Raw genomic sequence first — 41594 nt, forward strand, 5'->3', positions numbered from 1 at the left:
CCTGCGGGTCAATGTCCAGCGCCGCCACGCGCGCGCCTTCTGCCAGGGCCACTGCCAGCTGGGTGGCCAGCATGGTCTTGCCAGCACCGCCTTTCTGCTGTGCAACCGCAATCACTTTACCCATATACATAAGCCTCCTTGATGAAAGAGACTTAACCGCAGTTTTTTGCGAAAGGCCAAGGATATTTATGGACGAGCTGCTGACACCGGCGGAGATGGGGCGCGCCGACGCCCTAGCTGGCAACGCGCGGGCGCTGATGGATGCCGCCGGACGGGCGGTGGCGCGCGCGGTGCGGCTGCGATATGCCCCCTGCCCCACGCTGGTGCTGGCCGGCCCCGGCAATAACGGCGGTGATGGCCATGTGGCGGCTGCATATCTACGCCAGGCAGGCTGGGCGGTGCGGGTGCGCGCCTGGAACGAGGCGAGCGTGGCCGAGGTCGAGCGCGCGGCGCTGGTGATCGACGCGATTTTCGGCGCTGGGCTGGCGCGCGATATCGCCCCGGAGGTGGCGGCGCTGCTGCGCGCGGCCAGACGCCTGGTGGCGGTGGATGTTCCCTCCGGCCTGGACGGCGCCACCGGCGCGGTGCGCGGCTATGCGCCGCAGGCCGAACTCACGGTCACGTTTTTCCGCGCCAAGCCGGGACATTATCTCTACCCCGGCCGCGGGTTGTGCGGGGAGCTGGCGCTGCGCGACATTGGCCTGCCCGCAACGGTGCTGGAAGAGATAAAGCCGCAAACCTGGTTGAACAGCCCAGCGCTGTGGTGTTTGCCCGCCCGCGCGCCAACCGCGCACAAATACGCCGCCGGGGATGTAACCGTGCTGTGCGGCACCATGCCGGGTGCGGCGCGGCTGGCCTGCGCGGGGGCGCGGCGCGCGGGGGCGGGCATGGTTACGTTGGCGGCCGATGCGCCGTTTATTCCGCCCGAGGCCGGGTTGATTGTGCGCGCCGAACCGCTGGAGGCGTTGCTGCGCGACACACGGCGCAGGGTGTGGGTCTGTGGGCCGGGACTCGGGAAACAAGCCGGCGAGAAACTGGCGCAGCTGCTGGCCGCCGGGCGCACGGTTGTGGCTGATGCGGATGCGCTGACCGCCTGTGCCGGCGCGCCTGAAAAATTACGCGGGGCAGCGGTCATCACCCCGCATGAGGGCGAGTTCAACCGCGTGTTTGGGCCGCTGCGGCAGGACCGGCTGAGCGCCGCGCGCGCGGCCGCGCGGCATACGGGGGCGGTGACGGTGCTGAAAGGGGCGGATACGATCATCGCCGCGCCGGACGGCCGCGCCGCGATCAACGCCAACGCGCCATCGTATCTGGCCAGCGGCGGCACCGGCGATGTGCTGGCGGGACTCATCGCCGCCGTGCTGGCCCAGGAGATGCCCGCTTTCGAGGCAGCCTGCGCCGCGGTGTGGCTGCATGGCGCGGCGGCCAGCGAGGCCGGACCCGGCATGCTCGCCGAGGATCTGCCCGCAAGGCTGGGGCCGCTGATGGCTGCATTGCGGAAGGAAAGCTGGATCGAGCCGTAAATATTTTTTTACACAAAACTGCCGACGGCATGTGGCCGCCATCATCAACCGCTCTGATGCAATCGCAGCCATCACCGCGACAAGCCCGGACTGCTAAAGATCATATACAGCACAAGGATTAAAGTCTCATGAAACGGCTTTATTTCAGCAGTTTTGGCGCCGGGGCGAGCTTTTCGACAGGCGCGGCGTAGCGGTTTACGATTGGCGCTACTACCATCTGACCCCGCCGCCCCATGGTTATGAATGGGTCCAGGATAATGGCCAGTTCGTGCTGGTGGCTATCGCGACCGGCATTATCGTTGAAGTGATCCTGAACGCGCTGAGCCACTAACCGCCCGGCAAAGCATATCCGGCGCCATGGGAGATACATGATTCCCATGGCGGCGGCTTTGCTCTAGACTCAGCCCATGAATGAAATTCGGCCGGTGAAACCGGAACTCGCGGGGTTGGAAACATTGGCGGCCATTGAGCGGAAGCTGCTCTGGCTGTCCTCGTGGATGATCCATAACGCCAACCATTTGCGGCCGAATCGCGACGGCCTGAAGGTCGGCGGGCATCAGGCGTCCTGCGCCTCCGTCACCTCCATTATGGCGGCGCTGTATTTTGACAGCCTGCGCCCGCAGGACCGCGTGGCCGTGAAGCCGCATGCCGGGCCGGTGCTGCATGCCATCAACTACCTTTTTGGCCGCCAGAGCGTGGAACAGATGGCGGGGCTGCGCCAGTTTGGCGGCGCGCAGGCGTATCCATCGCGCACCAAGGACGGCCCGGAGATCGATTTTTCCACCGGCTCGGTCGGCCTTGGCGTGGCGATGACCAGCTTCACCTCGCTGATGCAGGATTATGTGCGCGCGCATGCCATGGTGGACCCCGCCACCCCGCGCGGGCGGCAAATCGCCATCGCGGGCGATGCGGAGCTGGACGAGGGCAATATCTACGAGGCCCTGCTGGAGGGCTGGAAGCACGATGTCCGCGATGTGTGGTGGGTGGTGGACTACAACCGCCAGAGCCTCGATTCGGTGATGCCCGACCGGCTGTTCGGCCGGTTCGAGGGGTTGTTCCGCGACATGGGCTGGCGCGTGGTGATGCTGAAATATGGCAAGCGGCTGGAGGCGGCGTTCGCGCGGCCGAGCGGGGGCGCGCTGCGCAACTGGGTGGATGCCTGCCAGAACTCGACCTATTCGGCGCTGACCTTCCAGGGCGGCGCGGCCTGGCGGCAGGCGATCCTCGCGGATCTGGCCAAAAACCGCGGCGTGCGCGCCATTATCGATCCGTTGAGCGACGCCGAACTCGGCGCGCTGATGACCAACCTCGCCGGGCACGACCTGGGCAGCCTGACCCAGGCGTTCCGCGCCGCTGCGCAGTCCAGCCAGCCGACGGTGTTCCTCGCCTATACCATCAAGGGCATGGGCCTGCCCTTTGCCGGGCATAAGGACAACCACGCCGGCATGATGACGGTGGAGCAGATGGACTCCTTCCGCGCCGCCATGCACATCCGCCCCGGGCATGAATGGGACCGTTTCGAGGGGCTGGCCGAGCCGCGGGCGGTGGAGAATTTCATCAACAGCGCGCCCTATGCCACGCCGCTGACCCCAAATGGCCGCCGCCTGCCCGCCGCCACCGTGCCGGTTCCCCCCGTGCTGCCGCAGCCGCGCATCATTGGCCGGCGCATGAGCACACAGGCCGGGTTTGGCGAAATCCTCTCCGAGATCGGCCGCGCGCAGGGCGAGACGGCCGAAATGTCGCGCCGCATCGTCACCATGAGTCCGGATGTCGCGGTTTCCACCAACCTCGGCCCCTGGATCAACCGGCGCGGCGTGTTTGACCGGCACACCCGCGAGGATGTGTTCCGCGACGGCAAGCTGGCCAGCGCGCAACGCTGGGGCACCAATCCACAGGGGCAGCATATCGAGCTTGGCATCGCCGAGCAGAACCTCTTCCTGCTGCTCGGCGCGGCCGGGTTGTCGCACGATCTCAACGGCACGCGGCTGCTCCCCGTCGGCACGGTGTATGATCCGTTCGTGAACCGCGGCCATGATGCGCTGTTCTATGCCTGCTATCAGGATGCGCGGTTTCTGCTCATCTCCACCCCCAGCGGCATAACCCTGGCGCCCGAGGGCGGGCAGCACCAGGCCACCAACACGCCGCTGCTGGCCATCGTGCAGGACCGGCTGGCGAGCTTCGAGCCCGCCTATTGCGACGAACTGGCGATTTTGCTGCGCCACGCCTTCGAGCATATGCAAAAGCCCGAAGGCTCGGCCGTGTGGCTGCGGCTCTCCACCCAGGTGCTCACGCAGCCCGAGCGCAAGCTGAATGCCGCGCATGTGATCGCAGGCGGGCATTGGGTGGTGCCGCCCGCGCCCGGTGCCGGCATCGCTATCGCCACCCAGGGCGCGGTGGCGGGCGAGGCGGAAAAAGCCTTCGCCATGTTGCGCGAGGATGTGCCTGAAGCCGGGTTGCTCGCCATCACCAGCCCTGACCGGCTGTATGCCGGATGGCGCGCGGCCCAGCGCCAGCGCCGCCAGGGGGTCCATGCCAGTTCGCACATCGAAGATCTGCTGGCCCCGCTCGCGCCCGGCGCCGCGCTGGTGAGCGTGCTGGATGGCCATCCGGCGGCCCATGCCTGGCTCGGCGGCGTGCGCGGCAACCGGATCATGGCGCTGGGACCGGACCGTTTTGGCCAGTCGGGCGACATCACCGATCTCTACCGCGAATATGAGATCGACGCGGCGGCGATTCTGGACGCCTGCGCGGAAGGCCTGCTCGGAATTTGAAAAAATCCGTATCGAGCGCACCGGCGCACCGGCTGGGCTCACTGGAGCTTGGCCGGTTGATTGCCGCCAGCCTGGTCATGGTCTCGCATCTGGTCAGCCTGGATGCCGCCCCCGGCCCGCTCGGCGTGCAATATTTCTTCGTGCTCAGCGGCTTCGTGATGATCACCGCGCATCATGGCGATTTCGGCCGCTGGCGCGGGCCGCTCAAATTCTGGTGGCGGCGGATCTGCCGGATCTACCCGCTCTACTGGCTGATGCTGCTGCCGGTGATGTTCTACTATTACCACGGCCTGGCCCCGGCTGGCACCAACTGGGCGCTGTTCGCGCTGACACCGCGCGTGGTGAACGACCTGATCCCCCCGGCGTGGACGCTGCGTTTCGAGGTCGCGTTCTACATCATGTTCGGCCTTTGCCTGATCCCCCATGTGGGCCGGGTTATCCTCGCCGGTTGGGTGCTCAGCGTGCTCTGGCTGCTGGTGCCGATCCACGTGTTCCGTTTTTTCCACATCCACCGCTACAACATCATGTTCCTGCGCGCGGTCGGGCTCAACAATCACTTTATATCGGTTTTTGAACTCTATTTCTTCGCCGGGCTGCTTGGCGGTTGGCTGCTGATAAAGTCACGCCCCAGCATCGTGTTGGCGCTGGCAGGGCTGCTCACCGGCGGCGCGCTGATGTTCATGAAGCTCCGGGTCACGCAATGGGGGTATGTGTATCCGGGGCCGATTAATCTCGCGGTGTTATCGCTGGGCTATGCCGGGGTGATGTTCGGCCTCGCCATGCTGGAGCGTTGCGGCGTCTTCCATCTGGGCAAATGGGCGGCCTGGGCCGGCGCCATCTCGTATCCGCTGTATATTTCGCATTCGCCGCTGCTGTTGGCGGCCGATAAACTGCTGCCAGCGCATCTGCGCACGAATATTCTGGTGGAGGGCGTGTTGCTGCTGTTGATCTACGCCGTAGCGATCTGGCTGGCGTTCAACGTGGACCGACCGCTGCAACGCATGCTGCGCCGGGGTTATAAAAACGCCTGACTCCTGCCGAAAAACTTCTGCTATAACTGCATAAAAAGGCGAAGTGTCCTGGTTGAAAAAAACCAAAATGCCGGGTGACTCACCCTTGGCCGCTGCGGCTGATGCGTTGGCTGAAAGGGATGGCCATTGTGATGATGATTGGCAGTGGCTGGCAGATTTATGATGCCTCGCCGCTGTTCGATCCGCACACGCTGGCGCCGACCTTCCGGGCCGGCCAGATCACTAGAGCCTGATTGGCTTAAGTGTGATCAGGCTCTGGTTATTTTTCTGAGGGCGATTCACGCTTTCGGCTCGCTCAGCTGAGCGAACCTCAAACGATCGCGCTCTAACCTGCCGTGCGTCAACGCCTCTGGAATTTCCGTTCCCGGCCCCGCCGCTTGCCAAGCCCGCCCCGCCGCGCCATGCAAACGGGCATGAAGAACACCATCATCGTCGTGCTGCTGGCCACCACACTGCGCCTTATCTTCGCCCGCTATACCGGGCTTGGAATTGATGAAAGTTACATGGTGGCGGCCAGCCATCAGTTTGCCATCTCGTATTTTGACCATCCCCTGGCCTCCTGGTGGCTGGAACTGGGCAGCCGGTGGCTGTTTGGCAGCGCCAGCCCGATTGTGGTGCGGCTGCCGTTCATCATGCTGTCGGCCGTGTCCTCCTGGCTGCTCTACCTGCTCACAACACGGCTTTACGGCGCGCGGGCGGGGTTCTGGGCGGTGGTGGCCTATAATATCTCACCCGTGTTCTCGCTTGCCTTCGGCAGCTGGGTGCTGCCCGATGGCCCGCTGGATGCCGCCCTGCTGGCCGCCGCCTATGCGTTGAGCCGCGCGCTGGGTGTGGCCGATGGCGAGGCCGAGCCGCAGACGCGCTGGTGGGCGGCGGCGGGGTTTTTCGCCGGGCTGGCGATGTTGAGCAAATACAGCGCCGCGCTGGTTCTGCTGGGGGCGGTGTTCGTGCTCCTGACAGACCCGAAAGCGCGCCCACAACTGCGCCACGCGGCTCCGTGGGGGGCGGGCATGCTGGCGGTGCTGATGTTCACACCCGTGCTGTACTGGAACGCGCGGCACGGCTGGCAGTCATTTGACTACCAGAGCGGGCGGGCGCTGGGACTGCGGCTGCATCCGCTCGCGCCATTGAGCATCTGGGGCGGCGAGGCGTTGTTCGTGCTGCCCTGGCTGTGGCTGCCGATGATGGGGCTGCTGCTGCGCGCGCTGCGGCGCGGGCCAGCAGAGCGGCGCGGCTGGATGCTGAGCTGCCTGGCGATTTTACCGGTGGTGCTGTTCTCGGTGGTCAGCATCTGGTCCTCCACCCGCATCCTCTACCATTGGGCGGCGCCCGGATATTTGCTGCTGTTGCCAATGCTCGGCCACTGGGCCGCCGGATGGCGCCCGCGCTGGCGCAATGGAATCGCCCTATTTTCAGCCTTGCTGCTGGCAAGCACCGCCATGCTGATCGCCGCCGAGGTAAGCTTCGCCGTGATCCCCTACTCCGCGATCCCCGCCAAGCCAGGAAAATCGCCCTTGCTGCAGGCGGTGGACTGGGATTCAATCGCCCCTGAAATTCCACCCGGCATCAATGCGGTGGCTGCCTTGCGTTGGTATGACGCGGGAAAAATCGGCTACGCCCTACGCGGCCGTTCCACTATTGTTACGGTTTTTGGCGCCGATCCACATGAATTCGGTGATAGCGCGCCACCATTCTCATTGCTGGGGAAAAATGTTCTGCTTATCGCGATGCCAGGCAACGCCACAAAAATCAGCGCGTTCTACGCACCATATTTCAAGAGTTTGGTGCCAGGACCGACGCTGACCGTGATGCACCACGGCCAGCTCCTGCTCGCAATCCCGAGTTTTATCGGCACTGATCTGGTTGCGGTTCCAAAATAGAGGGGGCGCAAGCCCCCTCCGCCGTTATCAAGCCGCCTGCGGCAATTCCACCGCGGCGCCACCCGCCTTGGTCGAATCGACAACCGCGATGCGGCGCGGCTTCGCCGATTCCGGCACCACGCGCCGGATCGCCACATGCAAAAGTCCGTTGGCGATATCTGCGCCTTCCACAACCATATGGTCAGCCAGCACAAACCGGCGGGTGAACGCGCGCGCCGCGATGCCGCGATGCAGGAACTCGCCCTTCGCCGCGGTTTCAGCCAGCCGGCCGGAAACGATCAGCGCGTTATCCTTCACCGTCAACTCGATATCCTCCGCCGAGAATCCTGCGACCGCAAGGCTGAGGCGGTAGGATTCCTCGCCGGTTTTCTCAATATTGTAAGGTGGGTAAGCCCCCGCGTCCTGCGGGATGGTGTCGGCCAGCCGCGCCAGACGGTCAAAGCCGATCGCGGTACGGAATAAGGGTGCAAAATCGTAAGTCATGAGGAAACCTCCTGAAGCAAGCAAGGTTAAAATGTTTTCCGGCTCCCATCTGGCAAACCGGTTAGGCGATTGCCCGGACCCTCGGTGAGGCGCCCAGGCAATGAGTATTATAGGAAAATTTTTTGCGCTTCAAGATTTTTTTCCGCAGCGCGCGCTCAACCCGCCGCCGCCATCAATATACCGCCGGTCAGCCGCCAGATACGATCAAGCTGTTCCGCGCCAGTGAGGCGATGAGCAATCAGCACCACGGTGCGGCCCTGCGTGGCGGTGTTGAGCACCTTCATGAACTCGGTCTCGGTATCGGCATCTAGCCCGGCGCAGGGTTCGTCCAGCAAGAGGATCGGCGCCTCGGAGAGCAGCGTGCGCGCCAGCGCCAGCCGACGTCCCTGACCGCCGGAGAGATTCTGCCCGCCCTCACCCAGCCAGGTATCCAACCCCGCGGGCAGGCTCATGATGGTTTGCGCCAGCTGCGCTGCCTCCAGCGCCGCCCATAGCTTTTCCTCACTCGCCGCGGGGTCGCCCAGCAACAGATTGTTGCGGATGGTATCAGCGAACAAATGCGTGGTCTGGCCGAGATACGCGATGCGGTGGCGCACCGCCTCGGACGGCAGCGCGGCAAGATCCGCCGTGCCCAGACGTATCTGCCCGCGCAACGGAGCCACGAGCTTGAGCAAAAGCGCCGCGATGGTGGATTTTCCCGCACCCGAAGGGCCAAGGATGGCGGTGCGCGACCCGGCCGGCAGTTGCAACGAGAGATTCTCGAACACGAAGGGCAGGTCATCGGCGTAACGGAAGCTGACATGCTCGAAGGCGATCGCGTTGCCGACGGGCATCGGCACGGGTTTGGCCGGCTCGGGCACCTGCGGCGGCGCGGTCGCGGCTTGCACCACCCGGGCGGCGGCGGCGCGCGCCTGTCCGTAAAGCAAGCCAGCGCGCGGCAGGCCGAGCACGCTCTCAAACACCGTGATGAGCACGAAAACAACAATGACGGCAAACACCGGCGCCCCGGCCAAGCCGATGAGCATGGCCAGCAGCAGCCCCGCCTGCGCGACGAAATAGGCCAGGGCGTTGAGTGCGCTGGTCTGCCCCGCCAGTTCGCGCTGCGCCGCCAGATACGCGGCCTCGCGCGCCTGCACGGCGGCGAGCATCCGCCCCTCGGCGGCATAGATCTTCACCTCACGCAGGCCCGAGAGCGCATCCAGCGCGGCGCTGCGCAGGCCAGACATCGCCAGCCCCGCGCGAACACCGTTTTGCCCCGCCGCACGCGCCGCCAGCACGGGCAGATAGAACGCGACAAAGCCAAACGGCAGAAGCACAACCAGCGCCCAGGGTTGCGCGCGCCAAAGCAGCACCGCCAGCACGGGGGTAAGCAGCACGGCGCCCAGCAGGGGTAGGAAAATCCGCAGGAACAAACCGTCCAGCGCGTCGACATCATTGACCAGCCGGGCCAGCGCATCGCCCGCGCGCCGGTAGCCCAACCCCCCGGCGGCGCTGCGCGCGAGGCCGGTGAACAACCAGATGCGCAAGCCCGCCAGGGCGCGGAACGTCGCCTCATGCGTGAAGACACGCTCCAGATAACGCAACACGACCCGCGCCGCGCCAATATATTGCAGCACCGCCGGCACCAGCACCCCGCCGCCCAGCAGGGAGAGCGCGATATAACGGCCTGATGCCCCCATGAGTGCCAGCCCCGCCGCGAGCGCCGCCACGAACAACGCCGCGCCGAGGAGCATCCACCCCTTCTGGCGCCGCCACAGCAGAAAGATCCGCGACACCGGGCTCATGCCAGCTCCTCGAGCTTGCGCGCATGGCGCAGCGAGTCCAGATCCAGCCGCTTGGCCCCGGAATTACGCGCGAACTCCACCGCAATGGCCGAATGCGTGGCCATGATCACGGTGCGCCCGGTAGCCAGCCGCTTGATGCTCTCCAGCACCTCGCGCTCCACCGCGGGGTCGAGATGCGCGGTCGGCTCATCAAGCAGCAGCAGGGGCGCATCCTTCAGAAACGCGCGGGCAATGGCAATGCGCTGCGCCTGCCCGCCCGAAAGGCCGAACCCGCCCTCGCCCAGCGGCGTTTTTATGCCCTCAGGCAGCGCATCTATCAGCTCGGAGAGCTGCGCATTGCGGATCGCCTCGGCGATGTCCTCGCCCGCCGCCTCGGGCCGGGCGAAGCGGATGTTCTCCTCGATGGTGCCCGCGAAAATCATCGGCTTCTGGCCGATCCAGGCCAGCATTTTGGTGCGCGCGGCGGGGACCAGCTCCGGCAGGTCGACGCTGTTGATGGTCACCCGGCCGGAATCCGGCGCGATGAAGCCGAGGATCAGATCCATGACGGTCGATTTCCCAGCGCCCGAGGCGCCGGTGAGCAGCAATATCTCCCCGCTGGCGGCGCGGAAGGAGAGATGTTCCAGCACCGGACCGCGCGCGCGATCCCAGGTGAAGGAGACATCCTCGAACGCCAGGGTCAACCCGTTCGCGGCGACGCTGCGGATCTCCGCAGCGGGCACCGGGGCCGGCGGGGCCGGCAGCGCGCAAAACGCGTCGGCCACAGCCTCGGCGGCCATGCGGTCTGCATACACAGCGGAGAACGCCCGCAGCGGCGCGAAGAATTCCGGCACCAGCAGCAGAACGAACAGGGCCGTGGGCGCCAAGGCAGGGTCGTGGCGCAGCGGCCCGGCGAAACGCAATACAATGATAACCAGCGCCGCCGCCGCCGCCAGGTCCAGCGCCGTGGAAGAGAGAAACGCCACGCGCAGCACGCGCATGGTGCGCTGGCGCAACTCGCGCGCCGCCGCCGCCAGGGCGTTTGCCTCATCGGCCGCGCGGCCGGCCAGAACAATGGTGGAAATGCCGCGAATCCGGTCCAGAAAGCGGGTTTGCAACCGCGTGAGGGCAATGAACTGCCGTTTGGCGGCCACACCCGCGCCAATGCCGGCCACCGCCATGGCAAAGGGCACCAGCAGCCCGGCGGTGAGCAGAACCGCGCCCGCGCGCCAATCCACCCAAAGCACCACCAGCCCTACCAGCGCCGGGCCGATCACCGCCAGCGCGGTCGCCGGTATCCAGCGCGCGTGCAGGCCCTCCATCGCCTCCACTCGGTCAACCGCCGTGGCGGCGAGATCGCCTGAATGCTTGCCGCGCAAGCCCACAGGGCCCAGCGCCAGAATTGTGGACAGCACTGTGTTGCGCAGCCGCCGCCGCGCTGCCGCCCCACGCTCGAAACCCAGCCGCTCCGCCTGCATGCCGGCGGCCGCGCGCAAGGCGGCAAAAACGATGAACCCCGTGGCATAAAGCGCAACCAGCACCCCGCGCGGCGCCAGATGCAGCACGGCTGCCAGCAAATAGGCGGCGCACCAGGCCTGGCCGATGCCAAGCGCCACTTGCCCCGCCCCCAATAGAACCGGCAGGCGCGCGGCCGTCTTTCCGCGTTTCTGCTCCGCCCGCACCCATGCTTTTGTATCTGCGCTCATGCTCCCGAGATAGCCGCTGCGGACCCCACTGCAAAGGGCGTTCCCCAAACAGTCATGCGCGGCACTGGACGCGCGGCGCAAAATCGTCAAAACCGCCGGGCATGAAAATCGCCCGGACCCTGACAGAGCTGCAAGCGGCCACCAAAACCCTGGGAGAAACCGCCTTCGTGCCAACCATGGGCGCGTTGCACCGCGGACATTTATCGTTGCTGGAGGCGGCCAAGACCGGCGGGCGGCCGGTTGTGGCCAGCATCTTCGTCAACCCGGCGCAGTTCGGCCCGAACGAGGACTATAACCGCTACCCGCGTGATGAGGCGGGCGATCTCGCCCAGTTGGAAGCCTCCGGCTGCGATCTGGTCTGGCTGCCAGATGTCCCCACCATGTACCCGGCGCACGCCGCCACCACCATCCACGTTGCAGGCCCGGCCACGCGCTGGGAGGGGGTGGCCCGCCCGGCGCATTTCGCCGGCGTCGCCACGGTGGTCGCCAAGCTGTTTGGCCAGATCCGCCCGGCCGCCGCCTATTTCGGCGAGAAGGACTGGCAGCAGGTGCAGGTGGTCTCACGCATGGTGGAAGACCTGCTGTTGCCCGTGAAGATCGTCCCGGTGCCGATCGCCCGCGATGCCGACGGCCTCGCCCTCTCCTCGCGCAACCGTTTCCTGCTGCCGCCCGAACGCGCCGCGGCTCCCGCGCTCTACGCGGCGCTGACCAAGGCGGCAACGCAAATCGTGGCCGGCAAGGACGTGGCGGCGACACTCCATAATGCTCGGCACGGCATGGCGGCGGCCGGGATGGTGCCCGATTATGTGGCGCTGGTGCATGCGCATTCGCTGGAACCGCTGGCCGCCCTGGCCCCACCGGCCCGGCTGATCGCCGCCGCCAAGCTCGGCCATGTCCGCCTGCTGGATAACGTGCCGGTCGCCTAACCCTGCCCCGGCGACAGCCAGCCAAGCGCGTGCGGCGCCACCAACAGCCACACCGCGAGCGACCACACACTGCTCACGCCCACGCCCAGGATCAGCCCCAGTACCGTGCCGGTCTGCGCCTTGCCAAAATCAGCCCGCATCAGCGGGATCGGCAGGCGCAGGCCAAGCGCCAGATTACTCACCAGCACCCCCGCCATGCTTGGCAGCAGATCCGCCAGCAAGGCGGCATCGCGCGCCAGCACGCCGATGACCGGCAGCGCCATCAGCACCAGCGTGGCACAACCCGCCGCCGCCACCGCACCGCGCCGCAGCAAGACAGGCGCCACCGGCGCACTGGCCGCCAATTCCGGTGATTCATCAGACCCCACCATCACCGAGATGAAGAACAGCGCCAGCTGGCCCGCGAGAAACACCAGCAGCGGCGCCACCACCTCTACCCCGCCGCCCACCCGCAGCCCGCCGGCCAGGATCATCACCACCGGCACCAACGTCAGCGAGCGATACACCGTCTGCGTCACCACACCGGGAAATCGCGTGAGCAGGCGCAGGTTTTTCATCAGCACGGCGGCAAACGGGCTGGCGCGGAACGCCCCGCCCTGGCGCACCGCGCTGCCGCCGGGGCGATAGGCGGCGGCGGTTATGGCGCCTGAGGCGAAACGTCCGTCCAGCGCGGCCCAGACCAGCCAGAATACCGCGCCGCTGAAACCAATGCTCAGAGCCAGCGCCCAGGGTTGCCCGCGCAGCCCATTGGCGAAAACGTAGCGGAGCCCCTGCCCATCCCCGGCCGGCAACAGCGCCTGCCAGAAACGCCCCAAGGCAGCGGGGGACATAAAGCGCGGCGCCTGCCCGAGCGCGAATATGAAAACACCGGCCACCAGGGCCAGCATATGCCCGGCCCGGCGGGCCCGTTTTGGCCCTGTCCATCCAACCAGCAGCACCACCAGCGCAAAGGCCAGCGCCGCCACCACCAGCGCCTCGGCCAGCAACATCGGGTAAATTGCCAGCGCCCAGGTCTGGCCATAAACCGCCAGCGCATTCGCCAGCACGCCGCCCAGCAGCACCCAGGGCGCGGCCACGCTGCCCGCCACGCCCAGCATGCGCACCGCCAGCACCCGCCCCGGCGGAATTGGCGAGGCCAGCAGAAAATCCACATCCCCGCGCCCGTATAGCACGTCGATCGCCGATGTCATGGCGCGCGAAAGCATCAGCCAGAAGAAGAAAAACAGATTAAGATTCGCCACCAGCACCATCTGCCCCGGCGGCAGCGGATGGCGCACGATCTGCGCCGCCAGGACCAGCGCTACGCTCTGGAACATGAGGCCAACAACGAGCACCGGCGCCAGCACATATTTATGCGTGCGCACCAGAATGGAGCCGCGCCAGAGTACACGCCCCTCACGGAGGAGCAGCCAGGCGAATCCGGCCGGGCGGAACATCAGGGCGCCGTCAGCTGCAAAAACACATCCTCCAGCGAGCCGTGCGCCACCCCGGCCTGGCGTTGCAGCGCCGCCAGATCGCCTTCCGCCAGCAACCGCCCGCCCGCGATAATCCCGATCCGCGCCGCCAGCCGCTCGGCGACATCGAGGATATGCGTGGTGAGTATAACCGCCGCGCCAGCCCGCACACGCGCCTGGAGTATCTCCTTCACCAGCCGGGCGGAGGCGGCGTCCAGCCCGGTGAACGGCTCATCCAGCAATAAAAACCGCGGCTCGTGGATCAGCGCCGCCGCCAGCACGGTTTTCTGCTTCATCCCGCGCGAGAACCCCTCGCAACGCTCAAACCGGTGCGCCCACAGCCCCAGCGTCTCCAGCAGCGCCTCGGCGCGGCTTTTGGCCACCGCGGGGTCCACCCGCCACAGCCCGGTGACGAATTCGAGATATTCCATCGGGCTCAGCCGGTCGTAGAGCAGCGGCTCATCGGGCAGCCAGGCCATGATCGCCTTGGCCCCCAGCGGGTCTGCCAGCACATCGCGCCCGAACACGCAAACACTGCCCGCATCAGGGCGCATCAGCCCGGCGATGATCCGCAACGTCGTGGTTTTGCCCGCCCCGTTGGGCCCCAGCAAAGCGTAAAATTCACCCGGTGCGATGCTGAGGTCGAGCCCGGCGATGACCGGCCGGGCGAAGGATTTTCTCAATCCACGCACGCGTAATGCCTCGCTCATGCAAACCCGCCCGCGCTGAAATGAATGAAGCTGAATTGGTCGGAGCGGCGGGATTCGAACCCACGACCCCCAGTCCCCCAGACTGATGCGCTACCAGGCTGCGCTACGCTCCGACCGTGCGGGAGGCTGTAGCAACTATGTCCGGCGCTCACAAGCAACGAGCGACGAATTTCTTGCAACCCCATCCGCCGGTAAAAAACTTTATGGCGCGGGAAACGCCATGCCCGAAGCCGGATCGACGAACAGCAGCTTGTCCTCGACCTCTTTCACCCCCGGCGCGTTCTCTGCGATCACCACCACCGCCTGGCGCTCCTCATCGCTGAAAATAGTGCCTTCCAGCGTCACCTTCTTGGCATCCACCTTGACGCGAATGCCCGATTTAGGCGCCCAGCGGGCATGCTCCAGCTCGGCGCGGATGTAATTGCTGATCGCCTCGTCACTGGTGTTCTCCGGTGTCTCGATCAGCTTGCGGGCCAGGATGCGCAGCAGGTCGGTACGGCTGATCATGCCTACCAGCTTGCCGTTATCGAGCACCGGCAGGCGCTTGATATGTTTGCGCAGCATCAGATCCGCGGCTTCGGATAACTCCGCATCCGAGGTCACGAACACCGGATTATGCGTCATCACTCCGCTGACATGGCGGGCATGCGTGGCGACATAATCAGCCGCGACGGTGGAGGGCAGCAGTAACGTCTTCAGCCAGCCGGCCTGCTTGCCATCGGTGCCGATCTCGGCGCGGCGCAAAAGATCCCCCTCGCTGACAATGCCAACCAGCTTGCCTGCGTCATCAAGCACGGGCAGGCCGGTGAGCCGATTCGCAAGCATGATCCGCGCGGCATCGGCCACGGCCGTAGAAGGCCGCACAGACACCACATTTTTATTCATCAGCTCGGCAACCTTCATGATATCCTCCAATATATGAACGGATCATCCCAGGCCGGCCGGCGAGGCGCCATGACGCAGATCAAACTGCGGCTTCGGCGATTTCCGAGAGCGTGCGCGGACGGAGCAGAATAATTTCGTGGATGTTGGGAATGTCGATCATTCCATCGCGCTTAAGCTGGCTGAGCGAGCGCGACACGGTCTCGATCGTCAGCCCCAGGTAATCCGCAAGGTCAGTCCGAGAAAGGGGTAATTTCAGCACGGAATTGGCCGCAGGCAACCCGCCGGCGGGGCACATTTCCAGCCGCACCGCCCAGGAGAGCAGAAAGCTGGCGATCCGTTCAATCGCGGTCTTGCGCCCGAGCAACAGCATCTGCTGCTGCGCCAGCACCAGCTCATGCATGACCACGCCGAGGAGCTTGCGCTCGAGCACCGGCAACTCCTCGAACACCGCCATCAGACTGGCGCGGCTGAAACGGCAGAGCTTCACGCTATCCATCGCCTCGGCGGAGAATGCGTTGTCCTCACCCGCGGCAAGCCCCAGAAAATGCCCCGGCCCGGAAAAACCGGTGATCTGGCGGCGCCCATCTGGCAAGGATTTAAACAACCGCACGTTGCCCTGGTTTATATTGTAGAAATAGGCCGCCTTCTCGCCCTCTTCGACGAACACCGTGCCAGGAGCCAGGGTGATGCGCTGCGCCGAACGAGCCAAAAACGCGAGCTCGTCTTCGGTCAACGCCTCACACAACCCATTGTGGCGCGCCCCGCAATCCTCGCAGTTCGAAGGCGTAGGCCGATTCGCGAGATTAATTGCTATCGGGCGGCGAAACTCCGAAAGCTCATTTAAGATTGCCATGACCAAACCTTAACAAGGAACGCGGCCTTGATCCATATCAAAAAATACCCCTGGTTGTCATTTGTCCCTGTCCGTTGCAGCTGATCGGCCAAACGGTCGGCAACCGGGCCACGGCCGGAACCAATACGCCCAGGCTGAGCAAGCATTCTCCTGAACCTGCGGCAGCGCCGAGAAATGCCCCGCGCCGCGCGGGGTGAAATTTAGCAGCGTCCCCAGGGCAGCTTGCACCGCTGTCATGCATGCCGAACATAAGGTTGCGGGCATCAACCCGCCCGCTGGAAACGCGCCGGCCCGCCACCGCGAACCGGCTGCGCATCAAGTCTCAGACGGCACGGCCATGGAGACATTGCGCGCCTCCGGGCCGAAGAGCATCATCAAGATGAGCACCACCGCGACGCTGCCCGCCACAAGCATCAGCGCGTAGCCGTAGTCGCCGCCGTTCCGCATCGCGATGCCAACCTGGAGCGGCGCATTCACCGAGGCGATGAAATTGCCCAGCTGATAGATAAAGCCGGGAAAAGTGCCGCGGATTTCCGCCGGGGACAGCTCGTTGAGATGCACCGGCACCACCCCCCAAGCTCCTTGCACGGCAAACTGCATGAGGAACGCGGCGATGCCGACTTCCAACGCCGATGTGCCCTCCGCCCAGAAATACAGCACCAGCAGCGAAAGCACGCAGGCGCCGATGATCGCGTAGCGCCGGCCGATCTGCTGGCTGAGCCAGCCGAATGCAATACCGCCCAGAATCGCGCCCAGGTTATAGAGCAGCACAATATCAGTGAGCGTGGCATGGTTGAAATGCATCTGCTTGGCCAGGAACAGCTTGGGATAAATATCCTGCGTGCCGTGCGAGAAGAAATTGAACGCCGTCATCATCACCACGCCGTAAACCGCGAGCTTGGTGTTCTTGCGCAGCACATCCCAGATGGAGATTTTCGGCCCGGTCTTGATCTTGTTGAAGGCGGGACTTTCCTCAATCTGGCTGTTGATGAAGAAAATCAGCAATGCCGGCACGGCGCCGGCGAAAAACATCCCGCGCCAGCCAAGGGAATGATACGCAAAACCAAACAGCAGCGTGGCGAGGAAATAGCCGGAGGGATACCCCGCCTGCAACAGACCCGAAACCCAGCCGCGCCAGCGCTGGGGGATCGTCTCCATCGCCAACGAGCTGCCAACGCCCCACTCCCCGCCCATCGCCACGCCAAACAAAGTGCGAATTGCGAGGAAGGAGGCAAAGGACCAGGCAAAGCCGCTGGCCGCCTCAAACAGGGAGTAGAGGAAGATGACCAGCATCAGCACCGGCTTGCGTCCATATTTATCGGCAAGACGGCCGAAGATGAAGGCGCCCACCGCGCGGGTCGCGAGGGTCAGCGTGATCGCCAGGGTGATGGACGTGACCGATACGCCAAAGGTCTTGGCCACATCGTCAAATGTGAAAATCAGAATGAAAAAGTCGAACGCATCGAGCGTCCATCCCAGATATGCCGCCATAACGACATTACGGGCTCGCCGGAAATCTTTTTGTACGCTCGCCGGCATGCTTTCCCCATCGGATGTTTTCCATTCAGCGGAATGGAGGCGGATGAATAGTTGCATGGGATCTGGCACCGGCACAACGCCCCGGCGCACAAACCCGCCCGGCAAAAAAAGAGCCCTGTGGGACACCGGCAGCGACCGCGATGTAATTGAATTTTACGGGACCATTCAAAATGGTCGGAGTGAGAGGATTCGAACCTCCGGCCCCTGCGTTCCGAACACAGTACTCTAACCAGGCTGAGCTACACTCCGTCGCGAGACCCTATAGCTGAACCCGCCCCCCTACCGCAAGATGCCCGGCGAAGAAGAATCCAGATGGCAGAAACTGACGAAAAACTTCATGTTTTCAATCTGTCGTGGACAAAACCGGAGATTTCACGCTAAGTGCGCGCGCAAACCTTGTGGTCAGCAACCTGTATCATGTGCGTGAACTGCCTGAGCCGACGCCGCCTTGCCCAACTCGCTTTTGGCCTCACCGCCGGGGCGCTGGCCGGCGGCATGCCCGCGCGCGCTGCAATCCGCGCGCCGCATGTCCTGCCATTGGTGATGCTCGACCCCGGCCATGGCGGGCACGACCCTGGGGCCATCGCCCCTGACGGCGTGTTCGAGAAGACCATCACCCTGGCCACCGGACTGGCCCTGCATAAAAACCTGCTCGCCACCCGGCGGTATCGCGTGAGGATGACCCGCATGCGCGACGTGTTCATCCCGCTGGAGCAGCGTGTCGCGGACGCGGTGGCGGCCAAGGCCGATCTGTTCCTGTCCCTGCATTGCGACCACTTGGCCAACCCCAGCCTGCGCGGCGCCTCGATCTTCACGCTTTCCAACACCGCCTCAGACAAGCTGGCGGCCAGCATCGCCCATGACGAAAACAGCGCCGACGCGGCGGGAACGCCCATGGCCGGGGTTTCTCCACAGGTAGCGGGAATCCTGGCCAGCCTGGAGTCGCGCGCGACCAAGCTCGGCTCGGCAACCTTCTCGCGGGATCTGGCCACCTCGTTCCGCGGCGTGATCCCGCTGTTGCCGGACCCGCAGCGCAGCGCCAATTTTGCGGTGCTGCGCGACCCCTCCACCCCGAGCACCCTGCTGGAAATGGGCTGCCTCACCAATCCGCTGGACGAGACCCGTTTGCGCAACCCCTTGCAGCGCGCGCTTCTGGTCCGGCGGATCACAGACGCCATCGACACGTATTTTGTGCATTTCGCCGGCCGGCGGGTGGCCGGTTAACGGCTTGCCCGCGCAATGGCAGGTAAATTGTTGCGGCAATTTTATTCAAAGCATCCTCGCAGGCGCGAAACTGGAGTGCTAAGGAGCCGCCTATGCCCGACTCAAGAGATTCCTTCAGCGCCGGTGAACGCTTAAGCCCAGCCCGCCGAGAGCCGCCGCGCAAGCCGCCGCGCAAGCCCGCCCCCCCGCGCGGCGCAGGCAAAGGCCCGCAAAAACCAGGTCTTTTCCGCCGGGTCATCCGCTTCTTCGTCACCAGCCTGTACCGCCTGGTATTTTTGGGCGCCGTTGCCGCCGTGATCGCCGGGGTAGGCGCCTTTCTCGTGTTCAGCGCCGGGCTGCCCAGCGTCGAGGCCCTGAAAACCTACACCCCGCCGCTGGAAAGCCGCGTCTATTCGGATGATTTCCATCTCATCTCGGAAATCGGCGGGCAGCATTGCATTTATGTGCCTTACGACCAGATCCCGCCGTTGGTGGCGCAGGCGTTCATTTCCGCCGAGGACCGGATGTTCTGGGTGGAACCGGGGGTCAACCCGCTTGCGATCATGCGCGCGGCGCTCACTGACATCGCCCGCATGGGCAGCGGGCGCCGCCCGCAGGGGGCCTCCACCATCACCGAGCAGGTGGTGAAGAACATGCTCCTCGACAACCACATCACCTTTGCCACCAAAATCAAGGAAGTGCTGCTGGCGATGCGCGTGAGCCAGGTGATGACCAAGCAGCAGGTCATCACGCTCTACCTCAACGAGGTTGACCTCGGCCACAACACCTTTGGCATCGCCGCCGCGGCGCAAACCTATTTCAACAAGCCCCTGAGCCAGCTCGACATCGCGCAGGCGGCCTCACTGGCGGCCTTGCCCAAGGCGCCGACCAATTACGACCCCTTCTTCCACCCGCAGGACGCGCTGACCCGGCGCAATTTCATCATCGGACGCATGCTGGCGGATGGCGCCATCACCCAGGCCCAAGCTGACGCCGCCACCGCCGAGCCGCTGCTGCCCCATGCCGGCGGCGCCGCTCCGGCCGCCAGCGGCGGCGACGGCTACTTCGCGGACGCCGTGAAAGCCGACCTCACGCAGCGCTTTGGCGCCGATGCGGTGAACCAGGGCGGGTTGATCGTGCATACCAGCATGGACCAGACCCTGCAGACCGCCGCCACCACGGCGGTGCGCAACGGGCTGGAGCATTACGACCGCATTTACGGCGGATGGCACGGGCTTGTGGCCCATGTGGATGACCCCGCCCTGGCGACTAACTGGCGGACGGATCTGGCCAAACAGGCAATACCGCCGGGCATGCGCCACAACTGGCGGCTTGGCATCGTGCTGGCGGCGGATGGCGGCGCGGCCCGCGTCGGCTTTGCCGATCCGCTCAGCAACACGGCCAGAACCGGCACATTGCCCCTGCAAAACATGCGCTGGACACATACCAGCAATGTCGCTAGCATTCTGCACCCTGGGGACATCATCATGGTCTCCGGCGGCAAGACTCTGGCGCTGGAACAAATCCCCAATGTCCAGGGCGCGTTGATCTCCATGGACCCGCGCACCGGGCGCGTGCTCGCCATGGTCGGCGGTTGGAGCCACGACATCAGCCCCTTCAACCGGGTAATCCAGGCGCAGCGCCAGCCCGGCTCCTCGGTGAAGCCGCTGGTCTACCTCACCGCCATGGAGCAGGGCTTGCAGCCCGATGCCCCGGTGCTGGATGCCCCCTTCGTGCAGCAAATGTCCAACGGCACCACCTACCGCCCCGGCAACTACGAAGACAGTTTCCAGGGTCCGGTGCCCATTTTCCATGCGCTGGAGCAATCGCTCAACCTCGCCACCCTGCATCTGGCCCGCCAAATCGGCCTGGATAACATCGCGCAAACCTTCCAGAGCTTCGGCATCATCGACCAGATGCCCCCCTATTACCCCTCCGCGATCGGCGCGATCGACACCACCCTGTGGAAAATGGCAGCCGCCTACGCCACGCTCGATGAATACGGCCGGCAGGTGCAGCCTTCGCTGATTGACAGTGTCACCGGCCCGGACGGCAAGGTGCTCTACCAGGCGCAAAACCAAAGCTGCGACAACTGCATGAACGGCGACCCCTCGCAGCCGCCCATCGTCGACTATTCCGGCGCGCAGCTGGCTGATCCTGATTCAGTGTTTCAGATGCTCACCATGATGAAAGGCGTGGTGCTGCGCGGCACCGGCGTCCCCGCCGTGGAGGGGATAAGCCAGCCGGTGGCCGGCAAAACCGGCACCACGAATAATTTCAACGACGCATGGTTCATCGGCTTTACCCCCGGCGTGCTCACCGGCTGCTGGGTTGGCTACGACACCCCAGCCAGCCTGGGCAACAACCAGACCGGCGGCAATGTCTGCGGGCCTATCTGGAACGAATACATGAAGGTGGCCCTCGCCAACCAACCGGATATGGACTTCCCCGCCCCCGCCGGCATGACCCTGCAACAAGTGCCCGAGCCTGACGGCACCATGGTGAGCGAAGCCTTCAAACCCGGGCAGACCCCCGGCGCCCAGGCGAACAATAGCCTGCTCGGCGGCACCGATAACCTTACCCCCGCCACACCCGGAGCGCCGGGAACACCCGCAACGCCAGCCGCGCCGGGTGCGCCCGCCGCGCCCGTGCCCTCGGCCATCGATAAATCCCTCGGCGGATTATATTAAAAGCAGCTCAATATTTTCCGCCGATGCAGCCCCTGCGCCAACTGAGAGCCTCCGCCATGTCCGTCACCATCTACCACAACCCCGCCTGCGGCACCTCGCGCAACACGCTGGCGATGATCCGCAACGCCGGTATCGAACCCGTCGTAATCGAATACCTGAAAACCCCGCCCAGCCGCGCGGAACTGGCGGTTCTGGCCGAACAGGCGGGCGGCGCGCGCGCGCTGCTGCGCGAGAAGGAACCACGCGCCGCCGAGCTTGGCCTCAACGCCCATGTGGCCGATGACACGATTCTTGACGCCATCGCCGCGCACCCGCGCCTGCTCAACCGCCCGGTGGTTGTGACCGCCAAGGGCACCAGAAGCTGCCGCCCGTCAGAGCTGGTTCTGGAACTGCTAACCGCCCCGCAGCAAGGCGCCTTCACGAAGGAGGACGGGCAAGCCGTGGTGGATGCCACCGGCCGGCGCATCGGAAAGGAATAATTTTTCGAGCGTTACCCTGCGCGCCGGTGGCGCTGATCATCATGAAATTGTAACGGCTGATGCTTCCGGCCTACGGCGGCGCGGATGCCCTTGCCCGCACCCTGCACCGCCTCGGGCCGCCCTCGCGCACGGCATAGTTGCTCATTTTGGTGCGCCTGTCCGGTTTGCAAGAGCGGCGATCTGCCACCGGCCAAGAATCATCGCGCGGCTTGCGCCCCTCCCCTTCATCCAGGTCTGTTTCGGCGGGCCTGTTGGCGCAACCGGCGGCGCGGCACCTTAACCCGGCAGATGTTCCTTCAGCCACGGCATCAGCTCCACCAAATTGCAGGGGCGATGGCGCGAATCCAGATGGTAGCGCAAAATATCGTCCCAGCCGTCCTTCACCGCGCCTGTGCTGCCGGGCCGTGCGAACAGATAAGTGCCGCTTGCCACCCCGCCCAGCGCGCGGCCAGCGTGCTGCCTGAGGTGTCGTTCGCCGCTGTGCGGGTGTCCGAAATGGTGGCCACCGCAATGTGCATGGGGAGAAAAACACGGCTCTCGTCCATCCCGGCCATGCCTCAGTTTGCCGATGCGGTATAAAAGTTCTGGTTCAACGTGGGAAAATCCCCTTCCGCCAGCTGGTCCAGGCTCTCCGGCTTCAGCCCGATCTCTTCGGCATACAGCCAGCTGTCAGCCATCACCTGGCGCACGAAGCGGCGGGTCTCATCGTTGGGAATGGTCTCGATGAAGAGCAGCGGGTCGCCTTCATCCTGCGAGGTCCACCCGGCGACGGCATTCGGCCCGGCATTGTAGCTGGCCAGAATCGCCAGCAGATTGCCCTTAATCCCCGGCTGCGCACCCAGATAGCGGATATACCCCTGCCCCAGGGCAAGATTAGCCGAAGGATCGTCCAGCGAGCCGCTCACCCCCTCCTGCCGGCGGACATAAGAAGCCGTGACCGGCATAAGCTGCATCAGCCCGCGCGCGCCGCAGCGCGAAACAGCCGTCTCGTTGAAGCCCGATTCCGTGCGCGCCACCGCATAGACCAGCGCCGGGTCAACCGTGAAGCCGCCATCCGGGTGCAGGGCCGGCAGCGGCAGGCGCGCGCCCGCGATCTCATCAACCGGGTTTGGCAGCTGGCTGGCGATGGCGATGGTCACATCCACTAGCCCGGCGCGGGCGGCCACCGCCATCACGGCCCGGCCGAGGGCCGGGTTGGCCTGAATCTGCGGCCAGAGCGCGCGCAACGCCACCGCCGCCTGGTCGTCCGCGCCAATCTGCAACAAGGCGAAGGCCAGATGCCCGTCAGGGGTGGCGTCCACAGCGGTGATATCGGCTTCCGTCAGCGTCGCGGCAATGCCGGTGGGGCCAAAGCCCTGGCCCAGCAGGCGCCCGGCCAGCATGCCGTAGAACGTATCGCCCGACCAGGCCGCCTGATGCAGCCAGTTGAGATAGGCCTCCGGCTGCTGCATCCGCAGCGCGGCGCGGGCCGCCCAGAACTGGCTGGCGGCGCGCTCGTCACTGGAAATTCCGGCCATTGCGGCCGAGCTGTCAAAAGCCGAGGCGGCGGCGCTCAGGTCACCCTTTTCCCAAGCCTGGATACCGGACATGAACTGACGGTGCCAGCTGTAGCTGTCCGGCGCGGCGACGGGGCGTGCCGCGGCGCCCGCGGTAGTTGTGGCCTCTGGCAGCAGCGCGACCACGGGGGCCGGGGGCATCTGGTCCGCGCGCAGTTTGTGCCGCATCAGCGCGTAAATATCCGGCGCCTCCGGCTGGCTGCTGTATTGCGCGTACCAGGCCAGCAGCTCAGCCGGCTTGGTGATATAATTATTGCTCAGATACCGCTGCGCCAGAACCGGCCCCACCAAAGTGGAATCATCCAACCGGCTGATCAACCGGTCCGCTTCGCTGAACGCTCCGGCCGATTGGGCCGCGAGAATACGCTGATACATCGCCACGGCGCTCGGCGGCAGCGGCTCAGGCAGTACGATTTCAACGTCAGGAGAAGGGGCGTTACGCGGCACCGCATAAGCGACAGTCTCCCCGCCTGTTGCGCTGGCGGGCGCTGAGGGGGGCGGCATCGGTCCCGTACCTTGTCCCCAATCAGAGGACTTCGCCGCCGCACTCGTGGGGACCACGAGCCCGAGGGCAAAAACTGACACCGTGACCAAAGCGAGCCGGGTGACGTTCAGGCGGGAGAGCATGTTGAGGGCTCCTCGCATGGGAAAACTCCCTACACAGTCACCCCCTGTGACGCAAGGCCTACCGGCGAGACAATTCTCATGGAACGAGACGTTTTTAGCAGTTTCCTGGCGTTACACCCCAACTCTCAGATCACGATTTCGTGATATTAGCGCAAATTAACCCTGGGTGGACAGCAATTCCAGAAATTCGCGCAGCTGCAACAAGTCCCGCCACGCCTCTGATTTGGCCGCAGGCATGCGCAGCAAATACGCCGGATGGTAGCTCGGCAGGCACGGAATCGGCGCCGCCAGACCCGGTATTTCCACCTGCAGCCATGCGCCGCGCAGCCGCCTTATCCCCAGTCCACGCTCCGGCTCCGGCAGCACCGCCCTGGCCGCCACCGCGCCCAGCAACAGCAGCGCGCGCGGCCGCACCAGGGCGATATGGCGTAGCAGGAACGGGAGGCAAACACCCACCTCGGCCTCAGTTGGCGGCCGGTCGCCCGGCGGGCGCCACGGTACGGTGTTGAGAATGCGCACCGTGGCGCGGTCCAGCCCGATGCTGCCCAGCATTTTATCCAACAGTTGCCCCGATGGTCCCACAAACGGCCTGCCCGCGCGGTCTTCCTCCGCGCCAGGCGCCTCACCCACCACCATCAGCCGCGCATCCGCCGCGCCATCGGCGAAAACCAATTGCGTCGCGGTATCGCGCAGGGCGCAGCCAGTAAATCCCGCCAGGGCGGCCTGCAAGGCTTCCAGACTCTCGCAACTCTCCGCCACTTTCGCGGCCTGCGCTGGTCCGGCGGGCAACACCGTGGCATGGCGCGCAACATGGCGCGGGGCATGATGAGCCCGCCCCGCCTGCACGGGAGCACTGGCCGCGGCGGCGGGCGCGGCCACACGCCTGTCCTGCGGCGCATCCAGCAGCGCCTCGTCAGCCCCCCACTCCACTTGCAGGCGCAGCGCCTCGATCAAATCCATATCCATACTTAACCATACCTCCCGCGATTGAAATAACCGCCAATATGATTTTAACCCTTTACCCAGCCAGCGGCCGCATGGCCGAGACTTTACGCAAGCTAACAAGTTTCCTTATACGACTCCCAGCACAACAGGAGGTAACGAGATGTCAGACCAGATGGAACCGCGCGAGGCGATGGAGTTCGATGTCCTGGTGGTCGGCGCCGGCCCTGCCGGCCTATCCGCTGCTGTCAAGCTCAAACAGCTCAACCCGGAGCTTTCCGTCTGCGTGGTGGAAAAAGGCGGCGAGATCGGTGCCCACACCCTCTCCGGCGCGGTGCTGGAGCCGCGCGCCCTGATGGAACTCTTCCCCGAATGCGACCCTTCGTTGATCCCGCTCGCCACCCCGGTGTCCGAGGATCGCTTCATGTATCTCACCGCGGCCAAGGCCTACACCTCGCCCATCATCCCACCGACAATGGAGAACCACGGCAACTACATCGTTTCGCTCGGCAATGTGGTGCGCTGGCTCGGGCAGCAGGCGGAAGAACTCGGCGTGGAGATCTACCCCGGTTTTGCCGCGGCTGAGGTGCTCTTCGAGGGTGAGCGAGTTGCGGGCGTGGCCACCGGCGACATGGGCATCGGCAAGGACGGCAAGCCCACCGGCAACTTCCAGCGCGGCATGGAACTGCGCGCCACCTATACAATCTTCGCCGAAGGCTGCCGCGGCTCGCTCTCCAAGCAATTGATGACCAAATTCAATCTCAACGCCAAAAACGACCCGCAGACCTACGGCATCGGCATCAAGGAACTCTGGGAGGTCAAACCCGAACACTTCAAAAAAGGCCTCACCATCCACAGTGTCGGCTGGCCCTTAAAGTCCGACACCTATGGCGGTTCGGCCATCTATTTCTTCGGCGAAAACCTCATGGCCTACTGCTTCGTCGTTGGGCTGGACTACAAAAACCCCTATCTCTCGCCCTTCCAGGAAATGCAGCGATCGAAAACCCACCCGGCCATCGCGCCGTTCTTCGAGGGCGCCAAGCGCATCTCCTACGGCGCGCGCGCGCTCAATGAGGGCGGCTTTCAGTCCCTGCCGAAACTCACCTTCCCCGGTGGCGTACTCATTGGCTGCGCCGCGGGCACCCTTAACGTGCCCAAGATCAAAGGCAGCCACACCGCGATGAAATCCGGCATGGTCGCCGCCGAAGCCATCGCCGAGGCCCTGGCCGGTGAGCGCCCGGACGAAGTCACCGCTTATGCCACCAAGCTGGAAGCCAGCTGGGTCTGGCCCGAGCTGCACAGCGTGCGCAATGTGCGCCCCGGTTTCGCCAAATGGGGTTTTTACGGCGGCATGATCAACGCCGCCATCGACACCTACATCTTCCGCGGCAAGGCCCCCTGGACCCTGAAAAACCACGCCGACCATCTGCAGCTCAAAAAAGCCAAGGACTGCCAGCCGATCGACTACCCCAAACCCGATGGCAAGATCACCTTTGACCGGCTGTCCTCCGTCTTCCTCTCCAACACTAACCACGAGGAAAACCAGCCGCCCCACCTCACCCTGCTCGATGCCAGCAAGGCCATCAGCGTCAACTATAAAGAGTACGCCAGCCCGGAGACCCGCTATTGCCCGGCTGGCGTGTACGAGATCGTCGGCGAGGAGGCAGGCAACCCGCAGCTGCAAATTAACGCGCAAAACTGCGTCCACTGCAAAACCTGCGACATCAAGGACCCCACCCAGAACATCAACTGGGTCGTCCCCGAAGGTGCTGGCGGCCCCAACTATCCGGGCGGGATGTGAGCACCAGTCAGTAAGGCGAAGGGGCTTTGTTCCCTCGCACAGTGATATTAACCGCCCAGGACCGCACCAAGCTGGAAGCAGTTGTCGCCGATCGGAACAGCCCGAAAAAACACGTCTGGCGGGGGCAGATCATCCTGCTGACCGCCGACGGCTGCGGCACGGACGCGATCATGCGCAGCAGTGGTACCAGCAAAACGTCTGTCTGGCGCTGGCAGGAGCGCTTCATGACCGAGGGCGTGGCCATATGGAACAAGGCTATTTTTGGGTGGCCGCACGGGATGATCGCGCCTGCGGCGGCGCCGATCCGCCGACGGTGATTTATCAATATGCCACAGGCCGGGCCAAACGCCATGCCGATGCTTTGCTCGGCGGGTACCGAGGGATCGTGCAATGCGATGGCTACAATGCCTACAAGCAACTTGCCGGTCCGGCGCAGGATGATGCGCCGATGGCGCTGGCATTTTGCTGGAGCCACGTGAGGCGCGGTTTTTATGATCTGGCCACGCGCCTCGCTAAGCGCCAGGAACTCAGCCGGCTGATGGTGACGGATCTACGTCTTTGATTTGAGGCACAGCTTAAGACTTTGCGAGCCCGCAGTCCTATGGCCGAAGTAATCCGTTATTCACTGAACCACTGGAACGGCCTGGAGCAATTCCTTGCCGATGGAACCATCGAAATCGACAACAACATTACTGAATTACTGAGCGCAGCATGCGCCCCAACGAATTGTAAAAAGAGAACTCGCTGTTCGTGGGCTCGGACGCATGGACACATAAACGCACCGAGATGGAGTTAACGAACCGCCACCGCTTCCTAATTCCGCACCAAAGCCGACATCTTTTTTGCTGGGAACGTTTGCGTTCGGTCAAGAAATGCCGGCAAGGCGGCTTTGCAGGGCTCCGGCCGGAGCCCTGCAAAGCCAATGGCCTATTCAGCCGGAACAATGCCTTCGGAATCTTTCGCATGACGGTAGGCGCGGTGCGATTCGATATTCTCCGGCTCAAGACCAAATGCAGTCTGGCGGGGGATGTTGTGACGGTTGATCTCGTCGAACTTCACGAAATAGGCCTTGTGCATCCGGTAGAACGGGATCTCCGGATAGAGGTGATGGACCAGGTGATAGTTCTGATAGACCAGCACCGGGGTCAGCAGCCACTCCCAGCCGAAACGCATGGTTGTCGCCATGTAGGGATCCTCATCCTGCGCAACCAGCGCGGGATAGTGCGGCAGGATCACGAAGACGATGGCAATAAGGAACAAAGTGATCCGCGACGGCACAAACCAGAGCATGAACAGGTCAAGGCCATAGCCCAGGTACATAGCGGCGGCGAACAGGGCGGCCAGGAACGAATAGTACACGATCAGTTCAGTGCCATGCCGCTTGCGCACAGTCTGGCCATACTTGATGAAGTAGTAGATGTAGGCAGCATCAAAAAACGACCAGCGAAATGGCACCTGCCATAAGGGCGATTCATGCTCGAAGCGGTCAGGATCCATCGGCCCGTTGGCAAAGCTGTGATGCTTGTTGTGCACCCAGCGAAGCAGCACCATGGGTGCGTAGGGAAACAGGAAGAACAGCCCGATTGCCCCGATTGATTCGTTCACCCATTTGATGCGCGAGAGCGACATATGCGCCGCATCGTGAATCACGCTGAACAGGAGATAGGTGATGAGGCCATTGGCAATGGCGCCAGTCCACAACGGAATCTTACCCGTCAGTGCCAGATACCAGACCCCGCCGATGCCGGCCATCGAGACGACGAACAGCAGGAATGTCGGCACGGCGAGAAGAGGCGGCTGGCGCAGCTGCTCGAAATAATCTTTTGTATTCTGCGGGAATGCGCTCACGTTCATTAGTCACCTCTCTTAAATTTCTTAAACCTTGTTTTTGTTTTCCGGAGCGAAGCATAGCCTCTGGCTTACCCCCCCCGCGCACAGGACTGTAGTTCAGAGTCAGCGAGAACCGCCGTAATCCCACATCCCGCACGCCAAAAATCTGAATGATATTACCAGCTCACTGGATAATATGCAATGGCGATCGGCCGCCTATCCAGGAAATGTCGACTTGTTTGGAACCAAACGCCGCCCGCCAAATTTTGTCAAACATTTCCGTTCCATGAACAACACGGCAATATTCATTGCTGGCGCCGCGGCACCGCAAATTATTTTATACCAGCCCGCCAAGAGCTTGACTCTCTGGATTTGGTGGCGGGCTGGTATAAGCTCTTGATTTTGCGCGCGGCCGCCCCACCAGCCCCGCGCGCATACCAGTCAGCCTTAAGGCTGACTGGTATTAATTGCAAATTCAACCACTTTTGTCCAAAATGAGTGTCATCAACAAGCATACGCAACAACAACACGAACTGTTGCCGGGGGCCGGGGGCGGCGCCACCATTATCAACGATTAATCAATCTGGGTCTTTAACATTGTGCGCGAGCTGGTTATTTCCGCCGCCGGACGCGACGCCACCCTGCCCTGGCCCCAGAAATCTGAACGTACCACTCTATTTGTGGATCATCGTCCCGATGCCGCCATCGGTGAAAAGCTCCAGCAGCAGCGCATGCGGCACCCTTCCATCAAGGATCGTCGCCCCTTTGACCCCGAGCGTGACGGCCTCCATGCAGGTCTCCACCTTCGGGATCATCCCACCCGAGATGGTGCCATCGGCGATCAGCGCCTGGATCTGCGCCAGCGATAAATCCGGCATCAGTTTTTTGGTCTTGTCCAGCACACCGGGAACATCGGTGAGCATCAGCAGCCGGTTGGCGTTCAACGCGCCGGCGATGGCGCCCGCCGCCGTATCGGCATTGATATTATAAGTCTCGCCATTCTCGCCGGTGCCAACGGGCGCGATCACGGGGATCAGCCCGGCGCCGGTCAGCGCATGGATCACGCGCGTGTCGATGAAGGCGGGCTCGCCGACAAAGCCAAGATCCAGCACGCTCTCAATATGCGAATCCGGGTCCTTCTTGGTGCGGTGCATTTTGCGCGCGCGGATCAACCCGCCATCCTTGCCCGAAATCCCCACCGCCAGCGCGCCGGCGCGGTTGATCAACCCCGCCACCTGCTTGTTCACGCTGCCTGCCAGGACCATTTCCACCACCTCGACCATGGCGGCATCGGTCACGCGCAGCCCATCAATGAAGTTGGATTTAATCGCCAGCCGGTCCAGCATGGCGTTAATCTGCGGCCCGCCGCCATGCACGATCACCGGATTGATGCCGACCTGCTTGAGCAACGCGATGTCGCGGCCGAATTCGCCCGCCAGAATATCCTCACCCATCGCATGCCCGCCGTATTTCACCACGATGGTGGCGCCCGCATAGCGGCGCAGAAACGGCAGCGCGCTGGCGACGATATGCGCCTGGGCGGCGGCGGATTTCAGCTCCTCGGTATTCATCATGGCTCCTGGAAAAACTCTGCTGCTAAATAAAGCCCGCGATGCTGGCGCGCAAATCATCCATGCCAAGCCCCGTGGTGCTGGAAGTGGTGAGCACGAAGGGCAGCGCCGCCGGGTGCTCCTTCGCCAGCGCGGTGATCTCGTCCTGCTTGCGGCGCAGCGCCGCCGGCTTCACGTCATCAGCCTTGGTCAACACCAGCTGGTAGGCCACCGCCGACTGGTCGAGCAACTCCATCACCACCTCATCGGCGGGTTTAAGCTCGATGCGCGCGTCCAGCAGCAGAAACACCCGGCGCAGGTTCGGCCGCCCGCGCAAATAATCCAGCATCAGCCCCTGCCAGTCACGCTTGATGGCTTTGGGCGCCTCGGCATAGCCGTAGCCCGGCATGTCCACCAGCACGATGGGCGCGGATTCCATTTGGAAGAAATTCAACTGCCGGGTACGCCCCGGCTGGTGTGACACGCGCGCCAGCGCCTTGCGCCCCGTCAGCGCGTTCAGCAACGAGGATTTACCAACGTTTGAGCGTCCCGCGAAGGCGACCTCAATCCCGTTGGGCGCGGGCAGATGGTCGAGCGCCTGCGCCGCATAGAAAAATTCGCAATGCGAGGCGAAGAGTTTCCGCCCCGCCTCCAGTTGCTCCGAGCTGAAAGTCCCGGCCGCGAAAACTATGTTTTCGCCGTTACCGCCGCCCGTGGGTTGCCCGCCTGGCGCATGATCAGCCATTGTTGTCCTACCGAAAGAAGATTGTTCCAAGCCCAGTATAGCACAAGGCCGGAAGGAGAGCGCGCCAGCATGAAGGTGAATATCAGCGGCATGAACTGGAACATGCGCGCCTGCACAGGATCAGCCGGCGCCGGGTTGAGCCGTTGCTGAAGGTACATGGTGAAGCCCATGATGATCGGCAACGCACCGATATGCAGTAACGGGCTTATCGTGGTGGGGTCGAAAGGGATCAACCCGAACAGATTGAACAAATTGGTGGGATCGGGCATCGAGAGGTCATGAATCCAGCCAAAGAAGGGTGCTTGGCGCATTTCGATGGTGATGAAGATGACCTTGTACAATGAGAAGAACACCGGAATCTGCACCAGCATCGGTAAGCAGCCGGAGGCGGGGTTGATCTTCTCCGCCTTGTAGAGCGCCATGGTCTCCTGCTGGAGCTTGGCGTTATCATCCTTGTACTGCTCGCGCAGGGCTTTAATCTTGGGCTGCACCAGCTTCATCTTGCCCATCGAGCGATAGGAGTAGCTCGCCAGCGGGAAGAACAGCAGCTTGATGCCGACCGTGAACACGATGATCGCCAGGCCGAAATTGCCGAGCAGCGAGTTCAGCCAGTCAAGCGCGAAGAAGATCGGCTTGGTGATGATGTAGAGATGCCCGAAATCCACCGCCTTATAGAAATCGGGGATGCCGAATTCGCTCTGATACGCATCGAGGATCTTCACCACTTTCGCACCGGTGAACAGATGGCTGGTCAGGCTCGCCGTGGCGCCTGCCGCCACGGTCTGCGGGTCCGCGGTGATGAACGAGGTCTGATACGCGCCACCGCCGCCATCGCTGACCGTGCCATAGCTCATGCTGCCAGTGAACTTCACCGCCTGATCAGGCGCCAAGGCGGTCAGCCAGTATTTATCGGTGATGCCGATCCAGCCGCCGGGGCTGGTCTCGCTATAGGCGACGCCGCCGACCGCCTTCTCGCCATCAGACTTCAAGGATTTATAGGATTCCTGCTTCAGCGTCTTGTTGAACACACCGAGCGGGCCATCAAACAATATATAGGTCGTGGGCTCGGCTGGCACATAATCGCGTACGACGCGCGACCACGGAAACAGTTTTACCGCCGCGCCGGTGTGGTTCAGCACCTGCTGGTTCACCGTGAACATGTAATTGTCATCAACCGAAAGGATCAGCTGAAAGGTCAGCCCCTGACCGTTATCCCAGGAGAGCGTCACCGGCGTCTGCGGCGTGAGCTTAGCGGCGCTCGCGGTCCACAGCGTGGAGTCACCGGGCACTTTCACACCACCAACCGGGGTCCAGCCAAACTGCACATAGCTCGGCTTCGGCCCGCCGCGCGGTCCGAGGATCTGCACCAGCGGCGAATTCTTGGCGATCGTCTCGTGATAGTTTTTCAGCACGACATCGTCGAACACCGCGCCGGTCAGCACCACGCTGCCGGAGAGCTTCGGCGCGTCAACCGGCAGGCTTGGCCCGGTGGCCACGGCCACCGCCGCCGGACTGGCCGCACTGGCGGGCGCGCCGCTCGCGCCCTGCACCTGCGTTGTGCTCTGCGTTGTTGGCACGGGCGCCGGATGCGGCAAATATTTCTGGAACGCGTACTGAAACACCAGCATGATGCCGAGTGACAGGGCGATGGCAAGCATCAGGCGCTTCTGGTCCATGGGGCTTTACGAGTCCTTGAGTGGTGGAACCGGGTCGAAGCCGCCCGGATGCCAGGGATGGCAGCGCAAAATCCGGCGCCCGGCCAGCAAACTGCCGCGCCCGGCGCCGTGCGTGCAAATCGCCTCCCGCGCATAGGCGCTGCAGGAGGGGTAAAAACGGCAATTCGCGCCGATCACAGGGCGCAATGTTAGTTCATAGACGCGGATCGCACCCGAGAGCATATAGGCCGCCGGGCTCACTTGCGGCCCTCCGCGAGCGCCAATTCAATACCGGCGCATAATTTTTCAAACGGCAACTGCTCCGTTTCCTGCCGGCAGATCAACACCAGCTCAATGCCAGAGAGATCACGCCCGGCCAAAACCAGCCGCGCAGCCTCTTTCAGCCGCCGCCGCGCGCGGTTGCGCGCCACGGCGTTGCCGATTTTCTTGGTGGCGGTGTAGCCGGTCCGCAAAGGGGCCTGGCCTCCGGTGGCGCAAAATTGCATCACGAAACCAGGTTTTGCGATTTTCCGCCCGCGCGAGGCCATACGCAGAAACTCCGCGCGGCGCTTAAACGTTTCCGGTGGAGACAATGCGGGCATTGTCAGGCCCTTAAAGGCGCGCGGGAGGAGAGGAAATCAGGCAGAAAGTTTAGCGCGGCCTTTGGCACGGCGGTTGGCGATAACCTTGCGGCCGCCAACGGTTGCCATGCGGGCGCGGAAACCATGCCGGCGCTTGCGGACAAGTTTGGAAGGTTGATAGGTCCGTTTCACGTGATTCACTCCGGCGATAGCTAATATAAGCTGATAAAACAGGTTTCGGCCGAACCGTCCCCGGTCCGGCGCAACGAGGCCGGGGTATAGGCGGCGCGCGGCGCGCCGTCAATGCAAAGGCGCCGGCGCTTGCTCTGGCCCGCTACAAAGTGCAGCTTGCTCCCATGCATATATCCTCAGCGACTCGGCCGCGCACCGTTCTGGCCCTGCAAGGGGGCGGGGCGCATGGCGCCTTCACCTGGGGCGCGCTGGACCGCCTTTTGGAGGACGGGCTGACCTTCTCCGCCGTCACCGGCGTCTCCTCCGGCGCGATGATCGCCGCCATGGCGGTACAGGGCTACGTCCATAACGGGCCGAAGGGCGCGCGCGCCGCGGTCAGCAAATTATGGCACCGGGTCTCCGAGGCGCATGTTTTCGGCCCCGTGAACGCTTCGATGGACTGGCTCTGGGGCTGGGACAAGGGAATGGAACTGGGCAACGAGATGGCCTGGGCCGGCATCACCAGCGCGTTGCGCCTCTTCAACCCCGGCCAACTCAACCCCTTCGGGCAGAATCCGCTCGGCCCCCTGCTCGCCGAACTGCTGGACCTGGACGCCATCTGCAGTGCCGATGCGCCGCGCCTCTACGTCGCCGCAACCGATGTCGAATCCGGCGCCGCGAAAATATTCGACAACAGCGAAATGAGCGTTGACGTGCTGCTGGCCTCGGCCTGCATCCCGATGATGTTCCCTGCCGTGAGCATCGACGGGCGCCACTATTGGGACGGCGGCTACTCCTGCAACCCGGCCCTCGCCCCCGTGCTCTCTCCCCGCCCGGAGCGGCTGGTGTTGATCCGCGCGCAACCGCGTGTGCGCAAGGGCGTGCCCAACAGCACGGCTGACATTGTCCACCGCCTGCATGAAATCGCCTTCCAGGCCCCGCTGGACGCAGAGGTTGCGCTGCTGCCCAAGCAGGTCCGGCTGCTCGATATTTCCGCCGACGCCGCGCTTGCCCGCCATCCGCTGACCTCCAAGATGAACACCGAGAGAACCTTCCTCGACAATTTGTTCATCGCCGGACGGGAGGCTGCCGGAATCGTCCTTTCCGCATGAGGCGCCCCGTGCGCAAAAGCTTCATGCGCCACCTCCAGCTTGAGCTGTTCGGCACCAGCCTCTCGGGCCGTGTGCTTTGGCTGACCGTGGCGATCATTCTCGCTGTCGAGCTGGTGGTACTCACGCCAAGCCTGGGCACTGAGCGCCAGAGCTGGATGTGGCAACGCATAAGCCTGGCGCATATCGCAGCACTCTCGGCCGGCGCTTCACAAAATGGCGGTCCCATGCCGGCGGCCTATCAGCAGCTGGCGCAGCAAACAGGCATCGAATCGATCAAGCTGACCGAGCCGGACGGCACAGTGCTGCAAATCCTCCCCCTCCACCCCACGCCACCGGCACGGGTGCTCTATCTGGCTGGTGAAACCGTCCTTCACAGCACCTGGTGCGCCATCAGGTGTATCGCGGGGCTGGAGAGCGCGCCGGTGGAGGTGATTGCGCCAAGCCCTCTGCAGAACAACATAATGGTCGAAATTCAGGTCAACGGCGCCGGTCTGAGCCAAGAGTTGCGCAATTATGCCTCGCACCTGGCGGCAATCTCGGCCGTCGTCGCGCTGGTGACCGGGCTGTTGGTGTTCGCCGCTCTCAACCGGCTGCTGGTTCGCCCCTTGCGGATTATGACCGAGAGCATCTCCGGCTTCCACAACGACCCGGAGCACACCGGGCAAGGCGCGCTGACCGCGCTGGCCAGCCGGGGCGACGATGAAGTCGCCGAGGCCGCGCAGGAGCTGAAAACCATGCTCGAGACAATGCGCGCCGCCCTATGGCGCAACGCCCGCCTCGCCGCCCTGGGCACCTCGGTCACAAAAATAAGCCATGACCTGCGCAACATCCTGAGTTCTGCGCTGCTCGTTTCCGGTCATTTACAGGACAGCACCGACCCCACGGTCCAACGCGCCGCGCGCACGCTGATCCCGGCGGTGGAACGCGCCGCCCAGCTGGTCAGCCAAACCGTGGATTTCGCGCGCGAAGGGCCGCCCGCGCTCACCCGCACGCCTGTCTGCCTGCGCGAGGTGGTGGACGAAGCCACCCAGGTGGTCCGCCCGGACGGCACCGGCATCACTATCGAGAATCTTGTACCCGCCAGTCTGGTCCTGCCGCTGGACCGCATGCATATTTACCGTGTGCTGCTCAACCTGCTGCGCAACGCGGCCGAGGCAGGCGCCAAGGCCGCAGTGGTGACCGCAGAGACCAAACCCGGCGCCAACAAAATCGTCGTAACCGATTACGGCCCCGGCCTGCCCCCGCGCGTGCTGCAAAATCTGTTCAAGCCTTTCTCCGGCTCGGGACGCCAGGGCAGCTCAGGACTCGGCCTTGTCATCGCCCGCGACCTCATGCGCGCCCAGGGCGGCGAGCTGAGTCTGGCGCAAACCGGCCCCTTGGGCACGGTATTTGTCCTCGAACTCTCGGGTAGCGATGCCACTGCCCTTGCCATCCCTCTCGCCCCGGCAGGCCATAACCACACCAATCCGATAGAGATTTTCTAAGTTTCACTTTGCGATAATCCAGCCTGAAGCGCTAAATGTTTTTGTCTTACATAAGACAAAAAGAAGAATATGCTTATTTCTCTCGCCTCATTGATCTTGGAGAAAAAATCATTTTCTAAGAGTTCATGATTCCCTTGGCCATCGACCCGAAACACCTCCAGCTTGCCGTTGCCGGCAATGGCGCGCTCACCCTGCGCCGGCTGCTGGCGTTGCGCCGCGCGGGGGCCGAAGCCGTCCTCGTGTTCGCCGATGCACCCACGCCGGCCCTAGCCGCAGCGGCGGGGGCGTTCCTCCGCCCTTGCCTGCCCGATGACGACGCCCTGGCCAAATTGCACCTGCTCTGGATCAGCGATCTGCCCGAACCGCTCGCCACCGGGCTGGCACAGGCCGCACGCACGGCGCGCGTGCTGGTGAATGTCGAGGATGTCCCCTCCGGCTGCGACTTCCATTCAGTCGCTGAAGTGCGGCGCGGAGACCTGCTCATCACCGTCTCCACCAACGGCGCCGCCCCTGGCTTGGCGCGGGGCGTCCGGCGCGGTCTGGAAGCCTGTTTCGGCCCTGAATGGGGCGCGCGGGTGGAGGAAATCGCCGCCCTGCGCCACCGCTGGCGCGCGGAGGGGCTGAGCATGCCCGAGATCAGCCAGCGCATCGAGACCCTGCTGACGGAACGCTGTTGGCTCTCCTGCCCCACCCCCCGTTAAGTTCACCTTCTTTGTTCTTAGGTATCCGCCATGACCACCCTTCCCCTCCCGCCCCTGACCTGGCAAAACATCAAGGACGCCGCGTGATGCTCGATACGGTAGACCCCGCCGCCGGGCAGACCGTGCTGGCTGATGCCATCACCTCCCGTTTCGCCGGCAAAATCGCCCTAGTATCCTCCTTCGGCACAGAATCGGCGATCCTGCTGCATATGGCCGCGCAGATCGACAAGGCCACCCCGGTGATCTTTCTCGAAACCGGCAAACTCTTCCCCGAAACCCTGGCCTACCGCGATGCGCTGATCGCCCAGCTCGGCCTCACCGGCGTGCGCAACATCCGTCCCAGCCCGGCGCAGCTCGCCACCTGGGACCCCGAGGGCACGCTCTGGGAGCGCGACACCGAACTGTGCTGCGCCATCCGCAAGACCAACCCGCTGGACGAAGCCCTGGAAGGCTTCACCGCCTGGATCACCGGGCGCAAGCGCGTTCAGGGCGGCGGGCGGGCCAATCTGCAACTGGTGGAGCCAGGGGCCGACGGCCGCACCACGGTCAACCCGCTGGCCTTCTGGAGCGATGACGAAATGGACGCCTATTTCATCACCCACGGCCTGCCGCGCCACCCGCTCCAGGCCCAGGGCTACACCTCCATCGGCTGCGCCACCTGCACCCTGCGCCCGCTGCCCGGCCAGGACAAACGCTCCGGCCGCTGGGCCGGACAAAAAAAGACCGAATGCGGCATCCACACCGCCCGTCTGGCCGCCACCGCCTGGGAGATCTGAGCTACCCGCGGTGGCCGCTCAATGCCTGCCCTGCATCCGGGCGCAACCGCGCGCAAAACGGCACCGCCATCATTGAGAACAGCCCAACCACAATGAACCCCATCGCGTAGTCGGATTTCATCGCCACGGCGTGCTGGTGCCACCGGGCTGAAAGTTCCAGCGTGGTGGCCCCCACCACGATCCCCAAGGTCAGCGTGAGCTGCTGAATGGTGGAATAGAGCGTGGTCGCGGCGGACATCCGCGCACGCGGAATATCGCCATAGGCAATGGTGTTGAAAGCGGTGAACTGCAACGAACGGAAAAACCCGCCCAGCAGCAAAATACCATCCAACACCAGCGGCGGCCAGCCGGGTTGAAAACTGGCGCAGGCCATGATGAACAACGCCGCGACAAAGCCGTTGAGCATCAGCACGGTCCGGAAGCCGAACCGCCGCAGCAACGGCTGCGCGGCGGGCTTCATCGCCAGCGCCCCGGCCGCCGAGGCAAAGGTGATCAACCCGCTCTGCATCGGCGACTTGCCGAAGCCAAGCTGCAGCATCAGCGGCAGCAGAAACGGCAACGCCCCCACGGCAATGCGGAACAAACTTCCCGCCACCACTGAATTGGCGAAGGTCGGTATCCGCAGCAGGGAGAAATCCAGCACCGGCTGCGGGTGACGGCGCATGTGCAACAGATACAGCCAAACCGCCCCCACGCCGGCCGCCAGCGCCCCCAGCGTCCAGGAAAGCGGCACAAGGCTGCGCCCCGCGGTCTCGAACCCCGCCATCATCGCCGCCATGGCAAACCCTGTCAGGATCAGCCCCCAGGAGTCCAGCCTGCCGCCCCGCCCGGCCTCACGGCTGTCGGGAATGAACAGGCTCACCGCGATCACCCCGATAATGCCGATCAGCACGTTGATATCGAACACCCAGCGCCAGGAAAAATATGTGACGATGAACCCACCCAGCGGCGGCCCCAGAATCGGGCCGACAAGCGCCGGCATGGTGAGCCAGGACATTGCCACCACCATCTGCGCGCGGCTGACCGAGCGCAGCAGCACCAGCCGCCCGACCGGCAGCATCATCGCCCCGCCCAGCCCCTGCACCACCCGCGCGGCAACCAGAAACCCAAGGTTTGGCGCCATCCCGCAGGCCACCGAGGCCAGGGTGAAAATCATGATCGCGATGCGGAACACCTGGCGCGCGCCGAAATGGTCCGCCACCCAGCCACTGGCCGGGATGAACACTGAAAGACTGATCAGGTACGAGGTCAACGCCACGCTCATATGCAGCGGCGGCGCATGGAAACTGCGCGCCATTGCCGGCAGCGCGGTGGCGATAACGGTGGAGTCCAAATTCTGCATGAACAGGGCGGTCGCGATGATCACCGCTATCAACCGCATCCGGCGCTCACTGATAACCGGCTCGGCCTCGTCCTGTTCCATCACGCGCGGCTGGCGCCCGCGGCTTCCAGCCGTTGTAGGTAACGCCGCCAGCGGATGGCGTGTTCGCGCCCCAGTTCCTCAAGATAGTCCCAGGAAAATATCCCGCTGTCATGCCCGTCGGAAAAACTCAGCCGCAGCGCGTAATTGCCAGCCGGCTCAATGCCGATGATGCCGACATGCATCTTGCCCGTCACCAACACCGCCTGCCCCGGCCCATGCCCCTGCACTTCGGCGCTGGGGCTCTCCACCCGTAGATACTCCGCCGGCAGGCTCAGCACGCGGCCATCCTCATAGCTCAGTTCGAGCAGGTTTTCCGCCCGCCTCAACTTGATCTGCGCCGGTGTGCTCACGGCTCGAGCACGCGGGCTTCTTCCGCCAGCATGATCGGGATGCCGTCGCGAATCGGGTAAGCCAGACCGGCCTTGGGGCAGATCAGCTCGCCGTGCTCACGGTCATAGGTCAGGGGTCCGCGGGTCAGCGGACAGACCAATATCTCAAGCAGCCGCGGGTCGACCGGCGGTTCTTTATCTTCTTTATCCATGCTCAACTTGCTTTCGGTTTATCGTCATCTTCGCCATGCCCATCCTCGAAGGCATTGATCTCCAGCAGCGCCAGCAACGCGCGGGCGCGTTCGGCCTCATCGCGCGCCTCCAGCAAAGCCTGTTTCTCCTCAACGTCAAACGGGCAGGCCATGGCGAGCGAGACCACCAACGCCGTGTCGGGCATTTGCGCGATGGTGTCCCAGTTCGCCTCTACCCCGGCCTTGGCGAAATAACGCCGCAGCGCGGCCAGCAATACGCTCCGCTCGAAGGGCAACCCCACCTGCGGCTCCTGCAGATCAGCCGCAAAACCGCTAAAGGCGCCGCGTACCCGGCGGTAGCCGCGCCGCTTCTCCACTTCCTCGACAATGGTAAACCGCGCCACCCCGGTCAGCGTAATGAGGTAACGCCCGTCGCCACTCTCCTCAAACGCCGAAATCCGCCCCAGGCAGCCAATGCGGTACAGGCCGGGGCCGTTTTCGCCGCGCGACAGACGTTTGTCGGGCTGCACCATCCCCAGCATCCGCCCAGAGGCCAGCACATCCTCCACCAAAGCGAGGTAACGCGGCTCGAAGATGTTCAGCGGCAACCGCCCGCCGGGCAGCAGCAGCGCTCCCGCCAGGGGAAACACCGCGAACGTCTCCGGCAGATTTTCCAACGCGGAGGGCAAAACCGCCATGCGCTAGCGAAACAACAAAGCTGAAAGCTTACGCCGTGCCGCCATGGTGGCCTCATCGTCAAACCCCCAGGCCTCGAAGAACTTCAGCAGTTGCAGCCGCGCGGCGTCCTCGTTCCAGGCCCGGTTGCGGCGCACGATGTCCAGCAGCGCATCCGCCGCCGCGCCGCGTTCGCCTGAGGCGTTCAGCGCCGTCGCCAGCTCATAGCGCGCCTCAAAATCATCAGGGTTCGCCGCGAGACGCGCCTCCAGCCCGGCGCGCGCGCCCTGCGCCTTGCGCCCCTCGGCCGCCAGCGCCAGCGCCGAACGCGCGCCCGCGATTTCAGCATGTTCCGCCAGCTTCTCCGGCACCCCGGCCAGCACCTCGCCAGCCTGCTCCTCATCGCCCAGCGCGATCAGCGCCCGCGCCAGGCCGGACCACGCCTCTGGCTTCTCACGGTCCGCCTGCACCGCGGCGGCGAAATGCTGCGCCGCCGATTCGGCATCGCCCTGTTCCAGCAACTCCTTGCCCTGCGCGATCAGCTCCGCACCAGGCGCCGCCGAGCCTGCCATTTTCAGCAACCCCTCGACGAATCGCTTCACCTCGCTCTCCGGCAGCGCACCGGAGAAGGTATCAGCCACCTGCCCCTGCCAGAATGCCACCACCGTCGGCACCGATTGCAACGGCAGCCCCATGCGGGTGAGCTGCGCCACCAGCGCCTGGTTCTTGTCGATGTCGATTTTTACCAGCCGCACCCGCCCGCCCTGCGCGCGCACGGTTTTTTCCAGCACCGGCGTCAGGGTTTTGCACGGGCCGCACCACGTCGCCCAGAAATCCACCAGCACGGGAATTTCACGCGACGCATCAACCACATCAGCCATAAAACTGGTCTGGTCACTGTCAATAATCATATTGGCCGGCGGCGGCGCCGGGATCGCATCGGTCTCGGTACTGAAAAGGCTGCTCATCACTCTTGATCCGTATAGGTTTCCTTGGGGCAGTATATAGTATCAATCCGCGCGCTCACACCCCACGCCAACGAACATGCGGGGGAGGCTTGCAATCCTCCTCAAGGGGCCTTAAAGAGCCGCTCACGCCATGAGCGGGCGTAGCTCAGGGGTAGAGCACAACCTTGCCAAGGTTGGGGTCGAGGGTTCGAATCCCTTCGCCCGCTCCAGATTTTCTCAGGAAAATCAGAATATTATGAGAAGGCCGCCGCAAAGCGGCCCTTCGCTTTTGGTGCTTACATTTCTTGGCCCGAAAAAATGTAGGCACTGTGTAAGCAGTTGAGGGGCGTTGTTGCATGAGTCGTGTCAGGGTTGGTGGTCGTCATGGTGGCGGCGTTTATCTGACCCTCACGGACACCGGCATACCGAGGCCGGCCATCCGGCTCAGGACGTTGCAGGCAATTTTGGCTTCGGTCTGTTGATTGGATAGAGTCCGAGCGTGAAGTCGCCGACCGATGATGGTCTTGTACCGGAACATGGCGGTTTCAGCGAGACTTCGTCGCCCATAGCCGGATCGCCGCTGCCTGCCGCGCCGAATGGGC

Annotated in this window: 37 protein-coding genes, 3 tRNA genes and 4 pseudogenes; 17 read left to right on the plus strand and 27 right to left on the minus strand. The window is 63.9% G+C overall.

Annotation, left to right across the window (positions count from 1 at the left end; translation table 11 throughout):
• A partial coding sequence (locus PHE40_RS02795) for a ParA family protein (protein ID WP_299957788.1) occupies positions 1-124 on the minus strand: 124 nt, incomplete at its 3' end.
• Between the two features lie 64 nt (positions 125-188).
• Between PHE40_RS02795 and PHE40_RS02800 the strand changes: the two genes are divergently transcribed.
• The 5 genes and pseudogenes from PHE40_RS02800 to PHE40_RS02815 all read left to right on the plus strand — a co-directional run bounded on the left by PHE40_RS02800 (position 189) and on the right by PHE40_RS02815 (position 7205).
• Positions 189-1523: an NAD(P)H-hydrate dehydratase gene (locus PHE40_RS02800; RefSeq protein ID WP_299957710.1), complete on the plus strand. Its 1335-nt coding sequence runs from the start codon at positions 189-191 to the stop codon at positions 1521-1523.
• Positions 1524-1710: 187 nt separating this feature from the next.
• A pseudogene (locus tag PHE40_RS10955) lies at positions 1711-1854 on the plus strand (RcnB family protein); the annotation flags it as partial.
• Between the two features lie 76 nt (positions 1855-1930).
• A complete protein-coding gene (locus tag PHE40_RS02805) occupies positions 1931-4294 on the plus strand; it encodes a transketolase (protein ID WP_299957713.1) in 2364 nt (787 codons plus the stop codon).
• On the plus strand, positions 4291-5325 hold the full coding sequence (locus tag PHE40_RS02810) for an acyltransferase (RefSeq protein ID WP_299957716.1): 1035 nt from the start codon (positions 4291-4293) through the stop codon (positions 5323-5325). Before PHE40_RS02805 ends, PHE40_RS02810 begins: the two co-directional genes overlap by 4 nt.
• A gap of 413 nt (positions 5326-5738) precedes the next feature.
• Entirely contained in the window at positions 5739-7205 is a 1467-nt protein-coding gene (locus PHE40_RS02815) for a glycosyltransferase family 39 protein (protein ID WP_299957719.1), read from the plus strand.
• Positions 7206-7232: 27 nt separating this feature from the next.
• On the opposite strand, the gene PHE40_RS02820 is transcribed toward PHE40_RS02815, so the two are convergent.
• The 3 genes from PHE40_RS02820 to cydD form a co-directional block, all read right to left on the minus strand.
• The gene (locus PHE40_RS02820; protein ID WP_299957722.1) at positions 7233-7688 is read right to left on the minus strand and encodes an Hsp20 family protein; all 456 of its coding nucleotides are present in this window, start codon (positions 7686-7688) and stop codon (positions 7233-7235) included.
• 155 nt (positions 7689-7843) lie between these two features.
• Entirely contained in the window at positions 7844-9472 is a 1629-nt protein-coding gene (gene cydC / locus PHE40_RS02825) for a thiol reductant ABC exporter subunit CydC (protein ID WP_299957725.1), read from the minus strand.
• On the minus strand, positions 9469-11157 hold the full coding sequence (gene cydD / locus PHE40_RS02830) for a thiol reductant ABC exporter subunit CydD (RefSeq protein WP_299957728.1): 1689 nt from the start codon (positions 11155-11157) through the stop codon (positions 9469-9471). The genes cydC and cydD overlap by 4 nt, the downstream gene beginning before the upstream one ends.
• 101 nt (positions 11158-11258) lie before the next feature.
• Here cydD and panC point away from each other — a divergent pair, with 101 nt between their 5' ends.
• A complete protein-coding gene (gene panC / locus PHE40_RS02835; protein WP_299957731.1) occupies positions 11259-12083 on the plus strand; it encodes a pantoate--beta-alanine ligase in 825 nt (274 codons plus the stop codon).
• Here the strand turns inward: panC and PHE40_RS02840 are convergent.
• The 7 genes from PHE40_RS02840 to PHE40_RS02870 all read right to left on the minus strand — a co-directional run bounded on the left by PHE40_RS02840 (position 12080) and on the right by PHE40_RS02870 (position 17773).
• Positions 12080-13519 carry a hypothetical protein gene (locus tag PHE40_RS02840; RefSeq protein ID WP_299957734.1) on the minus strand — a complete coding sequence of 480 codons (1440 nt, stop codon included), beginning with the start codon at positions 13517-13519 and terminating at the stop codon, positions 12080-12082. The two genes, panC and PHE40_RS02840, sit on opposite strands and share 4 nt — an antisense overlap.
• On the minus strand, positions 13519-14247 hold the full coding sequence (locus PHE40_RS02845; protein WP_299957737.1) for an ABC transporter ATP-binding protein: 729 nt from the start codon (positions 14245-14247) through the stop codon (positions 13519-13521). The genes PHE40_RS02840 and PHE40_RS02845 overlap by 1 nt, the downstream gene beginning before the upstream one ends.
• Positions 14248-14283: 36 nt before the next feature.
• A tRNA-Pro gene (locus PHE40_RS02850) sits at positions 14284-14360 on the minus strand.
• Between the two features lie 88 nt (positions 14361-14448).
• Positions 14449-15150, minus strand: coding sequence for a CBS domain-containing protein (locus tag PHE40_RS02855; RefSeq protein WP_299957739.1), 702 nt, complete (start codon positions 15148-15150; stop codon positions 14449-14451).
• A gap of 61 nt (positions 15151-15211) precedes the next feature.
• On the minus strand, positions 15212-15865 hold the full coding sequence (locus PHE40_RS02860; protein ID WP_299957741.1) for a helix-turn-helix domain-containing protein: 654 nt from the start codon (positions 15863-15865) through the stop codon (positions 15212-15214).
• A 435-nt stretch (positions 15866-16300) separates the two neighbouring features.
• Entirely contained in the window at positions 16301-17476 is a 1176-nt protein-coding gene (locus PHE40_RS02865; RefSeq protein WP_299957744.1) for an MFS transporter, read from the minus strand.
• A 219-nt stretch (positions 17477-17695) separates the two neighbouring features.
• A tRNA-Pro gene (locus tag PHE40_RS02870) sits at positions 17696-17773 on the minus strand.
• Positions 17774-17941: 168 nt separating this feature from the next.
• Here PHE40_RS02870 and PHE40_RS02875 point away from each other — a divergent pair.
• The 3 genes from PHE40_RS02875 to arsC all read left to right on the plus strand — a co-directional run bounded on the left by PHE40_RS02875 (position 17942) and on the right by arsC (position 21896).
• Complete coding sequence (locus PHE40_RS02875; protein WP_299957746.1) at positions 17942-18748, plus strand: N-acetylmuramoyl-L-alanine amidase; 807 nt, start codon at positions 17942-17944, stop codon at positions 18746-18748.
• A 92-nt stretch (positions 18749-18840) separates the two neighbouring features.
• Positions 18841-21417: a penicillin-binding protein 1A gene (locus PHE40_RS02880; RefSeq protein ID WP_299957749.1), complete on the plus strand. Its 2577-nt coding sequence runs from the start codon at positions 18841-18843 to the stop codon at positions 21415-21417.
• Positions 21418-21473: 56 nt separating this feature from the next.
• Positions 21474-21896, plus strand: a complete 423-nt coding sequence (arsC, locus tag PHE40_RS02885; protein WP_299957791.1) for an arsenate reductase (glutaredoxin) — start codon at positions 21474-21476, stop codon at positions 21894-21896.
• Positions 21897-22172: 276 nt separating this feature from the next.
• Here arsC and PHE40_RS11010 read toward each other — a convergent pair.
• The 4 genes and pseudogenes from PHE40_RS11010 to PHE40_RS02900 all read right to left on the minus strand — a co-directional run.
• Positions 22173-22343 (minus strand): annotated as a pseudogene (locus PHE40_RS11010) (molybdenum cofactor biosynthesis protein); the annotation flags it as partial.
• Positions 22277-22441, minus strand: coding sequence for a hypothetical protein (locus PHE40_RS11015; protein WP_408838415.1), 165 nt, complete (start codon positions 22439-22441; stop codon positions 22277-22279). The pseudogene PHE40_RS11010 and the gene PHE40_RS11015, both read right to left, overlap by 67 nt.
• A gap of 12 nt (positions 22442-22453) precedes the next feature.
• Positions 22454-24097, minus strand: coding sequence for a lytic transglycosylase domain-containing protein (locus tag PHE40_RS02895; protein ID WP_299957752.1), 1644 nt, complete (start codon positions 24095-24097; stop codon positions 22454-22456).
• Between the two features lie 138 nt (positions 24098-24235).
• Positions 24236-25045 (minus strand): uracil-DNA glycosylase, encoded by an 810-nt coding sequence (locus PHE40_RS02900; RefSeq protein ID WP_366523572.1) that lies wholly within the window; start codon positions 25043-25045, stop codon positions 24236-24238.
• A 139-nt stretch (positions 25046-25184) separates the two neighbouring features.
• Between PHE40_RS02900 and PHE40_RS02905 the strand changes: the two genes are divergently transcribed.
• From PHE40_RS02905 to PHE40_RS02915, 3 genes and pseudogenes are all read left to right on the plus strand, one after another.
• A complete protein-coding gene (locus PHE40_RS02905) occupies positions 25185-26822 on the plus strand; it encodes an electron transfer flavoprotein-ubiquinone oxidoreductase (protein WP_299957754.1) in 1638 nt (545 codons plus the stop codon).
• A 26-nt stretch (positions 26823-26848) separates the two neighbouring features.
• Positions 26849-27061: pseudogene (locus PHE40_RS02910) on the plus strand (helix-turn-helix domain-containing protein); the annotation flags it as partial.
• A gap of 5 nt (positions 27062-27066) precedes the next feature.
• A pseudogene (locus PHE40_RS02915) lies at positions 27067-27618 on the plus strand (transposase).
• A 131-nt stretch (positions 27619-27749) separates the two neighbouring features.
• Here the strand turns inward: PHE40_RS02915 and PHE40_RS02920 are convergent.
• The 7 genes from PHE40_RS02920 to rpmH all read right to left on the minus strand — a co-directional run bounded on the left by PHE40_RS02920 (position 27750) and on the right by rpmH (position 33375).
• Positions 27750-28676, minus strand: a complete 927-nt coding sequence (locus PHE40_RS02920) for a fatty acid desaturase (RefSeq protein ID WP_299957757.1) — start codon at positions 28674-28676, stop codon at positions 27750-27752.
• A 650-nt stretch (positions 28677-29326) separates the two neighbouring features.
• Positions 29327-30223 carry an acetylglutamate kinase gene (gene argB, locus PHE40_RS02925; protein ID WP_291424522.1) on the minus strand — a complete coding sequence of 299 codons (897 nt, stop codon included), beginning with the start codon at positions 30221-30223 and terminating at the stop codon, positions 29327-29329.
• 25 nt (positions 30224-30248) lie between these two features.
• The gene (gene yihA, locus PHE40_RS02930) at positions 30249-30947 is read right to left on the minus strand and encodes a ribosome biogenesis GTP-binding protein YihA/YsxC (RefSeq protein WP_408838418.1); all 699 of its coding nucleotides are present in this window, start codon (positions 30945-30947) and stop codon (positions 30249-30251) included.
• Positions 30890-32623, minus strand: coding sequence for a membrane protein insertase YidC (yidC, locus tag PHE40_RS02935; protein WP_299957760.1), 1734 nt, complete (start codon positions 32621-32623; stop codon positions 30890-30892). Before yidC ends, yihA begins: the two co-directional genes overlap by 58 nt.
• Before the next feature lie 6 nt (positions 32624-32629).
• Positions 32630-32845: a membrane protein insertion efficiency factor YidD gene (gene yidD, locus PHE40_RS02940; RefSeq protein WP_408820918.1), complete on the minus strand. Its 216-nt coding sequence runs from the start codon at positions 32843-32845 to the stop codon at positions 32630-32632.
• Between the two features lie 14 nt (positions 32846-32859).
• Positions 32860-33204, minus strand: a complete 345-nt coding sequence (gene rnpA / locus PHE40_RS02945; RefSeq protein ID WP_299957763.1) for a ribonuclease P protein component — start codon at positions 33202-33204, stop codon at positions 32860-32862.
• 36 nt (positions 33205-33240) lie between these two features.
• Positions 33241-33375: a 50S ribosomal protein L34 gene (gene rpmH, locus PHE40_RS02950; protein ID WP_284259385.1), complete on the minus strand. Its 135-nt coding sequence runs from the start codon at positions 33373-33375 to the stop codon at positions 33241-33243.
• Between the two features lie 164 nt (positions 33376-33539).
• On the opposite strand from rpmH, the gene PHE40_RS02955 reads away from it, so the two are divergent.
• The 4 genes from PHE40_RS02955 (at position 33540) to PHE40_RS02970 (ending at position 37427) form a co-directional block, all read left to right on the plus strand.
• Entirely contained in the window at positions 33540-34466 is a 927-nt protein-coding gene (locus tag PHE40_RS02955) for a patatin-like phospholipase family protein (RefSeq protein ID WP_299957766.1), read from the plus strand.
• A complete protein-coding gene (locus tag PHE40_RS02960; RefSeq protein WP_299957768.1) occupies positions 34463-35950 on the plus strand; it encodes a HAMP domain-containing sensor histidine kinase in 1488 nt (495 codons plus the stop codon). Before PHE40_RS02955 ends, PHE40_RS02960 begins: the two co-directional genes overlap by 4 nt.
• A gap of 125 nt (positions 35951-36075) precedes the next feature.
• Positions 36076-36651, plus strand: a complete 576-nt coding sequence (locus PHE40_RS02965) for a bifunctional precorrin-2 dehydrogenase/sirohydrochlorin ferrochelatase (protein ID WP_299957770.1) — start codon at positions 36076-36078, stop codon at positions 36649-36651.
• A gap of 86 nt (positions 36652-36737) precedes the next feature.
• A complete protein-coding gene (locus PHE40_RS02970; protein WP_299957772.1) occupies positions 36738-37427 on the plus strand; it encodes a phosphoadenylyl-sulfate reductase in 690 nt (229 codons plus the stop codon).
• A 1-nt stretch (position 37428) separates the two neighbouring features.
• Here the strand turns inward: PHE40_RS02970 and PHE40_RS02975 are convergent, their stop codons facing one another.
• From PHE40_RS02975 to PHE40_RS02995, 5 genes are read right to left on the minus strand one after another with little or no spacing between them, the layout of a single operon-like run.
• Positions 37429-38850 (minus strand): MFS transporter, encoded by a 1422-nt coding sequence (locus PHE40_RS02975; protein WP_299957773.1) that lies wholly within the window; start codon positions 38848-38850, stop codon positions 37429-37431.
• The gene (locus PHE40_RS02980; protein WP_299957776.1) at positions 38850-39200 is read right to left on the minus strand and encodes a DUF971 domain-containing protein; all 351 of its coding nucleotides are present in this window, start codon (positions 39198-39200) and stop codon (positions 38850-38852) included. The genes PHE40_RS02975 and PHE40_RS02980 overlap by 1 nt, the downstream gene beginning before the upstream one ends.
• On the minus strand, positions 39197-39391 hold the full coding sequence (locus tag PHE40_RS02985; protein WP_299957779.1) for a Trm112 family protein: 195 nt from the start codon (positions 39389-39391) through the stop codon (positions 39197-39199). Before PHE40_RS02985 ends, PHE40_RS02980 begins: the two co-directional genes overlap by 4 nt.
• A 2-nt stretch (positions 39392-39393) precedes the next feature.
• A complete protein-coding gene (locus tag PHE40_RS02990) occupies positions 39394-40068 on the minus strand; it encodes an LON peptidase substrate-binding domain-containing protein (RefSeq protein ID WP_299957782.1) in 675 nt (224 codons plus the stop codon).
• 3 nt (positions 40069-40071) lie between these two features.
• Positions 40072-41013: a tetratricopeptide repeat protein gene (locus tag PHE40_RS02995; protein WP_299957785.1), complete on the minus strand. Its 942-nt coding sequence runs from the start codon at positions 41011-41013 to the stop codon at positions 40072-40074.
• 134 nt (positions 41014-41147) lie between these two features.
• On the opposite strand from PHE40_RS02995, the gene PHE40_RS03000 reads away from it, so the two are divergent.
• Positions 41148-41222, plus strand: a tRNA-Gly gene (locus tag PHE40_RS03000).
• The last annotated feature ends 372 nt before the right edge of the window (positions 41223-41594 follow it).

It is taken from the genome of Acidocella sp. (assembly GCF_028687955.1).
In the GTDB taxonomy this organism is placed as follows: domain Bacteria; phylum Pseudomonadota; class Alphaproteobacteria; order Acetobacterales; family Acetobacteraceae; genus Acidocella.

Bases quoted from the DNA above. Each gene is read 5' to 3' on its own strand.
- PHE40_RS02875 (WP_299957746.1), top strand. From the start codon at position 17,942: ATGTGCGTGAACTGCCTGAGCCGACGCCGCCTTGCCCAACTCGCTTTT.
- PHE40_RS02805 (WP_299957713.1), top strand. From the start codon at position 1,931: ATGAATGAAATTCGGCCGGTGAAACCGGAACTCGCGGGGTTGGAAACA.
- PHE40_RS02960 (WP_299957768.1), top strand. From the start codon at position 34,463: ATGAGGCGCCCCGTGCGCAAAAGCTTCATGCGCCACCTCCAGCTTGAG.
- PHE40_RS02820 (WP_299957722.1), bottom strand. From the start codon at position 7,688: ATGACTTACGATTTTGCACCCTTATTCCGTACCGCGATCGGCTTTGAC.
- PHE40_RS02990 (WP_299957782.1), bottom strand. From the start codon at position 40,068: ATGGCGGTTTTGCCCTCCGCGTTGGAAAATCTGCCGGAGACGTTCGCG.
- rnpA (WP_299957763.1), bottom strand. From the start codon at position 33,204: ATGCCCGCATTGTCTCCACCGGAAACGTTTAAGCGCCGCGCGGAGTTT.
- PHE40_RS02815 (WP_299957719.1), top strand. From the start codon at position 5,739: ATGAAGAACACCATCATCGTCGTGCTGCTGGCCACCACACTGCGCCTT.
- argB (WP_291424522.1), bottom strand. From the start codon at position 30,223: ATGAATACCGAGGAGCTGAAATCCGCCGCCGCCCAGGCGCATATCGTC.
- PHE40_RS02840 (WP_299957734.1), bottom strand. From the start codon at position 13,519: ATGTTCCGCCCGGCCGGATTCGCCTGGCTGCTCCTCCGTGAGGGGCGT.
- cydD (WP_299957728.1), bottom strand. From the start codon at position 11,157: ATGAGCGCAGATACAAAAGCATGGGTGCGGGCGGAGCAGAAACGCGGA.
- yidD (WP_408820918.1), bottom strand. From the start codon at position 32,845: ATGCTCTCGGGTGCGATCCGCGTCTATGAACTAACATTGCGCCCTGTG.
- PHE40_RS02880 (WP_299957749.1), top strand. From the start codon at position 18,841: ATGCCCGACTCAAGAGATTCCTTCAGCGCCGGTGAACGCTTAAGCCCA.
- PHE40_RS02920 (WP_299957757.1), bottom strand. From the start codon at position 28,676: ATGAACGTGAGCGCATTCCCGCAGAATACAAAAGATTATTTCGAGCAG.
- yihA (WP_408838418.1), bottom strand. From the start codon at position 30,947: ATGGCTGATCATGCGCCAGGCGGGCAACCCACGGGCGGCGGTAACGGC.
- PHE40_RS02970 (WP_299957772.1), top strand. From the start codon at position 36,738: ATGCTCGATACGGTAGACCCCGCCGCCGGGCAGACCGTGCTGGCTGAT.
- arsC (WP_299957791.1), top strand. From the start codon at position 21,474: ATGTCCGTCACCATCTACCACAACCCCGCCTGCGGCACCTCGCGCAAC.
- panC (WP_299957731.1), top strand. From the start codon at position 11,259: ATGAAAATCGCCCGGACCCTGACAGAGCTGCAAGCGGCCACCAAAACC.
- PHE40_RS02975 (WP_299957773.1), bottom strand. From the start codon at position 38,850: ATGGAACAGGACGAGGCCGAGCCGGTTATCAGTGAGCGCCGGATGCGG.
- PHE40_RS02800 (WP_299957710.1), top strand. From the start codon at position 189: ATGGACGAGCTGCTGACACCGGCGGAGATGGGGCGCGCCGACGCCCTA.
- PHE40_RS02905 (WP_299957754.1), top strand. From the start codon at position 25,185: ATGTCAGACCAGATGGAACCGCGCGAGGCGATGGAGTTCGATGTCCTG.
- PHE40_RS02995 (WP_299957785.1), bottom strand. From the start codon at position 41,013: ATGAGCAGCCTTTTCAGTACCGAGACCGATGCGATCCCGGCGCCGCCG.
- PHE40_RS02855 (WP_299957739.1), bottom strand. From the start codon at position 15,150: ATGAAGGTTGCCGAGCTGATGAATAAAAATGTGGTGTCTGTGCGGCCT.
- PHE40_RS11015 (WP_408838415.1), bottom strand. From the start codon at position 22,441: ATGGACGAGAGCCGTGTTTTTCTCCCCATGCACATTGCGGTGGCCACC.
- PHE40_RS02955 (WP_299957766.1), top strand. From the start codon at position 33,540: ATGCATATATCCTCAGCGACTCGGCCGCGCACCGTTCTGGCCCTGCAA.
- PHE40_RS02965 (WP_299957770.1), top strand. From the start codon at position 36,076: ATGATTCCCTTGGCCATCGACCCGAAACACCTCCAGCTTGCCGTTGCC.
- cydC (WP_299957725.1), bottom strand. From the start codon at position 9,472: ATGAGCCCGGTGTCGCGGATCTTTCTGCTGTGGCGGCGCCAGAAGGGG.
- PHE40_RS02895 (WP_299957752.1), bottom strand. From the start codon at position 24,097: ATGCGAGGAGCCCTCAACATGCTCTCCCGCCTGAACGTCACCCGGCTC.
- PHE40_RS02865 (WP_299957744.1), bottom strand. From the start codon at position 17,476: ATGGCGGCATATCTGGGATGGACGCTCGATGCGTTCGACTTTTTCATT.
- yidC (WP_299957760.1), bottom strand. From the start codon at position 32,623: ATGGACCAGAAGCGCCTGATGCTTGCCATCGCCCTGTCACTCGGCATC.
- PHE40_RS02900 (WP_366523572.1), bottom strand. From the start codon at position 25,045: ATGGATATGGATTTGATCGAGGCGCTGCGCCTGCAAGTGGAGTGGGGG.
- PHE40_RS02985 (WP_299957779.1), bottom strand. From the start codon at position 39,391: ATGGATAAAGAAGATAAAGAACCGCCGGTCGACCCGCGGCTGCTTGAG.
- PHE40_RS02845 (WP_299957737.1), bottom strand. From the start codon at position 14,247: ATGAGCGAGGCATTACGCGTGCGTGGATTGAGAAAATCCTTCGCCCGG.